Origin of the sequence: Bartonella massiliensis (genome assembly GCF_902150025.1) — a bacterium.
GTDB classification, from domain to species: domain Bacteria; phylum Pseudomonadota; class Alphaproteobacteria; order Rhizobiales; family Rhizobiaceae; genus Bartonella; species Bartonella massiliensis.
On sequence record NZ_CABFVS010000020.1, the window covers coordinates 1 to 57,671 of the forward strand.

Sequence of the window (57,671 nt, forward strand, 5' to 3'; positions counted from 1 at the left end):
CCAAGCAAGCCAATTCTTCTAAGCGCTTGTATGATCTCTCTAAAAGAGCAACCAGCATAACAAATGAGCAAGAGACGCCCATCAAGTCCATTGGTAATGGATAAACTAGGCAGCCTATCATCATGAGCTGGACAACGGGCAAGTCCATAACGCCCATACCAAACCCCATGCAAGGCACGTGTAATGCCCCAAGCATTCGTAAAAGAAAACATATTTTTTGATCCTATAATGATTGCATCATAGGACGGACTCTGCTATCGATAATCATCGTGTGAAAATGAAAAGCCTTGTCCATCCTTATGTGACAAGTTTTTTTTTATGCCGCATCACTTTGACGTTGCTGTTTTGCTTGTTCGATAACATTCAAAAGATCCGATTGTAACCAACGGGATAAAAAACCAAATTTTAAAGGTTTTGGTAAAGAGCCATTGGTCACATGACGGTGGAAAGTTGAGACACTCATATGAAGCAATTTTGCACTTTCACGGTCTGTTAAAAGAACATCATTTTCTATCATACTAAACTCCTTTCAAATATTAAAAAAATGAGAACAAATCATAAGCATTTATTAACCATATTTTTGCATCATATGAAAGGTATTTAGTTTATAGAAAACAGTATTTTATCATATATTTTCTAATGCGATAATTTATGAATCTTATTGAGAAAGAATGAGAGAAGAGAGAGCTAAAGTTATCCACAGATAATGGGGTATTACACCCCATATCTTAAGATTGACCTGTGACATAAGCCGCCCATTTATCCATATAAACACGACGCTGTTCTAAATAATCAGTACGACGATAGGCACGCTCTACTTTGCCACCTACTGTATGAGCTAAAATAGTTTCAGCGACTTCATAGGGGGCATCGGTTGTTTCAGCAAGCCAATCGCGTAAACTAGAACGAAAACCATGGGGACGTGCTTCAAGTCCAATCTGTTGCATATATTGTGACATGCAATTTTCACCAAGGGGACCGCGACCGGTTGCAGAAAAAAAGAAGTCATTACGAGAAAGCAATCGTGCTTGTTTTAAGATTTCTAATGCCTCTGATGATAAAGGAACACGAAATTCTGTTGTAGCATCCCGCCTTCCTTTCATATTTTCAGCAGGGATAATCCATATATCGTCTTCAATTTGATCTTCACGAATATGACGCAAGGAATTAGTACGAACGCCTGTCAAAATAAGCAAACGTAAAGCCAGTCGTGTTAGGGTTGATGCTTCGCAAAGTGTTTTATAAAAAGCCGGCACATCTCTCCAATCCATTGCTGGTAAATTTTGCGTTTTATGACGTTGTTTACCTAAGAGCGCGCGTGCTTTTTCTGTTGCTTGTAAATCAACATCCAATCCTAATGCAGCCGCATGTTTGAGACAAAGATTAAGACGTATCAATGCTGTTCGAGCAGTTCCAGCTTTTGAATGCCAAATAGGAGCAAGGACATTGCGTATCTCTGTTTGTGTAATCTCAGAAACGGGCAGACAGCCTAATTTGGGCAGAATATGAAGGCGTAATGGTAAAAACCAACTTCCATCTCTTCCATCCCCTTTTAATTCAGCTTTACGACTTTCAAAAGCATCTACAGCAATATCTTTTAAATAATGGAGATTGCTTATTGCCTCACGCTTTTGTTTATTGCGCTCTTTAATGGGGTCACGCCCATCACGAAGAACAGAACGCCAACCCGTTGCCAACTCACGCGCTTGTTTTAAAGAGACATCTCTCAAGGCACCCAAGCCCATTTCACGGCGCCGACCGTGAATGGTATAACGATAAATCCATTGAGCACCACCATCTTTACGCTTATGGAGTAACAAGCCGGCACCATCGTTATATTTGCCAGCCCCCAATGTTGCGACAGATCTTGCATTAAGACGGTTCATAAGGACCATTTTTACTCCTTTCTTATACAAATTTTACCCACACACCAGCTCCGCTTGTGACGTGCAAATGAGTGATTTTGATTGATACAACATAAACAGATTTGAAATGAGAGAATCTTACGTTATTCGGTGTTCTAATTCAATATAAATAACGCTAGATTATCATTATAAATCAATATGTTGTCGTGAATTGGCAACATACCTATCTTCTATTCGGGGTATTCTGTTTTATGTAAGGGTCGTGACCCCATTAAAGACCATGTGAAAAACAAAAGCGTTAAGCAATAAGCAATCTCCATTATTTAAAAGATATCGCTTTAGATGCTTGTGAAAGTCATGAGGCTGAATTAAAAGGTAATGGTAAGAATGGGAACTGGTTTATACCCTTAAAACTTCATATTCTCCCCAAATTAGGCTGTCTGTCTGTTTCAAAGATTATTCAAATTAAAATACGCAATACGCTTTTTCCCATTTGGCATACAAAAGCTGGAGCTGCTCGGACAGCATTGATGCATCTTTATCTTTGTCTCAAACATGCGACTGCCTTGAGATTGGATGTTGACTTACAAGCAACAACAAAAGCACGAGCTTTCTTAGGCAAACAACGCCATAACACACAAAATATACCAGCTCATGGATTGGAGAGATGTCCCTACCTTTTATCAGGCACGCAGTAAAACGATAATAATAACACAAATAGCTTTGCATTTGCTTCTTCTGACAAGAGTTCGTAGCACTCCCTTGCCTCATATTCGTGAAAATCAAATTGATGAGGATATCTGGAAAATTCTTGGCGCGAAAATATAAAAGGAAAGCGTGACCTCTACAACAGAGTTTTGCGTCCCATTATCATCTAAACCAAACTTAATAAAAAGAGTCGCCCCCCTCCTCTCATATAAAAAACATAATATCTCTTAATCTACCTCTTTATTTCTGCTTGAGCCTTATTATTATTATTCCTAAATACTCAAACTCAACTTATGAATAGACTTAATGCACGAATAAATTTCCCTATTGACTTTTTCGCCGCTCTCAAAGGACGAAGATTATTAACCAAATCTAGCCTGTTAACAGTTTGGATCTTGTTGAGCGTGCTTCTCTTATTTTTCAATTCATGGGATTTGCTTAAACTAAAGGCTCTAACAAACAAGTCCTGCCTAAAAATATTTACGAGATATTCTAGCATTTAATATATTAAGAAAACTTACATGCCTTATCTCACGACACCTCATATGGTATTGTTTTACAGCATAGCAAAATAAACGCATGTAAGAGCATAATGATTGAATGATATACGACAGTAAGAAAAGACACTTACTTCATTGTCATTGCTTTCTCTTTAAAAAGAAATTTCGCTTAGAAACGATTTCTCAAAATTGCGTGACATAACCTTTTTATCAGCCCTTTAAGATACAAATTATATTGCACTTACATTCTATACGTGTATCCTTTGCAATCTGCACACTAACAGTTTCTTTTAAGCTGCGTTTGACTCTGAAGTTTGAATCAATAAAGTATAAAGTGCATTGGCATTTTGTGTATTACGCAATTTTTGCACAACATCAGCGTGACGCAAAACACGTGCAATCTGTGACAAAGCTTTTAAGTGATCTGCACCAGCACTTTCAGGCGCCAAAAGAAGAAAAACGAGATCTATAGGTTCGTCATCGAGAGCTTCAAAATCAACAGGACTTTCAAGACGTGCAAATATACCAATAATCCGATTAATATCAGGTAACTTTCCATGAGGAATCGCAATACCACCACCCAGCCCTGTTGAACCAAGCTTCTCACGTTGTAAAACAATATCAAAAATTACATGCTCACTAAGACCTGTCAGCTGAGACGCTTTTTCGGCTAAAATTTGCAGAACTTGTTTTTTCGAATTAGCCTTAAGAGCCGGAATAATTGCTTCCGGTGCTATTAACTCACTCAAATTCATCCTTTAATTTTCCTTTTACACACTCAAACGCTTACCCATAAATCGGTATAGATATTTAACGTTCTTTCACTTTCGTGCATCATTGTATGTGTTTTACTTTTCAAGTTATCATGAGTGATGGCTCAATACATCTCATATTACTTTTAACGCAATCATAGATAGTATTTAGCTTCTCATTAACAGCATGAGAAAACAAAGAAATGAAGTTGTTCATAAAATTAATTTCCTTACGATACTAGAAAAGGTCATTATTCATAAATTTATTAAACTTATCATAAAAGTTAATTGATATTTTCCATCAAGATTTTTTTCATTTAAAAATGACTTCTTAATAAAACGAGAAGCATACAGGGAAAAGTAGACCTTTACTTTGATAATTATTGTATAGCTCGAACACAACCTTATAACAAAAATCTAAAGGCTTTTAGATGTTTAATGATTATTTTAAAAGATTTATAGATTTAGCCTGATATCTAGAACCGCGCTCCTATTTAAAAATATGCCATACAAACCAACAAAATACAACAATCGTTATTGAATAACTGCAATATATAACTAGTGCTTTTCTCAAAATACTCAAAACAGCATTATTGATATGTTATTTGATTCGATAGAAAAAAATATGATGAATATCTCTTACCTTTCAATAATACACGCAATTTATTTACAGCCTCGTTTATCACTCATTATCCGGTTAATCTAGTAATATCTTTTCTATAATACAATCATGAAGTCAGCTAAACTAATAAAACAAAAAACTCATTTTATAGTGACGAAGCATTTTTTACCACTCAATAAAAATATTTTAAAATTATAGTCATCAAAGAAGTTTTGGCCTAAATAAGGAGATTATTTGGTAATAATGTAACAAATAGAATCACTAGAGAAAATTTTATTGAGCGACCGAATTAAACATATTTATCCTAAACAATTATATTCTTTGAGTGATTTACAGCTTTTAGCAGCGTCATTCTTGTTTCTACAAGAAAGGAACTGTTATTTTTATTTCTATAATAAAAATATATATCGATAATGTGCTTTATTAACAATTAAAATGAAATCACATCCATTCTTATAGAATATAGTGATTACCTAAACATGTGAGAATAGCGTTCATGACAGCCATGCTGTCTCAGTTAAATTTAAATGAAAACTCTTGAAAGCTGTAAAATCAAAGAGAAAACTGATTTCCTAAATAAATTCTGCGGACATCAACGTTGTTGATAATATCATTAGGAGAACCGTGAACTAACACTTTCCCTGTGTGGATAATATAAGCGCGGTCGACAAGCCCTAATGTCTCACGCACATTATGATCCGTTATTAAAACACCAATACCACGCTTGGTTAAATGACGAATAAGTTGTTGAATGTCAAAAACAGCAATAGGATCAATTCCTGCAAATGGTTCATCAAGTAACATAAAACTGGGACGAGAAGCTAAAGCGCGTGCAATTTCAAGTCGTCGACGTTCACCTCCCGATAACGAAAGTGCAGGCATTTTACGCAAATGATCAATTTTAAACTCATGTAAAAGGCTATCTAACTCTTCACGTTGTTTAAGGCGATCTTTTTCAACGATTTCTAAGACAGCTTTAATGTTATTTTCTACTGAAAGACCACGAAAAATCGAAGCTTCTTGCGGAAGATACCCAATACCTAAACGCGCACGTCGATACATCGGAAGACGCGTAATATCAAATCCATCAATTTTAATGGATCCTCCATCAGATTTTATGAGACCCGTAACCATATAAAAGCACGTTGTTTTACCTGCCCCATTGGGTCCTAAAATACCAACCGCTTCTCCTGTACGAATGCCAAAAGAAACACCATTAACTGTCAGCCTTCCGCGATAAACTTTAATCAAATGACTAGCAATTAAAGTCCCTTTTAAACGCTTTTTTGAAGCTTCACTTATAAGATCATGCTGATCAGTTTGTTTTTTTTTGATTCCAAACATGAAACCTTAATGGCCATTCTTTTGATTCTGTTTTAAAATAATAGAAACACGCCCCTTTTTCTTAGGTGTTTCACAACCTTCTAAAAAAGCCTTTCCACTTTCCATATTTGCTGTTAGTTTACATCCTGTTGCAACATTATCACCATCCGTTAATATAACGTGATTTCCTGTCAAACTCATCATTTTTGATTTTCCATCAAAAACACCTTTATCTCCCGTGGCAGTTTGCGTCGCAATTTTTATATAAACTTTTCCTAAAGCTTCCATTTTCTGTACGCCCGACGAACCAAACAAAGCAACAGATGATGCCTTCGTATCTTCCTTGTTCCTATCCGTTCCTTTGTGGGTTTTATCATAATAGACAACTAATTTTGCCGTCCGTAAAAGACGTTCACCTTGCACCACTGACACATCCCCCTTAAAAAGCGCTATCCCTTCTTTATCACGTATTTCTAAAGAATCTGCATGAAGTTCTACCGGTTCCTTGTCACTTGATAGACTTATTCCAAAATGGGTCCCTTCAGCATATCCTAAAAAGCTTCCTCCTCCTAACATTCCTATGCTAAAAGCTAACGTTATACCTATCCATCTTTTGTGTGGTTTCATTATTTCAATTCTTCTGTCTATGTATACCCATGAATTCTCTTTTATTTAAATATCCCTTAGAGATTCGGTATTAATATTGTGTCATTGCTTTTGGAGGACTAAATGCACACCACCATGGAAATACATGTTTTTTCCTTTGTCTCGAATTTGTAAGGCATTGGCGGCAAGATGCAAACCAGTTCGCTGGATATTCACACGTTGATCTGTTTTTAACTGTCCCTCAGATAAATTAATATTAGCCGACATAAATTGTACCATTATCCCATCATTCGTTGTAATGGTGAATGGCTTATCTAACTGTAAAAAACCATTAATGTTATCGTAAACGCCCCCTTGTGCTGCGAGAAAAACTTGTCTTTGGTGACCCATAGATGCTTTCGCTGTAATATTTTTCAACCCAATTGTTCTAGAGTGCATATGATCTTGAAATGCCTTTTCTGCTTTAAGCCAATAAGGTTCATGAGCGCGTGTATACCCTTCTAATTTTGGATTAAGGATTGTCAGGTTCATCTCTCTATCCTCTTCATTATTCAAAGGCATAGGATCAGAAGTATCAGGAACCAAAAAAAACGTAAACCAGCAAAAAACCAACGCTGAAACCAACGCTAAGAGGGGTAAAAAAATTTTTAATAGGCTAATACGACGCGAATGACGGGATGCTTTTTTAAAAACATCTCCAAAAGATGATTGCGTTGAAAAGACTTCAGAATGATTGTGTACGGACATACTCTCCTAATCTCTTAAATATTCCGCATTTTTAAGCTGTATAACCTTTATAAAAATTATTTTCAAATTTTGTTTCTTGCAATTTGTTTTTTCTTGGTTTTATTTTGCTTTTATCCATTTATATAGTGTAATATGTATGAAGTGCACAATGATAAAAAAGTTTTTTGTATGAAAGTGAGGCTATTGTGGTAAAATCAGAGCTTGTGCAAATTATTGCTCGTCATAACCCGCATCTTTTTCAACGGGATGTGGAGAATATTGTAAACGCTATTTTTGAAGAAATTTCAACAGCACTTGCAAATGGTAATCGTGTAGAACTTCGTGGATTTGGAGCTTTTTCCGTAAAAAGCCGCTCTGCCCGTAATGGACGTAATCCACGAACAGGGGAGGCCGTTGCGGTTGAAGAAAAATGGATTCCTTTTTTTAAAACTGGTAAGGATTTACGCGACCGTCTTAATCAGTGAGAAACTTATGATCATTAAACGTATTATTTTAACAAGTATCGGTGTGATTCTCGCAGCATTTTTAATTGTCTTTATCATAGCTAATCGTCAAATGGTTCCGTTAACGCTTGCCCCTTTTCGAGCAAATTCTGGAAATTTTACTTATCATGCCCCCCTCTTTATATGGCTCTTAATTTTCTTTGCTATTGGTATTACATTAGGAAGTTTAATCAATTGGTTGTCCTATCACAAATGCAAAAGAGCTCTCAAAAAAAGCAAAGGCGAGATTGAGAAATTAAAAACGTCTATCGCAAATCTGGTGTAATGGTATTTTTATGAAACCTTTTTCTCTTTAGTATTTTATATCCAATATAGCGTTAAAAGTGCTCTTTTTCTATACGTATTTTAATTGATTTTAGCTCTTTTACACTTTTATGAGACGTTTAAGAGCTTTATAATGTAATTTTTACACCCTCATGTATCGTGATGCAAAACATGCCTGCCCAATACTTTCAATCTTCCCACAAGAATAGATATCCGCAGGAAAAGTTACCCCTTATTTTAGAAACGAGTACGAATGAAAGTTATGCTCTCATTGATTCTGGGGACGGAAAAAAATTAGAGCGTTATGGAGATTATCGAATTATTCGACCAGAAGGTCAAGCATTATGGAAACCCACTTTATCAAAAAAACAATGGGCTGATGTTGATGCTATTTTTACTGGTAAACTTGATGAGGAAGGTGTGGGGCGTTGGTATTTCCCTAAAACGCCACTTGATGAAACATGGCCCCTTTCTTGGAATGGGCTGTCCTTTCTGGGTCGTTTTACTTCCTTTCGCCATGTGGGTTTTTTTCCGGAACAAGATGCCCATTGGCGCTCTATGGAAGAACAAATTCTTAAAGCCGCACGTCCTATCAAATTATTGAATCTTTTTGGCTATACAGGTGTTGCCTCTTTGATTGGAGCACGAGCGGGTGCAAACGTTACCCATGTTGACGCTTCTAAAAAAGCCATTGCGTGGGCAAAAGCTAATCAGAAAAGAGCAGGATTACCAGATCGTTCTATTCGTTGGATTTGCGACGATGCTGTAAAATTTGTCGAGCGTGAACTGCGTCGTAAAAAAAGCTATGATATGATCCTTCTTGATCCTCCTGCTTATGGGCGTGGCCCCCATGGCGAAGTTTGGCAGCTATTTGATCATTTACCAGCCATGATTACAAATTGTCGTAAACTTCTTTCTGATAAACCACTCTCTGTTGTCCTTACAGCTTATTCTATTCGTGCTTCCTTCTTTGCACTTCATGCTTTAATGCGTGATGCATTTGTAAATCTTGGGGGTACGGTCGAATCAGGAGAACTTATTTTGCGAGAAGAAGCTGCAGGGCGTGCCCTTTCTACTTCTCTTTTTAGCCGTTGGATTGCTTAAATATGTATACACCTAAAACTGGTAGAGTGAAAGAAATTACCTCTCTTAGCAACCCCATCATAAAAGACCTTAAAGCACTTAGCCAAAAGAAAAACCGTAATCGCGAAGGTCTTTTCATGGCAGAGGGGTTAAAACTAGTTATTGATGCTCTCAATCTCGGCTGGACAATACAGACGCTTATTTTTTCTAAAAGCGAAATTGGTAATGCTGCTATCGAAAATACTGCTGCACGTGCTGTAGCCAATGGTAGTTTTGTTATCAAAGCCTCACAAAAGGTTATGGAATCACTGACTCGGCGCGATAATCCACAAACAGTTATTGGTATTTTCAAACAAAAATGGCAACCTCTTGAAATGATAAAGGGACAGGATAAAGATGTCTACATCGCGCTTGATCGTGTGCGTGATCCTGGAAATCTTGGAACCATTATTCGCACGGCTGATGCCGTAGGTGCTAAAGGTGTTATTTTAATTGGAGAAACAACAGATCCTTTCTCACCTGAAACGGTTCGTGCAACCATGGGATCAATTTTTTCTATCCCCCTTTATCGTTTTGATGAAAGTGCCTTTTTAAACTGGTCTACTCACTTTAAAGGCATGATCGTTGGCACGCATCTCAAGGGATCTCTGGATTATCGTAAACTTGATTTGAAAAATGGTCCTGTTATCCTTTTAATGGGAAATGAAAAACAGGGGTTATCCGATATTCTTACAAATCGCTGTGATAAACTCGCGCGTATTCCACAAAGTGGACGTGCTGATTCGCTTAATTTAGCAATAGCAACTGCTGTGATGCTTTATGAAATCCGTCGCCCTTATTTAACACTGGAACCATGCGAGGAAAAAATATGATCCGTCAATCACTCTCTTTTCTTCTCTTAGGCCTAGCGATTACAACAGGGCTTGATCAAGCTGTTAAGTACTGGATTATAAACAATATGCCTTTAGGAACAGAAATCCCGCTGATTCCTTTTCTTTCCCTTTATCATGTGCGTAACTCTGGCATTGCATTTTCGTTTTTTTCTTCCTTTTCTCACTGGGGAATCATTGCCATCACGATTATTGTGACTATCTTTCTTTTATGGTTATGGAAAAATACTGAATACAATAAGTCTTTAACGCGCTTTGGTCTTATACTCATTATTGGAGGAGCAATCGGCAATCTTATTGATCGTATTCGCTTTCATCATGTCACCGATTATATACTTTTCCATATTGATGATATTTTTTATTTTGCTATTTTCAATCTTGCAGATAGTTTTATCACTGTTGGTGTTATTGCCATCCTTATTGAAGAATTGCGTACTTGGATGAGAGCAAAACGTCATTCTAACCATACATCTTCCCATTGATGTTATCATCGCCCTTTAAAAAACAGAGATCTTTAACCATCATAAGCTTGATTACAAATTGATTTCTCTTGAATAATTCTTGCGTCTCCTCGTTTTTACATATTTTCTTTATGAGACTTTATATTTTCATCTTTAGTCAAGGCAAAAGAAATAAACTCAGATAGAAATCAATACTTTTTACCCGTATATCTTCTCTCTTATCCTGAGATGAAAGTATTTTTCAGCATTTAAAGTTCTATTTATTTTCTTAGAATAATTGCTTTTCGTATGTTTTTTTAGTTTTTACAGATATCATTTCTTTAAAGCACTTTTCTTTAGCTTCGTTAAAAAACTCTCTTTAATTTTTATATATTGTTTAATAAAGAAAATTTTTTCAACTAGTTTTAAAGGGGTGTTTTAAAATCAAGCTATTGATTATAAATATAATTTACCGTTTTATATGTTGGATCAAAAATCTCGAATATTATAAGATTCTGTCATTTAAATCTGTTCATGTTGAATCCATTAAAACCATGTCTCTTGCACGATACAAGTGGGGTTTGCGTTTAAATAAAAGCTGCAAAATAAAATTATCTCTTATGAAGAGTCTAGAGTCTAAAGTGCCAAAGGTTGTTGCAACATTAAAAGCTGATAATATATAAAGACGATGTTGGCTTGCAGCTTATTCCTTTATAAGCGTAGAGATAGAGATGCTCTGTAGATTTTATATTATTTTATGGAAGCTTTTACGCTATACCATTCACAGACTCTGTCACAAAATGAACTTGGAAAGCATTGTGGATATCTTCTAAAACAAGTCAGTGAATTGAAAATCCAATAACACTCTGCTCTTCATGAAGAATGTAACGAAAAAATAAATAAAAATACCCCTTATGAACGCTCCCACATACCAAGTTTGCCGCAGCATTAGAAACAAAAAAGAGTACGATAGTAGCAGCTTGTACCTTTATTAAGTCAAGATGATACGCGCATAATATGATAAGCTCTTCAGAGAAGATTTTACCTTACACTCTTCATAATCACTGTCGATAAACAAACTTTAGAATATTGAAAGTATTTATTAAATGATTACTGTTGTCTACTAAGATACTTGTTATAAGTTTTTTTTGTGATTTTAATTTCTATTCGTCTTTTCTCAATAAAGTATGAATTTAATCTATTGATTTTAAATCATAACTTTATATTGAATTCAAGCTGCTTTAAATTGCCATTTTTCATTGTTTCAAATTTTTTTATTTTTAAATGAAAAAGTTATTTTCAACAATAAAGTGACAGAGCTATAGGTATATGTTTTGTTGTTTCATAATGTAAAACTTGTGATGCATATAATGCAAAATCTATGATGCATAATCATTTTTATATTTACGAAGAAGAAAATTGGCATCACCATATTATTTTCTAGCTCTCAATGTTTTGCTATAGCTCTTTGCACTTAAGAAAGCTTATGAGAGATATTTTTACTTCTTTTTATCCGCATGCCAATCCTGCTCATGTCGTGCAAGAAAATGATCTTGATTGATTTAATATAAATAGATTTATCATCAAAGAATCTTACAATATTTTTGGGGAAGTATTTGAGAGTAAAAAAACTTATTACCCTTATAAGAACTTAAGAATTAATATATTTTTATATATCAATATGTTATACAAAATACGCAATTCAACTTTAAGTCTTTTAGCTGGATAGAACAGATGCAATCTTGAGGATTGAAAAATAGCGTAATGTCACGTACCATTTTCCTCCTCATCATAAATAGGTATTTTATAGGTGAGAATTAGAGAATTCCTGTGAATAATGAAAAGTTTTAGTCCCGTCTTTTTATCGTGAAAAAATATGGTAAAAAACGTAAATATTTTTCATTAAAATGAACCATTTCCTTACTAATTTGTAAACTTCTTGCTTTGATAAATCTCTTGTAATTTTTTAATAAATCTCCATAATAAAGGGAGATATGCTGGAATTCCGCCAGTGATTCTGAAGGTTTTTTGTATTTGCTAAATAAAGGCTTATATGAGACTTGTCTCTGGAAGGAGAGAGACACTTTAAAAACCAATATCTGACGGGACATATGCTAAAGGATTTTATATTATGGCTAATTTTAAAAATTTACGTTCGGCGCCTGCTTCTCATGCCGATGCATCAATTGATCAGGGATTGCGCAACTATATGTTGGGTGTCTACAATACAATGGCCATTGGTTTGCTTATTACAGCTGCTGCCGCCTATGTAATTGTGTCATTAGCAACGACAACAGATATGAGCCAAGCAGCAGCTCAGATCAATAGCAGTGTTTATTTGACATCATTCGGGGTAACATTTTATACATCGCCATTCGCTTATATTGTTATGTTTGCACCACTGGTTGCTGTTTTATTCCTCAGTTTTAAAATTAATACGCTAAGCACAAATACTGCGCGTAGCCTCTTTTTTGGTTATGCTGCTCTGGTTGGGCTTTCACTTTCTTCAATCGTTTTGCGTTATACAACAGAAAGTGTTGTTCAAACCTTTGTCATTTCCGCTGCAACTTTTGGAGCCCTTTCGCTTTATGGATATACAACAAAGCGTGATCTTACAGCAATTGGTTCATTCCTATTCATCGGATTGATTGGTTTATTGCTTTCTATGATTGTAAACATTTTTCTTGGATCAAGTGCTTTGCAATTTGCTATCTCCGTGATTGGTGTTTTTATCTTTGCTGGTTTAACAGCTTACGATACTCAGAGTATTAAGTTGATGTATTATGAAGGAGATGAAAGCGACACCACAGGACGCAAAGTCATTATGGGTGCATTAAATCTTTATCTTGATTTCATCAATATGTTTGTCTTCTTGCTACAGTTTCTCGGCTCAAACCGTGACTGATTGCAAAAATCATAACTCAATGAGAGAACCTTGTTTCTAAAAGAGACAAGGTTCTTTTGTTTTTAGTGTAAGTTTTTACCCTTCACCTCTTAAGTATTATTTTTTTCGCAAAATGATAAAAATACCTTATAAACAAAAATTCCCTCGGTTTACTGGTTTTGTCCAACAAAAACTCCATAGCTCCTTTTTAAAGGCAATCTATAGCCGTTCTCATCATCAATCAAATATCCTCAACCCAAATCATCATTATGATCTGACCGTTGCTTCCTATAATGTGCATAAATGCGTAGGTGTTGATAAAGTTTTTAATCCTAAACGAATTGTCCGTGTTATTACTGAATTACAAGTTGATATCCTTGCTGTTCAAGAAGCTGATAAACGTTTTGGAGAACGTATTGGTTTGATTAATCTTCCGCTATTAAAAGCTGAAACCGGCTTGATCCCTGTGCCTCTCGATACTATGTCACCCCGTGGTCATGGTTGGCATGGGAATGCTCTTTTTTTGCGAAAGGGATATGTGCGTGATACTTTGCAAGTCACTCTTCCTGGTATTGAACCACGTGGGGCCATCATTGTAGAGTTGGAAATGGCAGCAGGTCCTATTCGTATTATTGCGGCTCATTTTGGCTTATTACGTTATTCTCGTAAACAACAAACAAAAATGCTTCTTGCAATTTTGCAAAAACGCTCCCTTATGCCTACACTCCTCATTGGAGATTTTAATGAATGGCGGATAGGAAAAGGCTCATCTTTAAACCATTTTTCCCCCTATTTTGATAGCACACTTGAAGTTGTACCAAGCTTTCCCTCTCGCTTTCCCTTCTTAGCCCTTGATCGCGTTTTTGCCTTTCCTCACCAATTGGTAACAAATCTTGAAAATCACCATTCACCACTTGCGCGCATTGCCTCAGATCATTTACCGATCAAAGCCTATCTTAATCTTGCTAATGCAATCAACATCCTTAAAAATAAATGAAAAAAGTTAATGTGCCTCATCCCAATTTTGAGCCGTCATGACTTTCACTTCAAGAGGTACAGACAAAGATAAAACCGGCATTGTGGCATTTTCCATGATATTTTTAACAACAGCCATAGTTTTTTCACTCTCTTCTTCTGGTACTTCAAAAATCAGCTCATCATGTACTTGCAGTAACATTTTTGCTGATAGATTTTCTTCTTTTAAAGCATTTTCCATCTGTATCATAGCACGGCGAATAATATCGGCCGCAGAACCTTGAATTGGAGCATTGATCGCCGCTCGCTCATTAAGAGAACGAATTTTTACATTCTTTGCACTTATTTCTGGATAATGGACACGACGTCCAAAAATTGTTTCTACATAACCATTCTCACGCGCAAAACTTTTGATCTTTTCCATATAATCTTTAATTCCTGGAAATCTTTCAAAATAAAGTTGAATATAACGACTTGCTTCTTGGCGTGAAATCCCTAATTGATTGGCTAATCCAAACGCTGAAATACCATAAATAATACCAAAATTAATCGCTTTTGCACGCCGTCGTATATCTGAATGCATTCCCTCTATCGCAACGCCAAACATTTGTGATGCCGTTATAGCGTGAATATCATATCCTTTAGCAAAAGCTTCTTTTAATGCTTTTATATCCGCAACATGTGCAAGAATGCGTAATTCAATCTGACTATAATCAGCAGAAAGCAAAACATGTCCTTTGGGAGCAATAAAAGCTGTTCGAATTTTACGTCCTTCAGCAGTCCGCACTGGAATATTCTGCAAATTTGGCTCTGATGATGATAACCGCCCTGTTGATGTTATTGCCAAAGAATAATTCGTATGAACACGCCCTGTTTTTGGTAAAATATAAGAAGGCAAAGCATCGGCATAGGTAGATTTTAGCTTTGCAAGTTGACGCCACTCAATAATTTTACGCGGTAAAACATGACCTTCAGCTGACAACTCTTCTAAAGTCTGTGCAGAAGTTGACCATTGTCCACCCTTGGTTTTAGCACCTCCAGGCAATCCCATTTTGCCAAAAAGGATATCCCCTAATTGCTTTGGCGAAGCAATATTAAATTTCTCATCAGCTAACTGATAAATTTCTTCTTCTAAAATCAAAGCAGCTTGTGCCAATTCCCCTGAAAGACGCAATAAAATCTGTCGATCAATAAGAATCCCACGTTCTTCCATTCTTGCAAGAACTTCTACAAGGGGACGATCAAGGCGCTCATAAATTCTTGTCATCCCCCGAGAGACAAGTTGTGGTTTCAAAACTTGCCAAAGGCGTAGTGTTATATCGGCATCTTCCGCCGCATAAAGAGTTGCTTGTTTTAAATCTACTTGTGCAAAAGAGGTTATCTTTTTACCGTTATGCGTTAAATCTTTATAGGCAATTGGTTTATGTCCAAGCCAACGTTCAGATAGATCATCCATATTATGGGTTAAAGTTCCTGCATCCAAAGCATAAGACAAAAGCATAGTATCATCAAAAGAACGTATCACAATGTCGTATTGCTTCATCACCAACCAATCATATTTTATGTTCTGACCAATTTTTAACACTGCTGAATCTTCTAATAACGGTTTTAAAAGTGCTAAAGCTTTTGAGGTCTCAATCTGCGAAGCAATACGTCCGCCTCTCAAAAGGTCATCCTCTCCTTCATCAAAATGTTCAAGAGGTATATAGGCTGCTTTTTCTGGTTGTAATGCGAGTGAAAAACCAACAAGCTTTGCTTGCATCGGATCAAGAGAGGTTGTTTCAGTATCAAAAGAGAAAAAACCCTGTTCTTGTGCTTGTGATAACCACTCTTTTAAAACCTCCTCATCAAAAATCGTTGTATAAGTCTCTCTTGTAATTTTTTGGGTTAGTGCTTGATCTTTACGCTTTTGTGCAAAAACTTGTGGAGAATTTTCAGAAAAATTATGATGGAATTTTTGCTCTATGTTCTTGGTATTAGAATCATGCTGGTCATTAGACTTTTCCCATTCAACATCTACATCAAGTGCATCAATAACAGCGGCATCGCACGCCGTCGCCTCTGCCACACGACGCGTTAATGTTGAAAACTCCATCGCTTTCAAAAAGGCAATTAAGCGTGGCCCATCTTGTGTTTCCAAAATAAAATCATCTAAATCATTATCTATAGGAACATCTGTTTTAAGCCTAACAAGTTCACGAGAAATTTTAACCTGTTCACTATAAGCTTGTATGTTTTCACGTCGTTTTGTTTGCTTAATTTCAGTCACGCGTTGTAACAAAAGATCAAGAGAACCAAACTGATTTAACAACTGAGCAGCAGTTTTTGGTCCAATGCCTGGAATACCCGGTACATTATCCGTCGAATCTCCAATTAATGCTTGTAAATCAATCATCTTTTCAGGAGGAACACCCCATTTTTCTATAACTTCTGAGATACCTATATGTTTGTCTTTCATTCCATCATACAAGGATACATGTGTATTGACGAGTTGCATAAGATCCTTATCAGAAGAGATAATGGTTGTCTTTGCACCAACCTTTGTTGCTAATTGTGTATAGGTCGCTATCAAATCATCCGCTTCAAAGCCTTCCTTTTCAATACAAGGCAAATTAAAGGCCTTTGTTGCTTGGCGTATTAACGCAAATTGAGGAATTAAATCTTCGGGAGGTTCAGAACGATTCGCTTTATATTGAGGATAAATTTGTTTTCGAAAAGTATCAGATGAATAATCAAAAATAACAGCAAAATGTGTTGGAACAATACCAGTTGCTGTATTACGAGCATCACAGAGTAATTTCCATAACATATTACAAAAACCAGCTACTGCTCCTATAGGAAGTCCATCCTTTTTACGTTTTAAAGGCGGCAAAGCATAGTAAGCGCGAAAAATATAGCCCGATCCGTCAACCAACAAAAGATGATCTGTTGCTTTCATGACAATTTTATTTCTCCATTTCAATTAAGAAAACACATTACCCTTATATATTTTTTTCACTTTTATTTTAATTTTTTCATTTTGCCTCTAAAAAGCCATTTTTTCTTTCCATAAGACATGAAGTCGTTGCACTTTATATTACGTACCTAGAGCTTTTCTTTGCTGTTACAGGATTAATAGCTTTCATTTTGCTCCTCCTATGATAGCTGAGGTACGATGTAGCGACAGGGTCGTTGTGGTGTTCCCCTCCCCACAACGACCGTTTTTTTTGACATCTATATTTCTCATTTTTAAGCTTAAGTAACTTTTTTAGAGAAAAGGTAAGGGTGTTATTCATAAACTTTGAAGTTATTCCACAAAGCTTTTTCACCCATTTTATTGATAAAATCAGCGTGTAACTTTTTTTCTTGTGCACTCAATCTTGAAGGTAAAATCTGTGGACGCAATTTAACTGTATAAGGAGCATCTTTATCATTTTGGGTATGTTCATCAGTATCCCTTCTGTTATCAAAACCCAATACGCCCTGCTTTCCACCAATCAATTCAATATAAACATCGGCCAAAATCTCTGCATCAAGCAAAGCACCATGAAGAACACGATGGCTGTTATCAATTCCAAAGCGTTTGCATAAAATATCAAGAGAATTAGGACCCATAGGGAATTTACGCCGTGCCATAGCCAATGTATCAAGAATATTATCAACACTGATAAGCGGCTTATTGACGCGTTTTAATTCTGCATTAATAAAACCTATATCAAAACTTGCATTATGCGCGATCATGGTCGCGTCTTTGATAAATTCCAAAAATTCATCAACGATATCACTAAAACTTTTCTCGTTTTTTAGGCGTTCATTGGTTAATCCGTGAATTGCCACAACTTCGTCAGGAATAATAACATCTTCAGGGTTTAAATAAACGTGAAATTGGCGCCCTGTAAGATAACGATCAACCATTTCTACACAACCAATTTCGATTATGCGATCTTTCTCTTTATCTAAACCTGTTGTTTCTGTATCAAAAATAATTTCACGCATGATTTCAATTCTTTAGTATTTTTTTTATCACATCAAAAACCTGTTGACGTGTATTCTCTAAATCTTTCCCTGTATCAATAATAAAATCAGCACGTTCTCGTTTTTCTTCATCCGACATTTGCCTCGCATTGATAAAGGCAAATTTTTTCTCATTCATACCTTGACGAATCATTACACGTTCTTTTTGTATTTCCGGTGGAGCAGAAACAACAATAACGCTATCTACACGACTTTCACCATTTTTTTCAAACAGAAGAGGAATATCAAGAATAACTAATTTTTTCCCCTGTTTGCGTGCTGTATCAATAAATTCTCTTTCCTTTTCTTGTACCAAAGGATGAATTATTTTTTCTAATGTTTGTAATTTTTCCTTACTAGCAATCAAAATTTCAGAAAGTTTCAAACGATTAACCTCACCGTTTTCAATAACACTAGGAAAAATACGCTCTATGCGTGACAAAGTTGGTTCACTTTTATAAAGCTGTTGTACTGCTTCATCAGCACTAAAAACAGAAATACCCGCTTGCTTGAAAAAATCCGCAACCGTCGACTTTCCCATGGCAATCGATCCCGTTAATCCTATGACCTTCATTCTCTTTCTTTACTCATATCCTCTAAAATAGCTGTCCGTAATGCTTTTGTTACCTGTGGTCTTATTCCAAACCATCGTTCAAAACCTATAACAGCCTGATGTAAAAGCATCCCAAATCCATCAACAGTTCTTAGACCACAAGCTTTTGCCTGTTGTAAAAAAGGGGTTATCAATGGTGTATAAACAATATCTGTTACCAATGCCGTTTCTTTTGCTTTATGAAAATCACAAAAAAAAGAAGTACTTTTTTCTTCTGTATTTTTTATGCCTATGGAAGTTGTATTAACAATCAAATCAGCTTGATAAAGAATTTCATGGATTTTATGCCAATCGTAAACTTTAATGGGTTTTCCAAAATGCTGAGCTAAATTATCAGCACGTTGTTTTGTACGGTTAACGAGATAAATCTGTTCAAATCCGCATTTTTTTAAAGCGTATAGGATCGCGCGTGCAGCACCACCTGCCCCAAAGACAAGAGCTGTTTCCCCTCCCCAATCAGATGCAAAATCATCAAGATTAGCGCTAAAACCATAGGCATCACTATTTGTGGCACAAAGTTTATCTCCTTCATACCAAAGTGTATTAACAGCACCAATCATTGTCGCTCTTTCATCTTTATAATCTGCTAAGCGAAAGGCTTCTTGTTTATGTGGCAGAGTAACATTTCCCCCACAAAAGCCCATTTTTTGTAAAGAAGTCATAAAATGATTGAATTCTTCAGAGGTTACTTCCTGTGCAAGATATTCCCCTTGTAAACCATATTGTTTCAGCCAAAAATTATGAATTCTTGGTGATTTTGAATGATGGATAGGAAAACCAACAACAAAAGCGCGGGGATAATTTGTTTGTCTTGTTATTAAATCAGCCATCAATAATCCCCAAATGACGCAATTTTACGAGCAGAGGCAGTAAAGGTAAACCAACAATGGTAAAAAAATCTCCATCAATTTTTTCAAAGAGATGAATCCCTTCCCCTTCAATTTGATAGACTCCTACACTATTCAAGACATCTTTTCCGACACGCACTAAATAACGTTCAATAAATTCTGACGAGAGTAAACGCACAGACATATGTGCGCTAAAAGCCTCACCCCAAATTTTTTGACCATTTTTAAATAAAGCTACCGCACTATGAAGAGAATGTGTTTTTCCTGATAATTCACATAAACGTTTATGTGCTTCCTTAATATTTGTTGCTTTATGAAAAACTTTACCTTCCAAATCAAGCACTTGATCACAACCAATAACGAAAGCATTAGGAAAACGATCTGAAACATTTTTTGCTTTTGCACCTGCGAGAAAACAGCTAAGTTCCTTAGGTGTTTTTCCTTTTGCTTTTTTTTCTATTTCTCTTTCATCAAAAGAAGCTCCTTCGATGAAAAAATTTAAACCTGCTTTCTTCAATAGTTGTGCACGATAAAAACTAAGAGATGCTAATATTAATGTCTCTGTGTTCATGAGAATTTTCTCTTATTTTCCTTCACGAAATCGTGATAAAAGTTCAAATATTGCAGCAGCAGTCTCTTCAATAGAGCGTCTTGTGACATCAATAATAGGCCAACCAAAACGTTCGCAAATGCGTTTTGCATAGATTAATTCTTCAGCTATGTTAATACGATTCGTATAACTCTCAAGAGCAAAACCTTCTCCCAAATCTCTATTTTGGCGAATATGTGAGATTCTTTCAGCTGAAGCAATTAAACCAATAATCAAAGAATTTTTTGCTTCTAAAAGGGATTCTGGCAAATCAATATTAGGAATAAGGGGGACATTAGCCGTTTTGATTCCGCGATTTGCTAAATAGATACTTGTTGGTGTTTTAGAAGTCCTTGAAATTCCTACAAGAACCACATCCGCCTCAGATAAGCTACTGGAAGACTGTCCATCATCATGTTCTATTGTAAAATCTAGCGCTTCAATACGGCGAAAATAATCTGCATTGAGATCGTGCTGTGCACTCGCACGTAAATGGGTTGGCATTCCAAGGTATGACTGAAAAGCATTTAAAACAGGATGCAATATATCAATACAGGGAACTTTTATTTTTTTGCATCTTTTCTGAAGAAGAAGTTTAAATTCTTCATCAATCATTGTGTAAAGAACAATACCTGGCTCTTGTTGTATTTCATCAAGAGCTTTTTGTAACTGTATTTTATTACGAATCATAGGATAGATATGCTCTGTTGCTTCACTCGTTGTATACTGCGATGTTACAGCTCTTCCAACAGAGATTAATGTTTCCCCCGTTGCATCAGAAAGCATGTGTAAATGAAAGGATTTTTTTTCTTTTATCACAAAAATTTTAACTCCTTGTTAAGACATGTGTATATATCCTTATCAATTTTTATAAAACCAAAATTTAGAAAAAACTTTCCATTATTATGCACAAATTAAATGCTTGTGATAATCAAACACCTTTTATAGAAGAAAAGAGGGGATAATGTCTTTAAGACAATGTTATTTTTATTCTTTTCTTCTTCTCTTGTGTGGATAAAATCGAGGATAAGTGAAGGATAAATAATAATCCACACTAAACACAGCTTTAAATAAAAAGAATTTTTCCTTTAAAATATAAATTTATTAATAAATTTTAAAAATATCTTTGAATAATATTTCATAAATGTTACAGTTTTAATCATATTTCTGTTATAATAATTAGAATACTATCTGGATTTTATAATTTTAAAATTTTTCATATAATTTATTAATATTACACGAATAAATTTCATATAAATGACACTTGCGGATTCAAAAAATTGAGTGTAAAATGTTATTTTCTTAGGAATATTTCATTCTATAAAATTTCCATAAATTGTTTAAGGTAATTCTCTCCTTAGTTAAAAGAGCATATTTCATGCAAAAAATGAAACTACAAGAACTTAAAAGCAAAAATCCCGTTGAACTTGTTTCTTTTGCTGAAACGTTAGAAGTCGAAAATGCTTCGCTTATGCGTAAACAAGAATTAATGTTTGCGATTTTGAAAAAACTTGCTCTACAAGATGTCGAAATTATAGGAGAAGGTGTTGTTGAAGTTTTGCAAGACGGGTTTGGATTTTTGCGGTCTGCTGACGCTAACTATCTTCCTGGACCCGACGATATTTATCTTTCACCATCACAAATTCAGTCATTTTCTTTAAAAACAGGTGATACCATTGAAGGCCCTATACGGAGTCCAAAGGAAGGGGAACGTTATTTTGCCCTTCTTAAAATTAATACAATTAATTTTGAAAAAACTGAAAAGATTCGTTATAAAATTCACTTTGATAATCTTACTCCTCTTTACTCAAATGAACGTTTCCAAATGGAAATACAAGATCCTACAGAAAAGGATATGTCATCGCGTGTGATTGATTTAATATCTCCATTGGGAAAAGGACAAAGAGGGTTAATTGTTGCACCACCACGGACTGGAAAAACAGTTCTCCTTCAAAATATTGCTCATTCTATAACCACTAATCATCCTGAATGTTATCTTATTGTTCTTTTGATTGATGAAAGACCAGAAGAAGTTACGGATATGCAGCGTTCAGTGAAGGGAGAAGTGGTTTCTTCTACTTTTGATGAACCAGCAATACGTCACGTACAAGTGGCAGAAATGGTTATTGAAAAAGCCAAACGCCTTGTTGAATCTGGACGTGATGTTGTTATTCTTCTGGATTCTATTACACGTCTTGGGCGTGCATATAATACGGTTGTTCCTTCTTCTGGTAAGGTTTTGACAGGTGGTGTGGATGCAAACGCTTTACAACGTCCAAAACGTTTTTTTGGTGCTGCACGTAATATTGAAGAAGGTGGATCTTTAACTATTATTGCAACGGCTTTGATTGATACAGGAAGCCGTATGGATGAGGTCATTTTTGAAGAATTTAAAGGAACTGGTAACTCGGAAATCGTTCTTGATCGTAAAGTTGCTGATAAGCGTATTTTCCCTGCTATGGATATTTTGAAGTCAGGAACGCGTAAAGAAGAACTTTTGGTTGCACGACAAGATTTGCACAAAATTTTTGTTCTTCGTCGTATTTTAGCACCTATGAATGTAACAGATGCAATTGAATTTTTGATTGATAAGTTAAAGCAAACAAAAAATAATAGTGAATTTTTTGATTCAATGAATACGTAGAATCATTAAAGTTTTTATTAGGATAGAACCTGTGGATACAATCTTTGCTGTTTCGAGTGGATTGTTACCTTCGGGGGTTGCAGTCATCCGTCTTTCTGGCCCTCATGTTGAGCATATAGTTAAAACGCTTTGTGGTTGTTTACCTAAAGCACGCTTTATGCATTATGGAAATATTACTGCTCGTGATGGTAGTTTTTTAGATTCTGCTTTAACTGTTTTTTTTCCTGCACCTCATAGTTTTACGGGGGAAGATTGTGCAGAGTTTCATTTACATGGAGGAAAAGCGGTTGTTAATCGTTTTCTTGATGAATTATCGACATTTTCTGGATGCCGTATTGCAGAGGCCGGTGAATTTTCTCGTCGTGCATTTAGGGAGGGAAAATTAGATCTTGTTCAAGCAGAAGGTCTTGCTGATTTAATAGAAGCAGAAACAGAAAGCCAACGTCGTTTAGCTGTTATGGGGACAAGTGGGCATTTAACAAAACTCTATCGTGATTGGCGCCATAAGCTTATGAAGGCGCGTGCTTTTATTGAAGCAGAACTTGATTTTGTTGATGAAGCAGATATTCCTAACGCGATATCTGATAAAATTTGGAAAGATGTGGAAGATCTTTGTACTTCTCTTCGAGAACATATTGCTAAAGGGGAGCGTGCAGGTATTTTACGTGATGGATTAAAAATTGTTATTGCAGGGGCTCCAAATTCTGGAAAATCAAGCATTATGAATCGTCTTGCAGGAAGATCTGTTGCCATTGTGACAGAAGAAGCAGGAACAACGCGTGATGCTTTAGAAATGAGACTCATTCTTGGTGGTTTACCTGTTTTTTTAACGGATACTGCTGGTTTTAGAAAAACAGAAAATAAAATAGAACAATTAGGGATAGAAGTTGCTAAACAGCATGTTAGAGAAGCTGATTTAGTTATTTTGGTTTATGATATAGGAAATCCTAAGCAAATTGATTTACCAAAAACATCGGCTGAAATATGGCGCGTTGGCAATAAGCTTGATCTTTATGAAAAAAATGATCCGTGTTGGTCTATACAATTTTCTGCATTAACGGGTTTAAATTTTGATTGTTTTATCAGAGAACTTGAATCTTTTTGTGATCATCGTGCTTCTGAAGTTGGAAACCTTGTTCCGGCGCGTAAAAGACAACTTCAACTTTTAAAGGAAGCTGTTGAGGAGATTGAAAATTCTCTCAATTATCATTCTCTTGATCTTAGTTTACGTGCAGAACATCTCCGTCGTGCAAGTGATTTTCTTGGAAGAATTACGGGAGATATTGATGTTGAAGATTTACTTGATATTATTTTTTCAGAGTTTTGTGTTGGTAAATAATGATTCACGTGAAACATTGATTATTTCATAGACATGTTTAAAATATTATGTAATTTATATTCTGTTTCACGTGAAACTTTAGAATTGTTTTCTATGGAATGAATTAAATGCAATCATATGACGTTGTTATTGTTGGTGGTGGTCATGCTGGCTGTGAAGCTGCTTCGGCTTCAGCGCGTGTAGGAGCAAAAACAGCGCTTGTGACACATAAAATATCAGCACTAGGAACAATGTCGTGTAATCCTGCTATTGGGGGTCTTGGAAAAGGGCATTTGGTTCGTGAGATAGATGCCTTAGATGGCCTTATGGGACGTGCAGCAGATGCTGCTGGAATTCAGTTTAGGCTACTTAATCGACGTAAGGGGCCAGCAGTAAGAGGTCCACGAACACAAGCAGATAGACAGCTCTATAAAGAAGCTATTCAAAAACTCTTAAAAGGACAAGAAAATCTTACGCTTATTGAAGATGAAGTCATTGATTTGGTTATTAAAGATCATTGTATATCAGGTGTTGTTTTAAAAAAACAAGGAACATTTTTTTCTGGTGCTGTTGTTTTAACAACAGGAACATTTTTAAATGGTTTTATTCATATTGGTGATAAAACGTGGGCTGCTGGCCGCATGGGAGATCCATCAAGTGTGCAACTTGCTGAACGTTTGAAAAATTATGCTATAAAACTTGGACGATTAAAAACTGGAACTCCTGCTCGTTTGAGTAAAAAAACAATTGATTGGGATCGTCTTTTAAAACAACAAGCCGATGAAAATCCTGTTCCTTTTTCTCTTTTAACAGAGAAAATTGAACAACCACAAATTGAATGTGCTATAACACGTACAAATGCGCAAACACATAAAATTATCCGTGATAATATTCATCGTTCTGCTTTATATTCTGGAAATATTGAAGGTTTAGGACCTCGTTATTGTCCTTCAGTTGAAGATAAAATTATTAAATTTGGGGAACGTGATGGACACCAGATTTTTTTAGAACCAGAAGGGTTAAATGATGATACAGTTTATCCAAATGGTCTTTCTACTTCTCTTCCAGAAGATGTACAAATTTCCCTATTGAAAACCATTGAAGGGTTGGAAAATGCTATAGTTTTGCAACCCGGTTATGCTATTGAGTATGATTTTGTTAATCCGCAACAATTAACAAGAAGTTTAGAATTACGCTCTTTACCAGGATTGTTTTTAGCAGGACAAATTAATGGTACAACAGGATATGAAGAAGCTGCAGCACAGGGACTTTTAGCTGGATTGAATGCTGCCCGTAAAGTGGGTAAATTAGATGAAATACTCATAAGTCGTTCTACTGCTTATATTGGTGTTATGGTTGATGACTTGGTTTCACGTGGTGTTTATGAACCTTATAGAATGTTTACATCACGAGCAGAATTTCGTTTGTCTTTACGATCTGATAATGCTGATACGCGTTTAACACCTTTGGCACAAGAATGGGGTATTGTCAGTAAAATACGTTGGGATTTTTATCAGAAAAAACAACAACAGCTTGATCAAGCACGATCGATATGCCAAAATCTCTTTTTAACACCTAATGAAGCTTCTGCTCACGGATTACATGTTAATCATGATGGAATTCGACGTTCGGCTTATGATTTTCTTTCCTATCCCCATATGACTTTAGAGCGTCTTTCACATTTTTGGCCACAATTACAAACGATTGATTCTAAAACAGTCGAATCTTTAGAAATTGAAGCACAATATGCAGTTTATTTAGATAAACAAGCGCAAGATATTGCTTCTCTTCAAAAAGATGAACGTTTAGAAATTCCTTCATCTCTTGATGTTCAGGCAATTTCAGGTCTTTCAAATGAACTTAAATCAAAAATTCAAGAAGTGTCGCCGCGTTCAATTGCTGATGCACAAAAAATTGATGGTATGACACCCGCCGCGTTATCACTTATTATTACATATATTCAACGTCAACGACGTGAAAAGGCTAAAACAGCTTAATGGATTTTTCTACAGAACAAAAATATCAGCAACTATTAGATATTGTTCCTTCTGTTTCACGTGAAACGATGGAAAATTTAATTCAGTTTGAGTCTTTAATACTTCAGTGGAATGCGCACATTAATTTGATATCTGCTGCAACAATACCGGATCTATGGATACGGCATATCTTAGATTCAGCACAAATTTTTCCTTTATATAGTCATTCCTTAAAGTGGTGTGACCTAGGATCAGGAGGAGGTTTTCCAGCAATAGTAATTGCTATCTTTCTGAAAGAAAAAAAAGCAGGACATATTAATCTTGTTGAAAGTAATGGAAAAAAAGTAGCCTTTTTGAGAACAGTTATTGCTCAACTTAATCTTCCAGCAACAGTTTATCACGCTAGAATTGAAGATGTATATCAAAAAATCCCTATATCTGATATCATAACGGCACGGGGATTAGCGCCACTTAATGTTTTATTACAGCTTATTTTTCCTTTATTAACAGAAAAAACAATCGCTCTTTTGCAAAAAGGTCGGGATTACGCTACAGAAATAAAAAGTGCCTCTGCCAATTGGCACTTTGATCTGTTAAAACATAAAAGTAAAGTTGATGAAAATTCTGTTATTTTAGAAATTTCTCATATTCGATCATATTAGAGGGTAAAGCAAAATGAGCGAAACACGAATTATCGCTATTGCAAACCAAAAAGGTGGAGTCGGAAAAACAACCACAGCAATTAATCTTGCAACAGCTTTAGCCGCCATTGGTGAAAATGTTCTTATTATGGATGTTGATCCACAAGGTAATGCAAGTACAGGCTTAGGAATTGATCGTAACAGCCGTCCTTTATCGTCTTATGATGTTCTGGTTTCAGGAGTTTCAATTACACAAGCAGCTTTAAAAACAGCTGTACCTAATCTTCATATCGTTCCTTCTACACTTGATCTTTTAGGTGTAGAAATGGAAATTTCTTCATCACAAGATCGTATAAGACGCTTACGTAAAGCTCTTTATGATGATCCGGAAATGGAAAAAAAATTCAGTTATATTTTAATTGATTGTCCACCATCACTTAATCTTCTGACATTGAATGCTATGGGGGCTGCAGATTCTATTTTGGTACCTATGCAATGTGAATTTTTAGCGCTTGAAGGTTTAAGTCAATTGCTTGAAACAGTAAAACAAGTGCGATCTGTTCTTAATCCATCTTTAGAAATCCAAGGTATTGTTCTAACAATGTATGATGGTCGTAATAATCTTTCAAATCAAGTTGTTGAAGATGTACGCTCTTTTATGGGAGATAAAGTTTATCGTACTATTATTCCACGAAATGTAAGGGTATCAGAAGCGCCTTCTTTTGGTAAACCTGTATTGCTTTATGATCTTAAATGTGCTGGGAGCCAAGCTTATTTGCGTCTAGCATCAGAAATGATTCAGCGTGAAAAAAAAGCATGCGCTGCTGCTTAGAAATATAAAAAATATCTAAAAATTCAAAGAGAAAAATTATGAATGATGATCTTTCAAAAAAAGACTAGGACGTGGATTAGCAGCATTGATTGGAGATATGAATTTAAACAACAATTTTGCACGTTCATCAAATTTTGATAAATTAACTGAAACTGATAGTATTTCTGAAAGATTTGTTCCTCTTGATTCTATTTCATGTAATCCTCATAATCCACGGCGTCATTTTACTGAAACAGAACTTGATAATTTGGCACAATCAATTCGTCAACATGGTGTGGTTCAACCTGTTATTGTAAGACCTTTAAGAGACCATTCTCATCGGTTTGAATTGATAGCAGGTGAAAGGCGTTGGCGTGCAGCACAACGTGCAAATTTAACTCAATTACCCGTTATTGTTCGTGATGTGGATGATAAAACCGCTTTGGAATTGGCTATCATTGAAAATGTTCAGCGAGCTGATCTCAATCCTATTGAAGAAGCAAAGGGATATGAGATGCTCTTAAATGAACATGATTATACACAAGTAGATTTAGCGCAGGTTATCGGAAAAAGTCGTAGTCATGTTGCTAATACGCTTCGTTTGTTAAAGCTTCCAGAAAAAGTACAACAATTCTTAACGGATGGACAACTTTCTGCGGGACATGCACGGTGTCTTATAACCGTGGATAATCCACAAGAGTTAGCTGAAAAAATTATCCGTGAAGGGCTTTCTGTACGCCAAACGGAAATACTTGCCTATGAGCAAGCTAATCCTAAGACTAAAAAACGTACTACTACGGAAAAAGATGCAGAAACAAAATCTTTAGAAAAATTACTTGCAGATGTAATCGGAATGAAAGTTGTGATTCGACATGGTAAAAAAGGTGGTGATTTAAAAATACATTATTCTTCATTAGAACAATTAGATGATATTTGTCGTCGTTTACAAAATTAATTAATTCGTTTAAAAAGAGTTTTCTAACAATCGCTTCTTAAAATTTTAATTATTCTATACATATGTTCTTTAGCAAATTCAATATTGCTTAAAGGTACAATGTTTTGTTCATGAAGAGAGATTTCTTCATTTGTAAGCACATTTAATGTTGTTTTAAGTGCTAAGTGACTAATAACAAAGTCTTTGGGTGTGAGATTATTTTTTATTAAAATATTTACAAGTCCAGGTTTACTAGAAATGTAAGCTATATATCCTTCAACATGATCATTATTAGTGGTAGGGTTCCTTTTTGTGTTTGCTTTTTTTAGCTCTGAGGGTAATTTTTCACATTCTTTTTCAATTTTTTCCAGCTTTAAAAGAAGATCTTCTGTTAAGGGATAATTAGCAACAAGAGATGATATAAGAGAAGGATTATCCATTTCCTGCTTTTTTTCTTGAGCATGTGATGCAAAAGAGAAAAGAAAAAGAAAGCACAATACAAATTTAAACATAATCGAATATCCTTTCTTGTGCGAATTTCAATAAAGACTTTTTCATTTATTGCTCTTTATTTTTAGAAAAATCATTTATAAATGTAACCGGAAATAAGGTAATTATTTGGAATGGTAAAAATATGATGATTTTTTAATGAACCATTCTTTAATAGGGGCACGATTCCTTATGAAAAATAAAATGCTACTGGTTGTCAATTCACACGCTTATTTAAAAAAAAATATTTTTCAGGCTTTTTCAAGCCCATTTCATAATGGTTCCTGTGATAAGATACCATGAATAATAGAAAATTATAGGATTCCAATCTTTATATTTCTGAAGAAGTAAGCCATATCATTACATTCTTTGACAGTCCACACGATGTGCTGCGATAAACTCTTGGCATTTAAGACTTTTCATAAAAGATATTTTTATTGTAGAGTTTCATTTCACATGGACTATTCTGCTGATAACATGCAAGCGGATGGTTTTGATTGTTTTAAAATAAGAGAGATTTGGAATGAGAAAATCTTATGGTATTTAAAATTCTAATATAATATAAATTAAATAAAAATCATCATTATAAATCAATATATTGATTTATGTAAAACAATGGAATGATATTTTCCGACAGTTTATAATTGATTAGTTTCTAAACATGAATTCTTCACAGTTTCCTAAAATAGTCGTTATTTTGTAAAAATGTTTTTTAACAAATTCAAGATTATTTAGAAATATAATATTTTTCTCATATGAATATTCCTTTTCAGGTACAAATGTAAGAAGCATTGATATTTCTATAAGTGCTAAGTTGCCAGTAGCGAAATCTCTAGGTTTAAGATTATTTTTTTCTAAAATATCCATGAGTTTTGGTTTATTAAAAATATGGGCTGTGTAGTTTTCAATACTAGAGTGAGTACTAGAGTCATAATTGATAGGATTATTCTTTATTTCTGGAAGTAGAATTTTACATTCTTTTTCGACTTTTTCCAGCTTTAAAAGAAAATCTTCTGTTAAGGGATAATTGGCAATGAGAGGTAATGTAAGGGAAGGATTATCCGTTTCTTGCTTTATTTCTTGAGCATATGATAAAAAAGGAAAGAGGAGAAGAGAGCACAATACAAGTCTAAACATGGTCAAAAAATATCCTTTCTTTTTCGAATTTCAGCAAAAACTTCTTCATCTGTAGCATTATTCATTAAAAGATTTTTTCTAATTTCTTGATCATCCCACCGAAGAAAAGGGTTTGTTGCTTTTTCTTGTCCTAAAGTAATTGGTAAAGTCATGCAATTTTGTGAGCGTAATGAAAAAACTTCTTCTGCTCTTTGGTGGAGTTTTTTATTATTTGGATCAAGTGTCAATGCGAAAAGAGCATTATTTTTTGTGTATTCATGTCCACAATAAAGAAGTGTTTCGTTGGGAAGTTGACGAAGCTTTTTTAAAGAGTTCAGCATTTGTGCGGCTGTTCCTTCAAATAGACGTCCACAACCAAGTGAAAAAAGCGTATCTCCAGCAAAGAGTAATTTTTTTTCAGGAAAATAATAGGATAATGCGCCAAAGGTATGGCCAGGGGTTGAGAGAGCTAGAAGCGTATGAGAGCCAAAAAGAAGTTTTTCATCAGGTTGAAGTGTTCGATCAAGATAATGAATCTTTTCTTTTTCTGCTTCTGGTCCAATAACGATAGTGTTGTAGACTTTTTTTAATTCTTCTAAGCCTTCTACATGATCGTGATGATGATGAGTTACAAAAATAGTGCTAAGTGTCCAGTTACGGCATTTTAAAGCATTACGAATAGCTTTACTTTCAGGTGCATCTATTGCGGCTGTCATACCACTTTTTTCATCATGGATGAGCACACCAAAATTATCTTCTCGACAGATAAACTGTTCAATCAACATGTTCTTTTCTCCTGAACAGTGTATCTGTCAATCAATCTATAAAGTAATCTGTAGTGGTGAATTTGTTTAAGAATTAGATTTGTCCTTTTCTGTAAAAAGTCCTTTTGAATGTTTTAGTATAATAGGCATTTGGGTAAGCATGAAGAGAATTGTTATAGGCATCACACCAAAGACTTTGAAACTCGTCCAAAAATTATCGCTAAAATTGCGCCAAATGATTTCATTTAAAAGAGCAAGAAAAACGAAAAAAAATGCCCAACGGTAGGTGAGTTTTTGCCAGCCTAAATCATCAAGTTTTAAGGTAGAGTCAAGGGCATAACGTAAAAGTGGTTTTTTAAAAAACATTCCGCCAAAAAGTATAAAAGCAAATAAACTGTTAATGATTGTTGGTTTCATCTTTATGAAAGTGTCATTATGAAGCCAAAGTGTTAGAAAGCCAAAAACGAGAACAAATATCCCAGAAATAAGAGGCATAATAGGAATTTGTCTTGCAAGGATCCACGATAAGCTTAGAGAAATGATAATAGCTACCATAAAAATAGCTGTTGCAGGGAAAATAGGTTTACTAAAGTTTTGAAAAAATTCAATGTTTTTGATCAACCATTCTCCTTTATAATTGGCAAAAAAGAAGGCGACCAATGGTCCCATTTCCAAGAAGAACTTAAATGTTGGTGAGAGAGGTGTTTTTTTATTGTCGTCCATATTTTTTTCAGAATTATTGTGTGAATTAGGGGTAAATAAAGGCTGTTTCATACATGTTTTCCTACGATAGTTTCGGCAAAGTCAGAAGCAGAAAAGGGTTGAAGGTCTTCAATATTTTCTCCTACACCGATAAAATAAATAGGTAATTTATATCTTTCTGCGATAGCGACAAGAATTCCTCCTCGGGCAGTTCCATCCAGTTTTGTCATGACTAAACCATTAACACCTGCAATATCACGGAAAATCTCCACTTGGCTGAGTGCATTTTGTCCGGTTGTTGCATCAAGTGTTTGAAGGATTGTATGGGGTGCTTGGGGGGAATGTTTTTTTAAAACACGAATAATTTTTGCTAACTCATTCATCAATTCAGATTTATTTTGTAAACGTCCAGCTGTATCAATAATTAACACGTCACTATTTTCTTTTTTTGCTTTTTCAAAAGCATCAAACGCTAAACCAGCAGCATCTGCACCCAATTTAGTTGAAATAACAGGAGAATTGGTACGTTTACCCCAAATATGCAATTGTTCAATCGCTGCGGCTCGGAAAGTGTCACCGGCAGCAAGCATAACTTTTAGTCCTCCTTCAGTTAATTTTGCTGCAAGTTTTCCAATTGTTGTCGTTTTTCCAGTACCGTTTACACCGACCAACAAAATAACATGAGGCTTATGACTGAGATCAAGTTCTAATGGCATTGCTACAGGTTCCAGAACTTTTTTGATTTCATCAGCGACAATTGTATGAATGTCATCTGGGGAGAGATCCTTTTCATAACGATTGGAAGCTAAAGTATTCGTGATGCGTGTTGCCGTTTTTACACCGAGGTCAGCTTGAATAAGGATATCTTCAAGTTCTTGCAATGTATCTTCATCAAGTTTTCTCTTAACAAAAAGGTCTCCAATTGATCCACTTAGACGTTGTGAAGAAAGAGATAGACCTTTTTTAAGGCGTCCAAACCACGCTGTCTTTTTTTGTTCCACTGAGGGCTCCGGTAAAGTTTCTTCACTCTTTTTTTCACGGATGGTGTTTGTGACAATAACTTTACCAGAAAGGGGGACTTTATCAGAATGGGCCTCTAAAGACGGGGATTTTTCATCACATCTTGTAAGCGTTGTTTTTTGATTTGTTGATCTTTCATTTTTGTCCTTATTTTCTTCTATTATATCGCTTGTCTCAGGAATAGAAGCTTGTTCTATTTCCTGCTCTTTAGATTTATTAAAAGAAAAAATTTTTTTAATAAAAGATTTTGTCATAAGGGTTTTCCTGCTTAAGCAGCGTTTAATTTTGGAGGGATAGCAATTAATTTATCGCCATCATGGTCAACGATAAGTGCTTGAACAATTGTTCCCGCTTTTGCACCTTTAATGTGTACAAGAGTATAATCTTCTGTTCGTCCAATTTCATCTTTTTCAACGAGAATTGTTTGTTGACTGTTTTGTAAATGAACAAGATGCTTCTGATAAGCTTCATCACCTGCTTTACGCAATTTTGCAGCACGCATTTTAACTACTTTACGGTCGACTTGTGGCATTCGTGCGGCAGGTGTTCCTTCTCTTGGACTAAAGGGAAAAACATGGAGGTGGGTTAAATTACACTCTTTGATTAAAGCAAGACTGTTTTGAAACATCTCTTCTGTTTCTGTAGGAAAACCAGCAATCAAGTCGGCACCATAAACCATTGTAGGACGTTTGGCACGCAATTCTTGGCAAAATTGAATAGCATGTTCACGTAGATGACGCCGTTTCATCCGTTTTAAAATCATATTATCACCGGCTTGCAACGATAAATGTAAATGAGGCATGATTCTTTTTTCATAGGCTAAAAGATTTATCAGTTCTTCATCTGTTTCAATAGAGTCAATAGATGAAAGACGTAATCGCGCTAAGTCAGGAACATGATGCAAAATGGCTGAAGTTAATTTTCCTAGATTAGCTTTTCCAGGTAAATCGTGACCATAACTTGTAAGGTCAACACCTGTCAGAACTACTTCTTGAATCCCCTCACCCATCAGTTTTTTTATTTGTTCAATAACAGCTCCCATGGGAACTGAACGTGATGGTCCTCGTCCATAGGGAATAATGCAAAATGTACAGCGATGATCACACCCGTTTTGTACCTGTACAAAGGCACGCGTGCGTTCTTGCATGGCACTGACCATATGGGGAGCAATTTTTTGTACTTCCATGATATCATTGATACGCACCTTTTCGGAATGGTTAATACCAAAATCAGGAAGTTGACGATAAGAATGGGCGTGAAGTTTATCTTCGTTTCCTAAAACAAGATCAACTTCTGTCATTGAGGCAAAGTTTTGAGCTTCTGTTTGGGCTGCACATCCTGTTACAATAATGCGCGCATGAGGATTTTCACGTCGCGCTTTGCGGATCGCTTGTTTTGCTTGTCGTACGGCTTCGGCGGTGACAGCACAGGTATTAAAGATAATAGCACCATCCTTGAGTTGGTCTAGTCCTGAAGAAGTACTTTCTTTGCGAATGATTTCCGATTCATAGCTATTGAGTCGACAACCAAAAGTTACAATTTCTATTGCCATCAAGAGTGATCCTTTTTGTAACACCCTGTTAGAGGATTTAAAAAACCACTAAATTGATATTCTATTGGTCCTGTCATGATAATGTGATTGTCTTCCCGATAAAAAATATTAAGCATTCCCCCTGGTAAGTTTACATCGATATGGCGCTGAGTTAAACCACGTCGATAAGCAGCTACTGCACTGGCACAAGCAGCACTCCCACATGCTTGTGTTAATCCTACACCTCGTTCCCATGTACGTAAATTTAGACTTTTATTTGACGTTATGCAAGCAATGGAAATATTGCACCGTTCTGGAAAAAGGGGGTCATGTTCAAGTTTTGGTCCGTATTTTTCTAATGGAATATGTTGAATATCATTTTCAACAAAAAAGATAGCATGAAGATTGCCAATAGATATAAGACAAGCATCTTTTAGGGGACCAGCCGTAATTTCTACGTGATTAGTATCAACTATTTCACGTGAAACAGGCATATCTTTTGCATTAAAATTTGGGCATCCCATATCAACAGAGATGAGATTGTCGGTTTGACGTTTTCCTTCAATAATTCCAGCGGGGGTTTCTAAACGAAAATTTTCACCAAAATTGTGGTCTGTGAGCCATGCAATGACACAGCGGGTACCATTGCCACAAGCTTTAGCTTTTGAACCATCAGCATTCCATATTTCGATGCGGAAGTCGGCTTCTTTCTCAGTTGGTGTATGGATAGCCATGATCTGATCAAAATGCATTTCAGGATCTGCTGATAAAGCTAGGATTGCTTGTGGTGTAAGAGCTTGTGCACTTTCACGCAGATCAACAACAACAATTTGATTTCCAAGACCGTCCATTTTGCTAAATGGCGCTTTCATAAAATTTCTCTGTTTCTAATGATTACTTATCAAGAGATATATGACTGAAAATCTTATAAATTTCTAGTGTTTAATCATTATAAAACTGAGTACATAAATTATTTCATTTAAAATAAGTAATTTTTATTCTGTTTTTTTTAATTTGTTAATTTATCTTTGTCATTATAACAAATATTCACTTAATTTTTTTGTGAGCTTATTTATTGTCGTGGGAGAGAGGACAGATTATGTCATTTTCAAAAATTTCGTTTTTCTTTGCAATATCAACTGTAATACTTTTAGGCGGATGTTCAACAACGCGGTTTGACAATAATGATAATAGCAATGCATTAGAAGTTTTTTATCCATCTCAACAAATGACAACATTGGAAGTGTCTGACCCCTCGTCTGCTTCTTCATCTATGTCTGAAGCTGCTTCAATGTATGAAAAAGGGGATTCTCAGAGTGACGGACGAATGGCTAGTCTTGAATTGCCAAGTAATGCTACTGATTTATTTCCTGCAAGTATTGCTGGGGTGTGGAATCTTTCTATAGGGGGCAAGGTTTGCCGAATTGCAACACCACAAACGAAATTTGGACAGGGATATCGTGCTGGTCCTTTACACTGCCCAGGAATTGCTTCGCAAGTGAGATCGTGGGCTGTTAAAGGAAAAAGATTATATTTTTATAATAATTCTGGACGTGTTATCATTGCCCTTTATTCTTCAAACGTTGATCGTTTTGAGGGACGTACACTTGATGATTATTCTGTTGTTTTAAGCCGTTAGATTGCCTTTGACCGTTTATGAAAAAATAAGCTATATGGGCAGGTTCGTGAAAAGAATTTGTATTTTTCATTGAAAACGGTTTGAAAAAGGTTGTTTGAATGGTTCTCATTTCAACGCGCTATAAAGAGCTGGTCTCTAAAGGGGAGGTTCGTTTTGATCCAGCTCAATTGGCTGTAACAGAGCATTTTGATCATTTATTAAAAAAAATTGCGGAACAAAATGTTTCTCATCCTTGGTCTTGGATATTTGAGTCTTTTTTTAAAAGAATATTTAAAAAAAAGGGACAAAATTTTGCTCGTGTTGCAAAACATGGGGATAAAAATGGTTCGTTTCAGGGATTATATATTTATGGTGAAGTAGGACGGGGCAAAACCATGCTGATGGATTTGTTCTTTTCTTGTTTGCCGAAGGGACACAAAAAGCGTGCTCATTTTAATGACTTTATGGCGGATGTGCATGAGCGTATTAATTTTTATCGTCAAGCATCTGGGTATGCAAAATCTAAACAAAATAATCCTATTTTAGCTGTTGCTGAAGATCTTGCACGAGAAGCAAAGGTGCTTTGTTTTGATGAATTTAGTGTTACAGATATTGCTGATGCTATGGTTTTGGGGCGGCTTATTTCTGCTTTGTTTGATAAAGGAATTTTCTTTATTGCGACTTCAAATGTGGCGCCGGATAACCTTTATTATAATGGTTTAAATCGTGAACTCTTTTTGCCTTTTATTCAAGTTTTGAAAGCATATGTTCGTGTTATTAATCTTGATGCAAAAACAGATTATCGTCTTGAAAAATCAAATCTACAGCCCGTGTATGTAACACCATTAGGGAAAAAAGCCGATGAATGCATGGATCAAGCATGGGCATTTGTGTTGCAAGGACATAAGGAAATATCTGATGAGCTTTCTATAAAAGGGCGTCTTATTCTTATTCCGCGTTTTGCTGCGGGTTGTGCACGCTTTGATTATCAAGACTTATGTGCAAAGCCTTTGGCCGCAGCCGAATATTTGTTATTAGGAGAGCGTTATCATACAATTTTTATCGATAATGTGCCGATCATGGATGATACATGTCGTAATGAAACAAAACGGTTTATTTTGCTTATTGATATTCTTTATGAGCGCCATATTCGGTTATTTATGTCGGCAGAAGCAGGGGTGGAGGATTTGTATAAAGGATATGCTCAGACTGCGGAAACATTTGAATTTCAAAGAACACAGTCACGTCTTTTTGAAATGCAAAGCCACGATTATTTGAAATTTTGGGAAGAACATTTTCTGTTGAAGAAGAAGCATTGATTATACTTTTACCTTTATGTAAACTGTAAAAACAAGAGCTCTTTGAAATTAAAGAAATGTAATAATTCTGTTGTATTTTTTTTAAATTCACTTTATCGATACATCATGATAATTTTCTAAGTGTTGTTTCTGCGGAAGGCTGTTGTTTCTGTAAGGAGAGAAATTTGTAAATTTCATTTCTTTACTCCTTTTTATGATACTGTTTGAATATGGTTACAGTAAAAAATATTCAGTATACGGACGCTGATGAGTATGCACTGAATTTCTAAAAGTTAGGAAAAAATAAAATGGCACGAAAAAAAATAGCTCTCATTGGTTCAGGTATGATTGGTGGTACTTTAGCACATATTATTGGGCTTAAAGAACTTGGAGATGTGGTTTTATTCGATATTGCAGAAGGTATGCCACAGGGCAAAGCTCTTGATATTGCTGCATCTTCTCCCGTTGATGGTTTTGATGTCACTTTAAAAGGTGCAAACGCTTATGAAGCAATTGAAGGATCTGATGTTGTTATTGTGACAGCAGGGGTTGCACGAAAACCTGGTATGAGCCGTGATGATCTTTTGGGTATTAATTTAAAAGTTATGGAACAGGTTGGTGCTGGGATTAAAAAATATGCACCTTCGGCTTTTGTTATTTGTATTACAAATCCTCTTGATGCAATGGTATGGGCATTGCAGAAATTTTCAGGTCTTCCTGTCCATAAAGTGGTTGGTATGGCTGGTATTCTGGATTCAGCGCGTTTTCGTTATTTTTTATCTGAAGAATTTAAAGTTTCTGTTAAAGATGTTACAGCGTTTGTTTTGGGTGGGCATGGTGATTCAATGGTGCCTTTGGTGCGTTATTCAACAGTTGGTGGTATCTCTTTGCCTGATCTTGTTAAAATGGGTTGGACAACACAGGAGAGAATCGATCAAATTATCCAACGTACTCGTGATGGTGGTGCAGAAGTTATTGGTTTGTTAAAAACAGGTTCTGCTTATTATGCACCAGCAGCTTCCGCTGTTTCTATGGCTGAAGCCTACTTAAAGGACACTAAGCGTGTTGTGCCTGTTGCGGCCTATCTTTCTGGAGAATATGGGGTTAATGATACCTATGTTGGTGTTCCTGTTGTACTTGGTGCAGGTGGTGTTGAAAAGGTCATTGAAATTTATCTTGATAAAGAGGAAAGAGATGCTTTTGAGCATTCAGTGAATGCGGTTAAGAAGCTTTGTGATGATTGTATTGCTCTTGTGCCTAATCTTAAATAAATTAAGACAGATTTTGTTCATTAAAATAGAGTATTAAAGTAATAGAGTTTCAAGATTAATAAAATAATCCATAAAAGAAAAGGACAAATGCATGAATATCCATGAGTATCAGGCCAAAAGGCTGCTTCATGAATATGGAGCCCCCATTGCAAATGGTGTTGCTGTTTATTCTGTGGAGCAAGCTGAAAAATGGGCACAAAAATTGCCTGGACCTCTCTATGTGGTTAAAAGTCAGATACACGCAGGTGGTCGTGGTAAGGGGAAGTTTAAAGAACTTGGTTCTGATGCAAAGGGTGGTGTTCGACTTGCACAATCTGTTGAAGAAGTTGTTGCAAATGTTCAAGAAATGCTTGGGAAAACTTTGGTAACCAAACAAACTGGTCCAGAGGGTAAACAAGTCAATCGTCTTTATATTGAAGATGGTGCCGATATTGAGCGCGAACTTTATCTTTCACTTTTAGTTGATCGTAGCGTGGGACGGATTGCTTTTGTTGTTTCAACAGAAGGTGGAATGGATATTGAAACGGTTGCTGAAGAAACACCAGAAAAAATCTTCACGTTGCCTATTGATGGCGTAGAGGGTGTTACTTCTGCTGATTGTGCAAGACTTTGTGATGCGTTGGAATTGCGCGATAGTGCACGGGAAGATGGTGAAAAGCTTTTTCCAATTCTCTATAAGGCATTTTGTGAAAAAGATATGAGCCTTTTAGAAATCAATCCGCTTATTGTGATGAAAGATGGTCACTTGCGCGTCCTTGATGCAAAAGTTTCTTTTGATAATAATGCCTTGTTTCGTCATCCAGATATTTTAGAATTGCGCGATCTTTCAGAAGAAGATCCAAAAGAAATTGAAGCCTCAAAGCATGATCTTGCTTATGTTGCTCTTGAGGGTACAATTGGTTGTATGGTCAATGGTGCGGGTCTTGCTATGGCAACTATGGATATCATTAAACTTTATGGAGCTGAGCCAGCAAACTTTTTGGATGTTGGTGGTGGAGCATCAAAAGAAAAGGTGACAGCTGCTTTTAAAATTATTACGGCTGATCCAAATGTTAAGGGCATTTTGGTTAACATTTTTGGTGGTATTATGCGTTGTGATGTCATTGCTGAAGGTGTTGTTGCTGCTGTGCGTGAGGTTGGTTTAAAGGTTCCCTTGGTTGTTCGTCTTGAAGGTACGAATGTTGAGCAAGGTAAAGCAATTATCAATGACAGTGGTTTGAATGTTATTCCCGCTGATGATTTAGATGATGCTGCTCAAAAAATTGTTGCAGCCGTGAAGGGAGCTTAAGCGATGTCGATTCTTGTGAATAAAGAGACAAAAGTTCTGGTTCAAGGACTTACAGGAAAAACAGGAACATTTCATACAGAACAAGCGCTTGCTTATCATGGTACGCAAATGGTTGGTGGTGTTAATCCTAAAAAGGGTGGTGAGACATGGAAGGGATCACAAGGTGAAACTCTTCCTATCTTTGCGAGTGTTGCAGAAGCAAAAGAAAAAACAGGTGCGGATGCTTCTGTTATTTATGTTCCTCCTGCAGGGGCTGCGGCAGCTATTATAGAAGCTATTGAAGCTGAAGTTCGTTTAATTATCTGTATTACGGAAGGTCTTCCCGTTATGGATATGGTTAAAGTAAAAGCGCGATTAGAAAACTCGAAATCTCGTCTTATTGGTCCTAATTGTCCTGGTATTCTCACACCAAATGAATGTAAAATTGGTATTATGCCTGGTTCTATTTTTAGAAAAGGTTCTGTTGGGGTTGTCTCACGGTCGGGAACTTTAACATATGAAGCCGTTTTTCAAACGAGTCAGGAAGGCTTGGGACAAACAACCGCTATAGGGATTGGTGGTGATCCTGTTAAGGGAACTGAATTTATTGATGTGTTGGAAATGTTTTTAGCGGATGATGAAACTCAGTCTATTGTTATGATTGGTGAAATTGGTGGTTCTGCTGAAGAAGAAGCAGCACAGTTTTTGCAAGATGAAGCAAGAAAAGGTCGTAAAAAGCCGGTTGTTGGCTTTATTGCTGGTCGGACGGCCCCTCCAGGACGTACAATGGGACATGCTGGTGCTGTTATTTCTGGTGGTAAAGGTGGAGCGGAAGATAAAATTGCAGCAATGGAATCTGCAGGGATTCGGGTGTCTCCTTCACCATCGCAGATCGGTAAGACTTTGATGTCAGTTTTGAAAGGCTAAAAGAAAATTTCACCTGAATTAAGAAAATGTTCTTAATTCAGGTGAGAAGACTTGAATATAAAAAGGTTAAACTTTTTTGAATGTTCGACCTCTCATCTGCTTTGTAAGTATTTAAAGGTCGAAAAGAGATATAAGGAGACGGAATAGATGTTCCGGAGAGGTATATGGCAAGGCAGGACGAGATAAATAGTCTTTTTGCACAGACGTCATTTCTTTATGGTGGGAATGCGGATTATATAGATCAGCTTTATGCTCAGTATGAAAAAGATCCTATCAGTGTTGATTCGCAGTGGCGTGCTTTTTTTGAGGGTCTTCATGATAATAAAGAAGATGTTTTCAAAAATGCTGAAGGAGCAACATGGCAACGTGATCATTGGCCATTAAAGGCGGATGGTGAGTTGGTTTCTGCTCTTGATGGTGATTGGTCTTCTCTTGAAAAATATTTTGGTGATAAATTAAAGGAAAAAGCAGAAACAGGGGCGGCACAAAAGGGAAAGGCTTCTAGTGAACAAGATATTATTCGCGCAACGCGTGATTCTGTTCATGCCATTATGATGATTCGGGCGTTTCGAGAACGGGGGCATCTTCGTGCAAAGCTTGATCCTCTTCAGTTGGCTGAAAAACTGGAAGATTATAAGGAACTTTCTCCAGAAGCTTATGGTTTTACTCCTGCCGATTATGAGCGCCCTATCTTTATCGATAATGTTTTAGGGTTAGAATATGCAACTATTCCGCAAATGCTTGAGATTCTCAATCGTACCTATTGTTCAACAATTGGTGTGGAATATATGCATGTTTCTGATCCTGCCCAGAAAGCATGGCTTCAAGAGCGCATTGAAGGCCGAGATAAAGAGAGTGATTTTTCGCAACAAGACAAGAAAGCTATCCTAAATAAGCTTATTGAAGCAGAAGGATTTGAACAGTTTTTAGACACTAAATATAAAGGTACAAAGCGTTTTGGACTTGATGGTGGTGAAGCGCTGATTCCTGCTCTTGAACAGATTATTAAATGTGGTAGTGCTTTAGGGGTGCAGGAAGTTATTTTAGGAATGGCCCATCGTGGCCGTTTAAATGTTCTGTCACAAGTTTTAGCTAAGCCGCATAGAGCTATCTTTCATGAGTTCAAAGGGGGATCTTATAAGCCAGATGATGTAGAGGGATCGGGTGATGTTAAGTATCATTTAGGAACGACTGCGGATCTGGATTTTGGTGGAAATAAAGTTCATTTATCACTTTTGGCTAATCCCTCTCATCTTGAGATTGTTGATCCGGTTGTTATGGGAAAAGCACGTGCTAAACAAGATCAACTTGTGGGACCTACGCATACTGATTCACTTCCATTAAGTGAGCGTTCAAAGGTGTTGCCATTGCTTATTCATGGTGATGCTGCTTTTTCAGGACAGGGCGTTATCCAGGAGACTTTTGGTCTTTCAGGTCTTAAGGGTTATCGTGTTGCAGGCTCACTTCATGTTATTATCAATAATCAGATTGGTTTTACAACAGCGCCACGTTTTTCACGTTCTTCACCTTATCCTTCTGATGTTGCAAAAATGATTGATGCCCCCATTTTCCATGTGAATGGTGATGATCCTGAGGCTGTTGTTTTTGTTGCTAAAATAGCAATGGAGTTTCGTCAAATTTTCCATAAACCGGTGGTTATTGATATGTTTTGTTATCGCCGTTATGGGCATAATGAAGGTGATGAGCCTTCCTTTACCCAGCCGCTTATGTATAAGGCAATTCGTAATCATAAAACAACTCTTCAACTTTATGGTGACCAATTGATGGCGGAAGGGGTGGTTACTTCAGAGGAGATTGAACAACAGAAAAAGCTCTGGCGTGATAAGCTTGAGGCTGAACTTGAAGCAAGTTCTTCTTATAAGCCTAATAAGGCTGATTGGCTTGATGGAAGCTGGACGGGACTCAAAGCTTTTAGTAATACTGATGAGCAAAATTCTAAAACAACGGGTGTTGAATTAAAAACTTTAAAAGAAATTGGTCAGAAACTTGTTGAGGTTCCAGAAAATTTTCATGTTCATAAAACTATCCAACGTTTTTTAAACAATCGTGCTAAAATTTTTGAAACCGGTGAGGGGGTTGACTGGGCAACCGCAGAAGCTTTAGCTTTTGGTTCACTTTGTTTGGAGGGGGCTCCGGTTCGTCTTTCCGGTGAGGATGTTGAACGGGGAACTTTTTCGCAACGTCATTCAGTTCTTTATGATCAAGAAAATGAAGCACGTTATATTCCTTTGAATCATTTGCAAAAGGGCCAAGCGCTTTATGAAGTTGTTAATTCTATGCTTTCTGAAGAAGCTGTTCTTGGTTTTGAATATGGATATTCTCTTGCTGAACCACGAAGCTTAACACTTTGGGAAGCACAATTTGGTGACTTTTCTAATGGCGCACAGGTTATTTTTGATCAATTTATTTCATCGGCAGAATGTAAGTGGCTTCGTATGTCTGGTCTTGTCTGTTTATTGCCTCATGGTTTTGAAGGGCAAGGACCGGAGCATTCTTCTGCACGTTTAGAACGGTTTCTTCAACTTTGTGCGGAAGATAATATGCAGGTTGCTAATTGTACAACCCCTGCAAATTATTTTCATATTTTGCGTCGACAAATTAAGCGTGATTTCCGTAAACCATTGATTTTGATGACACCGAAATCACTTTTGCGTCATAAGAGAGCTGTTTCTCTTCTCAGTGAGATGGGACCAGAAACAAATTTCTGTCGTGTGTTGCTTGATGATGCAGAATATCTTAAAGATTCTGCTATTAAATTGCAGAAAGATAATAAAATTCGTCGTGTCGTCCTTTGTACGGGCAAGGTTTATTATGACCTTTATGAAGAACGTGAAAAAAAGGGTATTGATGACGTTTATCTTCTTCGTGTTGAGCAACTTTATCCTTTTCCTGCAAAAGTTTTGGTAAATGTGTTGTCGCGCTTTTTGCAGGCAGAAATTTTTTGGTGCCAAGAGGAACCAAAAAATATGGGGGCTTGGTCATTTATTGAGCCTTATTTGGAATGGGTTTTGACGCATATTAATGCGCAATATTCACGTGTTCGTTATGCAGGACGTCTTGCAAGTGCTGCACCGGCCTCTGGGTTAATGGTGAAACACCTTGAACAACTGGCTGCGTTTCTTAAAGACGCGTTAGGTTCTTAATTTATTACTACTCTGATGTATGGAAAAATATTATGACTACTGAAATCCGTGTTCCTACTTTGGGCGAATCAGTTACTGAAGCAACGGTTGGTAAATGGTTTAAAAAACTTGGTGAAGCTGTCGCTATGGATGAGCCTTTGGTTGAATTAGAAACTGATAAGGTAACTGTTGAAGTTCCTTCTCCTGTTGCGGGAAAATTATCTGAAATTGTTGCAAAAGAAGGCGATACGGTCGAAGTGAACGCTCTTTTAGGAGCGGTGGAAGCTGGCCAAGCCGGTGTTTCCCAATCATTTTCACCTTCCGCGACACCAGTTCCAACAGCTTCATCTGAATCGGAAAAGCCTACTTCAAGCAGTACTATGCCCCCTTCACCTTCAGCAGCAAAATTGATGGCTGAAAATAATTTTGACAAAAGCGATATTTCAGGTTCTGGAAAACGTGGACAAATCCTTAAAGAAGATGTTCTTGGGGGATTAGAAAAAAGGACAAATGCCCCGACACCTTCTGCTTCAGCTTCTACTTCTGCGACAAGTTCTTCGGCAACTCCTGTTCCAGAAACACGTGAAGAGCGGGTTCGCATGACGAAATTGCGTCAAACAATTGCTCGTCGTCTTAAAGATGCGCAAAATGTAGCGGCAATGTTAACCACATTTAATGAGGTTGATATGTCAGCAGTGATGGATTTGCGCAAGCGTTATAAGGATATTTTTGAAAAGAAACACGGTGTTAAACTTGGTTTTATGGGATTTTTTACCAAGGCTGTTTGTCATGCATTAAAAGAACTTCCTGCTGTTAATGCCGAAATTGATGGAACGGATATTGTTTATAAAAATTATGTCAATGTTGGGATCGCTGTTGGAACGGATAAGGGGCTTGTTGTTCCAGTGGTGCGTGATGCAGATCAAATGTCTTTGGCAGAAATTGAAAAAGAGATTGGCCGTTTGGGACGTCTTGCACGTGATGGAAAGTTAGCTGTTTCTGATATGCAAGGTGGAACTTTTACCATTACTAATGGTGGTGTGTATGGATCGTTGATGTCAACACCGATTTTGAATGCACCACAATCTGGTATTTTGGGAATGCATGCGATTAAAGAGCGAGCAATGGTTGTTGAGGGCCAAGTTGTGATCCGACCTATGATGTATTTAGCACTTTCTTATGATCACCGTATTGTGGATGGGCAAGAAGCTGTGACTTTCCTTGTGCGTGTTAAGGAAAGCCTAGAAGATCCGGAACGCCTTGTTCTTGATTTGTAAAATACAGTTTTCAGGATGAAAGGAGAAATGGATGTCTTATGATGTGGCTGTGATCGGAGCGGGTCCAGGTGGTTATGTAGCAGCAATAAAGGCGGCACAACTAGGACTTAAAGTAGCGATTATTGAAAAGCGTACAACATTAGGAGGAACATGCCTTAATGTTGGTTGTATACCGTCTAAAGCGTTGTTGCATGCTTCAGAAGTGTTTGCTGAAACTCAGCATGGTTTTGAAACGCTGGGGATTTCTATTGGCAAATCTAAGCTTAATCTTGAACAAATGATGGTTCATAAAAAAGCTGTGGTGACAGCCAATACAAGTGGTGTTTCTTTTTTGATGAAAAAAAATAAAGTTGATACTTTTTTTGGAACAGCCAAAATTTTAAGCGCGGGGCATGTGGAAGTTGTTGCTAGAGATGGTAACAAGCAAACAATTGAAACAAAAAATATTATTATTGCTACGGGGTCAGAGAGTTCAGGCATTCCAGGAGTGGATGTTAAAATTGATGAAAAGACGATTGTTTCTTCGACGGGAGCCCTTGCACTTGAAAAAGTACCAGCACGTATGATTGTGGTTGGTGCTGGTGTTATTGGTTCAGAACTTGGATCGGTCTGGAGTCGTTTAGGGGCTAAAGTTATCATTATTGAATATCTTAATAAAGTTTTGGGCGCAATGGATGTCGAGATTTCACGGCAATTTCAAAAGTTAATGGAAAAACAGGGGATTGAATATAAAACGGGTGCAAAGGTAACAGCTATTACGCAGTCTGGCTCAACGGCTCAGGTAAGCTTTGAAACGGTTAAAGGTGGTGAATCTGAAACTTTAGAGGCTGATGTTGTGCTTATTGCGACTGGACGCTCTCCGTATACGGAGGGACTTGGCTTGAGAGAAGCTGGTGTTCAGTTGGATGAACGTGGGTTTATCGCAATTGATGCGCATTGGCAGACAAATGTTCCAGGAATTTATGCGATTGGTGATGTCGTAAAAGGGCCAATGTTAGCGCATAAAGCAGAAGAAGAAGGCGTTGCTGTGGCAGAAATTTTGGCAGGTCAAAGGGGACATGTTAATTTTGATGTTATTCCTAGTGTTGTTTATACACAGCCAGAAATTGCGAGTGTAGGAAAGACAGAAGAAGAACTAAAAACTGCTGGTATTGAATATAATGTTGGCAAATTTCCTTTTATGGCCAATGGTCGTGCGCGCGCGATGCAAAAGAGTGATGGATTTGTTAAAATTCTTGCTGATAAAAAAACAGATCGGGTTTTAGGGGGGCATATTCTTGGATTTGGTGCCGGTGAAATGATCCATGAAATTGCCGTTTTAATGGAATTTGGTGGTTCATCAGAGGATCTAGGCCGTTGTTGTCATGCGCATCCTACCTTATCAGAAGCAGTCCGTGAAGCAGCGTTAGCAACATTTGCTAAACCGCTCCATATTTAAAAAGCTTTTAAAAAGTATATTTTACTTTTAAAAAGTATATTTTAAAAGACATAGAGGAGCAGTAAATATTTGTGAAGTATGCAGCATATTTTAGCAGGAATACAATCAATCGTATGAGGTTTTTACTTAATTTGTTGTGTGCTTATTCAATAATGGATTGTTTTTAGATTTCAGTTGTGCCGTTTTGTTGATTATCTTGTTTTGCACACTCGTTTAGAGCAGTGATATTTCGTCTATGTAAATTTTTACATATGAGAGGTATCTCTTATAGTGTGTTAAAATATTCAGGATAGGTTTTTCAGCTTATTTGCGTGCTTTGTTTTTGCAAAATAATCTCTCAAAAAAACAAGTCTATTTCGTGATAGCGTTTGTAAACGGTATAACTGTAAAGTTCTTCGTGAAGTATATAAAAACCATTATACAGAATCATCTTTATGCTTAATGAAAGGTATAAGTTGACATCATAAGGGGTATATTTACGAGCTTTCAATGTTATTAGAATTTTCAGCTATTTGAGAGCGTTTATAAGAGGTATTTTTTCTTGTTGTTCCTTTTATTTATACGGAATCCTTCTACTCGCGACAAAGAAATGCTTTTGATTAATATCAATCTAAGCGGATTTGAAATAAGCGAATCCTAAAGTATGAGGGACTCTCATTCAATGTGCAAAACAATAAATTATATTTACAATTTCTTGTATATTCAGAGCAAAGTTTGCTTATAGAATTTGCTGAAGCGGAAAGTCTAAGCAAAAATATTTGGTCAAAAGTTGGATTATTTACAGACTGTTTTTGTAAAAATGATATTTTATTGATTTTAAATCAATAGGTTATATGTGACGTGAGATACATGGAGTGTGAAGGAAAGAGGTATTTTTTCAAAGAAACCGGGTTGTTTAATGATTAGCGTTGGTTAAAGATTTTTGTTTTTGAAGATCAAGAGGGTGTCAGATATTTTATATTTTAGAAAATACCGCTCTTTTTTAAAAAGCGGTATTTATATCTTTTATTTATGACACTCTTTTGTATGACAATGATAGATCATACAACGATTAGATCACTTCTTTTAACTCTTTTGTTCTTTTTGATCATTGCTTACTCTGTCTTAAAGAAGATCTGAATCTTCTTTAAGGGGGTTAAGAAATCTCAATGTTGCCAAAATATAACGAATAGCTAAAATTTTTGAAAAAACATAATTCTATTTTATAAGAATATTCAGTTTTTTTCATTTGGCAGTTTTGTGATAACTTAGAAAGTCAAGCTTATGCTCCTTATAGGGATCAATTTAGAACTGTAATTTTATATCTTCTTGTTGTTCTCTTATATAGGTGGAAAGTCCCATATGATCGAGATATTTGAGGAAAGGCTGGGGAGGGAGTTCTTCTACATTGACCATTGTCTTAACATCCCATTGGTCTGTGGCAATAAGAAGGGCTGCTGCTGCTGCTGGTACACCAGCTGTATAAGAAATGCCTTGTGCTCCAGTTTCATGAAAAGCTTGTTTGTGATCGGCTATGTTATAGATAAAAATCTCTTTTGGTTTTCCATCTTTTTCACCTTTAATAAGATCTCCAATACAGGTTTTTCCTGTGTATTCTGGAGCGAGAGAGGAAGGATCAGGTAAGACAGCTTTGACAACTTTTAAAGGGACGACTTCTTGTTCTTCTGCTGTTTTAATGGGCTGTTCGGATAAGAGACCAAGATTTTTCAAAACGGTAAAAACAGTAATATAACGTTCACTAAATCCCATCCAGAAGCGAACATTTTGAACATCAAGATTTTTGGAGAGTGAATGAATTTCATCATGTCCTGTCATGTAAGCTTTTTGTTTTCCAACAACAGGAAGATCCCATTCGTGGCTTACTTCAAACATTTTATTGGAAGTCCATTTTTTATTTTGCCATGACCATACCTGCCCTGTAAATTCACGGAAATTAATTTCTGGATCAAAATTCGTGGCAAACCAACGCCCATGACTTCCGGCATTAATATCAATAATATCAATATCGGTAATTTTATCAAAATGACATTTATGGGCGAGTGCTGCATAGGCATTCACTACACCTGGATCAAAACCAGCACCCAGAATAGCCGTGATACCAGCTTTTTCACATTCTTGACGCCGAGGCCATTCATAATTGCCATACCAAGGTGGTGTTTCACAAATTTTAAGAGGGTCTTCGTGAATAGCCGTATCGATATAAGCGCATTTGGTTTCGATACAAGCTGAAAGAACAGACATATTAAGAAAGGCAGAACCAACATTAATGACAATTTCGCATTTGGTCTTTTGGATGAGCTTTACAGTTTCTTCTACATTCATGGCGTTGAGCGAATGGCTTTTGAGAACACCTTGTTCTTTCATAGAATTTTTTTCTTTAATAGAAGCAATAATGGCTTCACATTTTTTAAGTGTTCGTGAAGCAATATGAATTTCACCAAGAATATCGTTGTTTTGAGCACATTTGTGTGCAACAACTTGTGCAACACCTCCAGCACCAATAATGAGAACGTTTTTTTTCATTGTAGGTTCATCTCCTTTTTAATACTGTTATACGACGTTTTTTAAAGGTTATCTTTATGAAAGACTTGTCCGATAATCACTGTAACTGAATTGGCGTTGCAGCGTTAATGTACCATCGCATTCTTTGAGAACAATAGCAGGCATTGTTACGCCGTTAAACCAGTTTTTCTTGACCATTGTATAACCTGCTGCATCTTGAAAAGACAGTCTATCTCCTATTTCAAGAGGTTTTTGAAACCGAAACGTTCCAAAAATATCGCCAGCAAGGCAGGATTTTCCGCAGATCATAATTTCGTGTTCTCCTTGATTGGGTTCTAATTTTGCATTTTCACGATAAATAAGAAGATCAAGCATGTGTGCTTCAATTGAACTATCAACGATGGCAAGATTCTTTTCATTATACAATGTGTCAAGAACGCTGACTTCCAAGGTGGTGCTTTTGGTGATAGCGGCTTCTCCTGGTTCTAGAAAAAGAGCGACACCATGGGTTTTGGAAAAATGCTTTAAGCGTTCTGCAAAAGCTTCTAGAGGATAATTTTCAGCTGTAAAATGAATGCCACCGCCAAGGCTTATCCAGTCTACAGCAGAAAAAAGCTCTGAAAACTTTTCTTCCATATTCCCAAGCATTTGGTTAAAAAGATTAAAATCAGCGTTTTCACAATTGTTATGGATCATCAAGCCGTTGATGAGAGGTAGAATTTCTTTAATCGCACTTTGGTTTGTTTCTCCTAAGCGACTAAAAGGGCGGGAGGGATTGGCAAGATCAAAATTTGATGCACTTATTCCTGGATTTAATCTTAGACCTCGTTGAATGGTTTTTGTTTTATCAGCAAAACGTTGAAGTTGTTGGATTGAGTTGAAGATAATTTTATCGGCATAGCCACAGGCTTCATCAATTTCATGATCAGCCCAAGCAACTGAATAAGCATGGGTTTCTTTACCAAATTTTTCTCTTCCCAAACGCAGTTCATAAAGGGACGATGAAGTGGTTCCATCCATGAATTCAGACATTAAATCAAAAACACTCCATGTGGCAAAACATTTCAAAGCAAGCAAAATTTTTGCGCCTGACATTTCTCGTAAACGATAAATTGTTTGCATATTTTTGATGAGTTTTGATTTGTCGATAAGATAATAGGGGGTTTGTATCATCATTTATTCATTCTTTTTTGAAGGATCTTATTCTTGAGATCAGCGTTTAGTACAAGGAGTAACAGAATGTCTAAAAATCTTAAGAAAAGAATCTGTTTCTGTCTAGCAATAGAAAAGCTTTCTGTAACGGCTGTTGTTTATTATTTTGAGTGTTGCGTATGAAAAAAAAATTATATTATGCTTTAGCTTTTGTATTTGTAAGCAGTCTTTTCATGATAACAACCACTTTTGTTTATTTGGAGCAAAATAGGGGTGATGCTAAAGCCACATTGGCCTCTCAAAGCTCTGTTCAAGAGCATTCGGTGCCTTTGGTTTTTACGGGGCGTAGAGAACTGAATGGTTTTAAGGGTTATCATCATTATCGGCGTGGTTATGTTAAGTATAAAGATAACTGGTGGTATCCTGAAGCGGCTTTTGTTACAGAACTGCATTTAAGCACAAAAGATGCATCATTAAAAGTTGTATCAGATGCCAAAAGAGTCTTTTTAACGTCTTCTTCAGAAAAAAAAGAGCCATGGATGTTGAAAGAGCATATTGAATCTTGCCGTGCTCGTTATCGCTCTTATCATAAAAATGATAATAGCTTTCAGCCTTTTCATGGGCCTCGTAAACAGTGTTTATCGCGCTTTTTTAAAGGATAGAAATTTACATAAAATTTTAATTGCTTCTTGTCGTGAGCGTTATTGCTCTTACAATAAAAAGAAAACTTGAGTGCTGTTCTTTCTATGTAAGCATTGTTTTTTAAAAAATTTAAATACTTTTAAGTTTTATTAAATCTTATTATCATTAAGTGTGCAATGGGGGGGGTGAAAATATAATTTTTTGTTTTGTCAATGACAAAATATTAAGGGCAGGATGGAGCTGAAAGAATGACAACACGGGAGGCAATGTTGATATTGCTCATTTTGCTTCCCTTTTGTGGAAGTGCTGTTATTGGCTTTTTTCGTTCGACAGCAAAAAATAATGAAGCGTGGTTTGCAGGGGGCGTTGCTCTCTTTAGTCTTCTTTTTACAATCATGCTTTATCCGGCAATTCGAGGCAACCACATTGTCCGTTTAAATATTTCTTGGCTTCCAGAATGGGGGGGTGATTTGATCCTCCGGATGGATGGTCTGTCGTGGCTTTTTTGCTTGCTTATTACAGGAATTGGGCTGCTTGTTGTTGTTTATGCCCGTTATTATATGGACCCAGCAGATTCTGTACCACGATTTTTTTCTTTTTTTCTAGCTTTTATGGGCTCAATGACAGGGATTGTTTTATCAGGTAATCTCGTCTTTTTGGTTGTTTTCTGGGAACTCACCAGTATTTTTTCTTTTTTGTTGATTGGTTATTGGTATCATAATGCGAGTGCGCGTGAAGGAGCGCGCATGGCTTTAACGATTACAGGTTTTGGTGGTTTTACCCTTTTTATTGGGGTTTTATTGATTGGGTATATCGTTGGTAGTTTTGATCTGGATAAAATTTTACAGTCTGGAGATGTAATCCGATCAAGCTCTTTTTATATCCCTGCCCTTATTTGTATTTTATTAGGCGGATTAACAAAAAGTGCACAGTTTCCTTTTCATTTTTGGTTGCCTAATGCGATGGCTGCCCCAACGCCTGTATCGGCTTATTTACATTCGGCAACGATGGTAAAAGCTGGGTTATTTTTGCTGGTCCGTTTATGGCCTGTGCTCTCTGGGACAGAGTCTTGGTTTTGGTTGGTTGGCTTTTCAGGACTCTCAACACTTCTTCTTGGTGCTTATTTTTCTATGTTTCAGCAAGATTTAAAGGGATTACTGGCTTACTCAACAATTAGTCATCTTGGATTGATTACCACGCTTTTGAGTCTTGGGAGTCCCCTTGCATGTGTTGCAGCAATTTTTCATATGGCCAATCATGCTACTTTTAAAGCATCTTTATTTATGGCTGCTGGCATTATTGATCACGAAACGGGAACGCGTGATATGCGTAAGCTAACAGGTCTTTATCGCTCTATGCCGATTACAGCGACTCTTGCTTTAGTTGCAAGTGCGGCGATGGCTGGTGTTCCTTTGCTCAATGGTTTTTTATCAAAAGAAATGTTTTTTGCTGAGGCTGTTGAAACGCATATGGAATCATGGCTCGATTGGATTTCTCCTTATGTCGCAACGCTTGCAAGCTTGTTTAGTGTAACTTATTCTATACGTTTTATTCATGGTGTCTTTTGGGGACCAAAACCGCATACATTACCTAGGACTCCCCATGAACCACCGCATTTTATGCGTTTGCCCATGGAGTTTTTGGTGTTTATTTGTTTGGCTGTTGGTATTTTTCCTAATTTAACAATCGGACCTATTCTAGATAATGCTGTTGTGTCTGTTTTAGGACCGATGACGATCTCTTACAGCTTGGCTGTTTGGCATGGGATTAATACACCATTAATAATGAGTTTGGTGGCTTTAGTAGGGGGCGGCCTCCTCTATGTTGTTGGGCGGCGTTATTTTTTATCTTGTGATGATGGAGCGCCCTTTTTTCGTCATTTGAAAGGACCGCGTATTTTTGAACGCATTCTTGTGATTATTTCTTGGAAATGGGCACGTGCGGTGGAGGCTGTTTTGTCAACACGCCATTTGCAAATCCAGTTGCACTGGATTTTTGCTGTGTGTTTTATTTTTGTTGGTCTTTTGCTTTGGTTTGATGGTTTTATTGCAGCAGGAGGATTACCACTTTTTCCACTTGATATTCCTTTTCTCGCGCTTTGGCTGGTTGGTGGATTGTGCGCGCTTTTAGTTGCTTGGCAAGCAAAATTTCACCGTCTTGCATCTCTCATGTTATTGAGTGGAGCAGGATTGATGACGTGCGCAACCTTTTTATGGCTTTCTGCACCCGATTTGGCCATAACGCAATTGGTTGTTGAAGTGGTGACTGCTGTCTTATTATTGCTTGGTTTGCGTTGGTTGCCTAAGCGTGTTTATCATCCTGCTCCAGCGTCTATTCATTTTGGAGTGCGTTTACGTCGTACCCGTGATTTCACCATAGCAATTATGGGAGGTGCGGGTGTTGCATGGCTCTCTTTTGCGATGATGACACGTCCTCAAGGGACAACGGTTTCTAATTTTTTTCTGAAAAATGCTTATTCTGGTGCTGGGGGTCGCAATGTTGTGAATGTGTTGTTGGTTGATTTCCGTGGTTTTGATACGATGGGAGAAGTTGTGGTTTTGGGGGCTGTTTCTTTGACTGTCTTTGCTCTTTTACGTCGATTTCGTCCTGCTCCTGAAAGTATTGAGCCGCCATTTCAACAACGTGTTCAGGAAGCTTTTGATAAGGCACAACCAGATCGGAATGTGGGGGATACCATATTGAATTATCTCGCTATTCCTTCTGTTATTATGGGGTGGCTCTTTTCGGTTATTATTGCTTTTTCTTTTTATTTATTTGTGCGAGGACATGATCTTCCAGGCGGTGGATTTGTTGGTGGTGTGACTCTAGCAATAGGCTTTATTTTGCAGTATCTTGCACGGGATATTCGTTGGGTGGAAAACCATTTGAGAGTTTTGCCTTTGCGCTGGATGGGCTTTGGCTTATTGCTATCGCTGGTAACAGGAATAGGGGCTTTGTTTGTTGGGTATCCTTTTTTAACATCATTTTTCCAATATATTCATGTGCCGTTGATTGGAAAGATTCCTATAGCATCTGCTTTTTTATTTGATTTTGGTGTGTTTTCTCTTGTGTTGGGAGCAACGATTCTTATTTTAATTGCACTGGCACACCAATCCATTCGTAGTTACCGAATCGGTAAAAAACCTGTTGTAAAAGAGAAGGAAAATTAATGGAAATTATTCTTTCTTTGGCTATTGGTGTGCTTGTCGGGTCTGGAATTTGGCTTATTTTGCGCCCACGAACTTTTCAAGTCATTCTTGGTTTGTCCTTGATATCCTATGGTGTCAATCTTTTCATATTAGCAATGAGTAGACCACGCAGTAATGCAGCGCCAATCGTTGATCCTACGATGGCAATTAATCCGGCAAATTATGTTGATCCTCTTCCACAGGCTTTGGTTTTAACTTCGATTGTGATCGGTTTTGCAACGACAGCTTTATTTTTGGTTATCTTGTTGGTTTCACGCGGTTTAACAGGTTCAGATCACGTTGATGGACGTGAGGTGCAATGATGGAAGCTTGGGTGCATCATCTTCTTATTTTGCCTATTCTTTTGCCGTTAAGTACTGGAGCGCTTCTTCTTTTCTATGATGAGCGCCGTTCAAAACTGAAATCACTCATAAGTATTTTTTCTGCTGCATTGCTCGTTGTTATTGCTATTTTATTGGTGAAGCGTGCTCTTGAAGTTGCTCCCGCTGTGGATGTGTACCGGCTTGGTAATTGGCCTTCTCCTTTTGGTATTGTTTTGGTGCTTGATCGCTTAAGTGCTATGATGCTTTTGCTTTCTAGCCTATTGATCTGCGCGGTGTTGGTTTTTGCACGGGCACATTGGTATAAAGCGGGTCCACATTTTCAGTCATTGATGCAATTTTTTATGGTTGGAATAAACGGCGCTTTTTTAACCGGTGATTTATTTAATTTATTTGTATTTTTTGAAGTGATGTTAACAGCTTCTTATGGTCTTGCGTTGCATGGTTCTGGTCCGTTACGTGTGCGTGCTGGGTTGCATTACGTCGTGATTAATCTGGTTGCTTCATCGTTTTTTCTCGTTGGTGCAGCGCTCATTTATGGAATCGTGGGCACACTCAATATGGCTGATTTAGCTGTAAAAATACAATATATAGCCTCTAGCGATACGACTTTATTTGAAATAGGGGTTGCGCTTTTGGGAATTGCTTTCTTAATTAAAGCGGGGATGTGGCCATTGAATTTTTGGTTGATGCCAACTTATAGTGTAACAGTAGCGCCTGTTGGAGCTTCTTTTGCACTTTTAAGCAAAGTCGGTATTTATATTATTTTACGTTTAACATTGTTATGGTTTGGACCAGAAAGTGGGTATTTTAGCCATTTTGGTCACATGGTTTTATTTTACGGTGGGCTTGCCACTATGGCTTTTGGTTTTATTGGGGTGTTGGCAAGCCAAGTCTTGGGACGTTTGGCAGCCTATAGTGTTTTGGTTTCTTCTGGGACATTATTGACAGCAATCGGGATCGGCAATACAGCACTCATTGCAGGTGCACTCTTTTATATTGTTTCCTCAACTTTCGCATTGGGGGCTTTTTTTCTTTTGGTGGAGTTGGTTGAACGCTGTCAAGATGTAGCCGCCAATGTTTTGACGGTGACAATGGAAGTCTATGGGGACGATGAAGAGGAGGAAGAAGATGAAGTAGGGACTTATTTACCAGTAACTTTGGCAATTCTTGGGGCTTGTTTTGGTCTTTGTGCACTTTTGATTATTGGTCTTCCTCCTTTTTCTGGTTTTGTTGCTAAATTTATGATGTTTGTGGCAATCTTAAACCATAGTGAAGGAAATATTTCTCTACCCGTTTATCACGATTGGCTTTTTATGATTTTTGTTATGCTATCTGGTTTTGCTGCTTTGATTGCGATGACACGAACGGGTATTCGAACTTTTTGGGTTTCTCTTGAAGGGAGGATTCCACGGGTGCAGGTGATTGAATTTGCTCCCATTGCTGTTTTGCTTGCGTTGTGTTTTCTTATTACAATTGTCGCTGGTCCTGTTAGTGGTTATATGCTTGAAACAGCCAAAACTTTGTATGAGCCTCAAAATTATATTGGCAGCGTTTTAGATGATTTTTCTCTTGAAAATAGGGGGATTCATTAGTGAAACATTATTATTTTTTCCCTTTTTCTAGCGTTGCAATTATTTTTATGTGGCTGATTTTAAATGGCTTTAGTTTCGGTCAATTGCTTTTAGGCGTTATCATTGCTTTGTTTGGGGGCTGGATGATGCGGCTTCTTGAGCCGGAAAAGATAACCATTAAAAGCTGGCGTGCCGTTTTTCAGCTGTCTTTTCGTGTGTTTATTGATTCTATCGTTTCAAATATTGCTGTGGCTTGCTTTGTTTTAACCAAAAGATCTAGAAAACAGCAGTCTGGTTTTATTGTGGTGCCTATTTCACTTGAAAGTCGCACGGCTTTAGCTGTTTTAGCATGTATTCTTTCTGCAACTCCAGGGACTGTTTGGATTGCCTATAATAGAAGGAATAGTGAACTTTTGCTTCATGTCTTAAATTTTAAAAATGGATATGATTATCAAAAATTGATCAAACAACGCTATGAGCAATTACTTTTGGAGATTTTCTCATGAGTATGGTGATCCTTTATTGGGGGCTTTATCTCTCGCAGTTTTTTTTAAGTTTAGCAATGATTTTCGCACTGTTTCGGCTCGTTCGTGGTCCACGGGCACAGGATAGAATTTTGGGGTTGGATGCTCTTTATATCATCACTATTCTTTTGTTTCTGACCTTTGATATTCGTTCAGGAACAACCATTTATTTTGTGGCAGCTCTCATTGTTGGTTTATTGGGTCCTGTATCAAGTATTGCGTTGGCAAAATTTCTCATGCGGGGGGAGATTATTGAATGAAGGATGATGTATCGCTTGTTGTTGCTATTGCTGTTACGGTTTTTTTGATTTTAGGATCTTGCCTCACACTGATTGGAACCATAGGACTGGTGCGCCTTTCGAGTTTTTATAAGCGTTTACATATGCTTTCACTCAGTACAAGTTGGGGCGCTGGCAGTATTCTTATTGCGTCGTTTCTTTATTCAACTTTTGTAGATCATCATTTCGTTTTTCATGAATTTTTGTTAATGATTTTTTTACTTGTAACAATCCCCGTCGCTTCAATGCTTGTATCACAAGCAGCGGCTTATCGACATTATTCAGAAAATAAATCAGAAAAACCGTTGGCTCTTTTATCACGTCAGATGGAAAAACAAACATCTATTTCAGAAGAAATATCGTGTGATAAGAGCCAAAGCGATTTTTAAGGGACTATAAGCTTTTTTATTCTGTTTTTTGTTCTTCTACACATTGAATAAGATTTTTTTCTTCTGGATCATTAATGAGATCAGAAAGTATGGCTTCGTTTCCTTTTGTCCACCATATATAGGGACCTCCCATATATTTTGTTCCAGAAGCACTTATGCTACGGGAAGCGATGATCCGCTTTCCTTTCCACTTGAAATCAACAAGTGCAATACTATCCGCATTGAGATAGGTTACTTCAACACGCTCTTTACTTGTACCTGTTTCGCATTGATAGGTAGTAACTTCTGTTGTTGGTTCTGGATCATCTGGTACTTCGATGATTAAAGAGTTTGCAGAGGCATTGAGTGAACCGAATAGCGGTAGGCTTAAAGCAGTTAAAAATCCTACAATAAAAGAAATTTTTTTCATGATATTTCCTCAGTTATTTAAAATAATAACAATGATTCATCCTTACAGAGGATGGGGTTTTTTTCTTCTGGGTCTTGAATAAGATCATAAAGTGTTACTTCTTTATTTTTCTCCCACCAAATATACTGCTCTCCTACATATTTTACTCCAGAAGCAGCAATGACATTCGCAGCGATAATACGATCGCCTTTCCACTTGAAATCAATCAATGAAATATTACCAGCGTTGTGATAGGTTGCTTCAACGCGTTCTTTAGTTTCTCCGACATTACATTGGTAGGCT

The 57,671-nt window shown here is 36.7% G+C and carries 51 protein-coding genes and 2 pseudogenes (1 of these 53 running past the window's edge); 29 read left to right on the plus strand and 24 right to left on the minus strand.

Features of this window, described 5'->3' with window-relative positions; translation table 11 throughout:
- The 3 genes from FNZ60_RS05035 to FNZ60_RS05050 form a co-directional block, all read right to left on the minus strand.
- Positions 1-212, minus strand: a 212-nt coding sequence (locus FNZ60_RS05035; RefSeq protein ID WP_142416581.1) for a virulence-associated protein E, incomplete at its 3' end; no start/stop codon positions are given.
- A 104-nt stretch (positions 213-316) separates the two neighbouring features.
- The gene (locus tag FNZ60_RS05045) at positions 317-517 is read right to left on the minus strand and encodes a helix-turn-helix transcriptional regulator (protein WP_142416582.1); all 201 of its coding nucleotides are present in this window, start codon (positions 515-517) and stop codon (positions 317-319) included.
- Between the two features lie 211 nt (positions 518-728).
- A complete protein-coding gene (locus FNZ60_RS05050) occupies positions 729-1,895 on the minus strand; it encodes a tyrosine-type recombinase/integrase (protein ID WP_142416583.1) in 1,167 nt (388 codons plus the stop codon).
- 213 nt (positions 1,896-2,108) lie between these two features.
- Here FNZ60_RS05050 and FNZ60_RS10120 point away from each other — a divergent pair.
- Positions 2,109-2,780, plus strand: a pseudogene (locus FNZ60_RS10120) (integrase); the annotation flags it as partial.
- Between the two features lie 583 nt (positions 2,781-3,363).
- Here the strand turns inward: FNZ60_RS10120 and ptsN are convergent.
- The 4 genes from ptsN to lptC form a co-directional block, all read right to left on the minus strand.
- On the minus strand, positions 3,364-3,828 hold the full coding sequence (gene ptsN, locus FNZ60_RS05055; protein ID WP_142416584.1) for a PTS IIA-like nitrogen regulatory protein PtsN: 465 nt from the start codon (positions 3,826-3,828) through the stop codon (positions 3,364-3,366).
- 1,171 nt (positions 3,829-4,999) lie between these two features.
- Entirely contained in the window at positions 5,000-5,791 is a 792-nt protein-coding gene (gene lptB, locus FNZ60_RS05060) for an LPS export ABC transporter ATP-binding protein (protein WP_142416585.1), read from the minus strand.
- 6 nt (positions 5,792-5,797) lie between these two features.
- Positions 5,798-6,397, minus strand: coding sequence for an LptA/OstA family protein (locus FNZ60_RS05065; RefSeq protein ID WP_142416586.1), 600 nt, complete (start codon positions 6,395-6,397; stop codon positions 5,798-5,800).
- An 81-nt stretch (positions 6,398-6,478) separates the two neighbouring features.
- Complete coding sequence (gene lptC, locus FNZ60_RS05070; RefSeq protein WP_142416587.1) at positions 6,479-7,123, minus strand: LPS export ABC transporter periplasmic protein LptC; 645 nt, start codon at positions 7,121-7,123, stop codon at positions 6,479-6,481.
- Positions 7,124-7,308: 185 nt separating this feature from the next.
- Between lptC and ihfB the strand changes: the two genes are divergently transcribed.
- The 7 genes from ihfB (at position 7,309) to FNZ60_RS05105 (ending at position 14,184) form a co-directional block, all read left to right on the plus strand.
- On the plus strand, positions 7,309-7,587 hold the full coding sequence (gene ihfB / locus FNZ60_RS05075) for an integration host factor subunit beta (RefSeq protein ID WP_142416588.1): 279 nt from the start codon (positions 7,309-7,311) through the stop codon (positions 7,585-7,587).
- Between the two features lie 7 nt (positions 7,588-7,594).
- A complete protein-coding gene (locus tag FNZ60_RS05080) occupies positions 7,595-7,891 on the plus strand; it encodes a LapA family protein (protein ID WP_142416589.1) in 297 nt (98 codons plus the stop codon).
- 170 nt (positions 7,892-8,061) lie between these two features.
- A complete protein-coding gene (locus FNZ60_RS05085) occupies positions 8,062-8,994 on the plus strand; it encodes a class I SAM-dependent methyltransferase (protein ID WP_142416590.1) in 933 nt (310 codons plus the stop codon).
- A gap of 2 nt (positions 8,995-8,996) precedes the next feature.
- The gene (locus FNZ60_RS05090; RefSeq protein WP_142416591.1) at positions 8,997-9,845 is read left to right on the plus strand and encodes a TrmH family RNA methyltransferase; all 849 of its coding nucleotides are present in this window, start codon (positions 8,997-8,999) and stop codon (positions 9,843-9,845) included.
- Entirely contained in the window at positions 9,842-10,345 is a 504-nt protein-coding gene (gene lspA / locus FNZ60_RS05095) for a signal peptidase II (RefSeq protein ID WP_142416592.1), read from the plus strand. The genes FNZ60_RS05090 and lspA overlap by 4 nt, the downstream gene beginning before the upstream one ends.
- Before the next feature lie 2,089 nt (positions 10,346-12,434).
- Positions 12,435-13,208 carry a Bax inhibitor-1/YccA family protein gene (locus FNZ60_RS05100; RefSeq protein ID WP_142416593.1) on the plus strand — a complete coding sequence of 258 codons (774 nt, stop codon included), beginning with the start codon at positions 12,435-12,437 and terminating at the stop codon, positions 13,206-13,208.
- A 112-nt stretch (positions 13,209-13,320) separates the two neighbouring features.
- Entirely contained in the window at positions 13,321-14,184 is an 864-nt protein-coding gene (locus FNZ60_RS05105) for an endonuclease/exonuclease/phosphatase family protein (protein WP_142416594.1), read from the plus strand.
- A 6-nt stretch (positions 14,185-14,190) separates the two neighbouring features.
- Here FNZ60_RS05105 and polA read toward each other — a convergent pair whose 3' ends face one another.
- The 6 genes from polA to FNZ60_RS05135 all read right to left on the minus strand — a co-directional run bounded on the left by polA (position 14,191) and on the right by FNZ60_RS05135 (position 21,024).
- Entirely contained in the window at positions 14,191-17,100 is a 2,910-nt protein-coding gene (gene polA, locus FNZ60_RS05110) for a DNA polymerase I (protein ID WP_142416595.1), read from the minus strand.
- 329 nt (positions 17,101-17,429) lie between these two features.
- Positions 17,430-18,137, minus strand: a complete 708-nt coding sequence (gene dnaQ, locus FNZ60_RS05115; protein WP_142416596.1) for a DNA polymerase III subunit epsilon — start codon at positions 18,135-18,137, stop codon at positions 17,430-17,432.
- Between the two features lie 4 nt (positions 18,138-18,141).
- Positions 18,142-18,729 carry a dephospho-CoA kinase gene (gene coaE / locus FNZ60_RS05120; protein ID WP_142416597.1) on the minus strand — a complete coding sequence of 196 codons (588 nt, stop codon included), beginning with the start codon at positions 18,727-18,729 and terminating at the stop codon, positions 18,142-18,144.
- Positions 18,726-19,598, minus strand: coding sequence for a shikimate dehydrogenase (locus FNZ60_RS05125; RefSeq protein WP_142416598.1), 873 nt, complete (start codon positions 19,596-19,598; stop codon positions 18,726-18,728). The genes coaE and FNZ60_RS05125 overlap by 4 nt, the downstream gene beginning before the upstream one ends.
- Positions 19,591-20,187 carry a Maf family nucleotide pyrophosphatase gene (locus FNZ60_RS05130; protein ID WP_142416599.1) on the minus strand — a complete coding sequence of 199 codons (597 nt, stop codon included), beginning with the start codon at positions 20,185-20,187 and terminating at the stop codon, positions 19,591-19,593. The genes FNZ60_RS05125 and FNZ60_RS05130 overlap by 8 nt, the downstream gene beginning before the upstream one ends.
- 12 nt (positions 20,188-20,199) lie before the next feature.
- A complete protein-coding gene (locus FNZ60_RS05135) occupies positions 20,200-21,024 on the minus strand; it encodes a pyruvate, water dikinase regulatory protein (RefSeq protein WP_142416600.1) in 825 nt (274 codons plus the stop codon).
- A 559-nt stretch (positions 21,025-21,583) separates the two neighbouring features.
- On the opposite strand from FNZ60_RS05135, the gene rho reads away from it, so the two are divergent.
- The 6 genes and pseudogenes from rho to FNZ60_RS05165 all read left to right on the plus strand — a co-directional run bounded on the left by rho (position 21,584) and on the right by FNZ60_RS05165 (position 28,550).
- Entirely contained in the window at positions 21,584-22,849 is a 1,266-nt protein-coding gene (gene rho, locus FNZ60_RS05140; RefSeq protein ID WP_142416601.1) for a transcription termination factor Rho, read from the plus strand.
- Between the two features lie 31 nt (positions 22,850-22,880).
- Positions 22,881-24,188: a tRNA uridine-5-carboxymethylaminomethyl(34) synthesis GTPase MnmE gene (gene mnmE / locus FNZ60_RS05145; RefSeq protein WP_142416602.1), complete on the plus strand. Its 1,308-nt coding sequence runs from the start codon at positions 22,881-22,883 to the stop codon at positions 24,186-24,188.
- A gap of 107 nt (positions 24,189-24,295) precedes the next feature.
- Entirely contained in the window at positions 24,296-26,164 is a 1,869-nt protein-coding gene (gene mnmG, locus FNZ60_RS05150; RefSeq protein WP_142416603.1) for a tRNA uridine-5-carboxymethylaminomethyl(34) synthesis enzyme MnmG, read from the plus strand.
- Entirely contained in the window at positions 26,164-26,805 is a 642-nt protein-coding gene (rsmG, locus tag FNZ60_RS05155; RefSeq protein WP_142416604.1) for a 16S rRNA (guanine(527)-N(7))-methyltransferase RsmG, read from the plus strand. Before mnmG ends, rsmG begins: the two co-directional genes overlap by 1 nt.
- 13 nt (positions 26,806-26,818) lie before the next feature.
- The gene (locus FNZ60_RS05160) at positions 26,819-27,616 is read left to right on the plus strand and encodes a ParA family protein (RefSeq protein WP_142416605.1); all 798 of its coding nucleotides are present in this window, start codon (positions 26,819-26,821) and stop codon (positions 27,614-27,616) included.
- A gap of 38 nt (positions 27,617-27,654) precedes the next feature.
- Positions 27,655-28,550, plus strand: a pseudogene (locus tag FNZ60_RS05165) (ParB/RepB/Spo0J family partition protein).
- A gap of 23 nt (positions 28,551-28,573) precedes the next feature.
- On the opposite strand, the gene FNZ60_RS05170 reads toward FNZ60_RS05165, so the two are convergent.
- The 7 genes from FNZ60_RS05170 to dapF form a co-directional block, all read right to left on the minus strand.
- Complete coding sequence (locus FNZ60_RS05170) at positions 28,574-29,041, minus strand: hypothetical protein (RefSeq protein WP_142416607.1); 468 nt, start codon at positions 29,039-29,041, stop codon at positions 28,574-28,576.
- Between the two features lie 625 nt (positions 29,042-29,666).
- On the minus strand, positions 29,667-30,155 hold the full coding sequence (locus FNZ60_RS05175) for a hypothetical protein (RefSeq protein WP_142416608.1): 489 nt from the start codon (positions 30,153-30,155) through the stop codon (positions 29,667-29,669).
- Between the two features lie 2 nt (positions 30,156-30,157).
- Positions 30,158-30,919, minus strand: coding sequence for a hydroxyacylglutathione hydrolase (gene gloB, locus FNZ60_RS05180; RefSeq protein ID WP_142416609.1), 762 nt, complete (start codon positions 30,917-30,919; stop codon positions 30,158-30,160).
- A gap of 66 nt (positions 30,920-30,985) precedes the next feature.
- Entirely contained in the window at positions 30,986-31,672 is a 687-nt protein-coding gene (locus FNZ60_RS05185; protein WP_142416610.1) for a septation protein A, read from the minus strand.
- Entirely contained in the window at positions 31,669-32,874 is a 1,206-nt protein-coding gene (gene ftsY / locus FNZ60_RS05190) for a signal recognition particle-docking protein FtsY (RefSeq protein ID WP_142416611.1), read from the minus strand. Before ftsY ends, FNZ60_RS05185 begins: the two co-directional genes overlap by 4 nt.
- Before the next feature lie 14 nt (positions 32,875-32,888).
- Positions 32,889-34,172: a tRNA (N(6)-L-threonylcarbamoyladenosine(37)-C(2))-methylthiotransferase MtaB gene (gene mtaB / locus FNZ60_RS05195; protein ID WP_142416612.1), complete on the minus strand. Its 1,284-nt coding sequence runs from the start codon at positions 34,170-34,172 to the stop codon at positions 32,889-32,891.
- Positions 34,172-35,023 carry a diaminopimelate epimerase gene (gene dapF, locus FNZ60_RS05200; protein ID WP_142416613.1) on the minus strand — a complete coding sequence of 284 codons (852 nt, stop codon included), beginning with the start codon at positions 35,021-35,023 and terminating at the stop codon, positions 34,172-34,174. Before dapF ends, mtaB begins: the two co-directional genes overlap by 1 nt.
- Positions 35,024-35,250: 227 nt before the next feature.
- Here dapF and FNZ60_RS05205 point away from each other — a divergent pair, with 227 nt between their 5' ends.
- From FNZ60_RS05205 to lpdA, 8 genes are all read left to right on the plus strand, one after another.
- Positions 35,251-35,790 carry an AprI/Inh family metalloprotease inhibitor gene (locus FNZ60_RS05205; protein ID WP_142416614.1) on the plus strand — a complete coding sequence of 180 codons (540 nt, stop codon included), beginning with the start codon at positions 35,251-35,253 and terminating at the stop codon, positions 35,788-35,790.
- Positions 35,791-35,888: 98 nt separating this feature from the next.
- Positions 35,889-37,088 carry a cell division protein ZapE gene (gene zapE / locus FNZ60_RS05210; RefSeq protein ID WP_142416615.1) on the plus strand — a complete coding sequence of 400 codons (1,200 nt, stop codon included), beginning with the start codon at positions 35,889-35,891 and terminating at the stop codon, positions 37,086-37,088.
- A gap of 287 nt (positions 37,089-37,375) precedes the next feature.
- The gene (mdh, locus tag FNZ60_RS05215) at positions 37,376-38,338 is read left to right on the plus strand and encodes a malate dehydrogenase (protein ID WP_142416616.1); all 963 of its coding nucleotides are present in this window, start codon (positions 37,376-37,378) and stop codon (positions 38,336-38,338) included.
- 91 nt (positions 38,339-38,429) lie between these two features.
- A complete protein-coding gene (gene sucC, locus FNZ60_RS05220; RefSeq protein ID WP_142416617.1) occupies positions 38,430-39,626 on the plus strand; it encodes an ADP-forming succinate--CoA ligase subunit beta in 1,197 nt (398 codons plus the stop codon).
- A 3-nt stretch (positions 39,627-39,629) separates the two neighbouring features.
- Entirely contained in the window at positions 39,630-40,532 is a 903-nt protein-coding gene (gene sucD, locus FNZ60_RS05225) for a succinate--CoA ligase subunit alpha (RefSeq protein WP_142416618.1), read from the plus strand.
- A 164-nt stretch (positions 40,533-40,696) separates the two neighbouring features.
- Positions 40,697-43,696: a 2-oxoglutarate dehydrogenase E1 component gene (locus tag FNZ60_RS05230; protein ID WP_142416619.1), complete on the plus strand. Its 3,000-nt coding sequence runs from the start codon at positions 40,697-40,699 to the stop codon at positions 43,694-43,696.
- A gap of 32 nt (positions 43,697-43,728) precedes the next feature.
- Positions 43,729-44,952, plus strand: coding sequence for a 2-oxoglutarate dehydrogenase complex dihydrolipoyllysine-residue succinyltransferase (odhB, locus tag FNZ60_RS05235; protein ID WP_142416620.1), 1,224 nt, complete (start codon positions 43,729-43,731; stop codon positions 44,950-44,952).
- Positions 44,953-44,983: 31 nt separating this feature from the next.
- Positions 44,984-46,390: a dihydrolipoyl dehydrogenase gene (gene lpdA / locus FNZ60_RS05240; protein ID WP_142416621.1), complete on the plus strand. Its 1,407-nt coding sequence runs from the start codon at positions 44,984-44,986 to the stop codon at positions 46,388-46,390.
- Between the two features lie 1,284 nt (positions 46,391-47,674).
- Here lpdA and FNZ60_RS05245 read toward each other — a convergent pair.
- Entirely contained in the window at positions 47,675-48,913 is a 1,239-nt protein-coding gene (locus tag FNZ60_RS05245) for a saccharopine dehydrogenase family protein (protein WP_142416622.1), read from the minus strand.
- Positions 48,914-48,967: 54 nt separating this feature from the next.
- Positions 48,968-50,065 carry a carboxynorspermidine decarboxylase gene (locus FNZ60_RS05250; RefSeq protein WP_142416644.1) on the minus strand — a complete coding sequence of 366 codons (1,098 nt, stop codon included), beginning with the start codon at positions 50,063-50,065 and terminating at the stop codon, positions 48,968-48,970.
- A 152-nt stretch (positions 50,066-50,217) separates the two neighbouring features.
- Here FNZ60_RS05250 and FNZ60_RS05255 point away from each other — a divergent pair, with 152 nt between their 5' ends.
- From FNZ60_RS05255 to mnhG, 7 genes are all read left to right on the plus strand, one after another.
- Positions 50,218-50,706, plus strand: a complete 489-nt coding sequence (locus tag FNZ60_RS05255; RefSeq protein WP_142416623.1) for a BA14K family protein — start codon at positions 50,218-50,220, stop codon at positions 50,704-50,706.
- Between the two features lie 228 nt (positions 50,707-50,934).
- Entirely contained in the window at positions 50,935-53,856 is a 2,922-nt protein-coding gene (locus FNZ60_RS05260; RefSeq protein ID WP_142416624.1) for a monovalent cation/H+ antiporter subunit A, read from the plus strand.
- Entirely contained in the window at positions 53,856-54,197 is a 342-nt protein-coding gene (locus FNZ60_RS05265; RefSeq protein WP_142416625.1) for a Na+/H+ antiporter subunit C, read from the plus strand. The genes FNZ60_RS05260 and FNZ60_RS05265 overlap by 1 nt, the downstream gene beginning before the upstream one ends.
- The gene (locus FNZ60_RS05270; protein WP_142416626.1) at positions 54,197-55,810 is read left to right on the plus strand and encodes a monovalent cation/H+ antiporter subunit D; all 1,614 of its coding nucleotides are present in this window, start codon (positions 54,197-54,199) and stop codon (positions 55,808-55,810) included. Before FNZ60_RS05265 ends, FNZ60_RS05270 begins: the two co-directional genes overlap by 1 nt.
- Complete coding sequence (locus FNZ60_RS05275; protein WP_142416627.1) at positions 55,810-56,295, plus strand: Na+/H+ antiporter subunit E; 486 nt, start codon at positions 55,810-55,812, stop codon at positions 56,293-56,295. Before FNZ60_RS05270 ends, FNZ60_RS05275 begins: the two co-directional genes overlap by 1 nt.
- Positions 56,292-56,573 (plus strand): K+/H+ antiporter subunit F, encoded by a 282-nt coding sequence (locus FNZ60_RS05280; RefSeq protein WP_142416628.1) that lies wholly within the window; start codon positions 56,292-56,294, stop codon positions 56,571-56,573. Before FNZ60_RS05275 ends, FNZ60_RS05280 begins: the two co-directional genes overlap by 4 nt.
- Positions 56,570-56,980, plus strand: a complete 411-nt coding sequence (gene mnhG, locus FNZ60_RS05285) for a monovalent cation/H(+) antiporter subunit G (protein ID WP_142416629.1) — start codon at positions 56,570-56,572, stop codon at positions 56,978-56,980. The genes FNZ60_RS05280 and mnhG overlap by 4 nt, the downstream gene beginning before the upstream one ends.
- 16 nt (positions 56,981-56,996) lie before the next feature.
- Here mnhG and FNZ60_RS05290 read toward each other — a convergent pair whose 3' ends face one another.
- Complete coding sequence (locus FNZ60_RS05290) at positions 56,997-57,389, minus strand: MliC family protein (protein ID WP_142416630.1); 393 nt, start codon at positions 57,387-57,389, stop codon at positions 56,997-56,999.
- 17 nt (positions 57,390-57,406) lie between these two features.
- Positions 57,407-57,671, minus strand: the 3' portion of a protein-coding gene (locus FNZ60_RS05295; protein ID WP_142416631.1) for an MliC family protein. Its footprint extends 119 nt past the window's final position; only the last 265 of its 384 coding nucleotides appear in the window; the start codon falls outside the window, past its right edge; the stop codon is at positions 57,407-57,409.

Excerpts from the sequence above, each read along its gene's own strand:
- rsmG (WP_142416604.1), top strand. The coding sequence starts at position 26,164 with ATGGATTTTTCTACAGAACAAAAATATCAGCAACTATTAGATATTGTT.
- FNZ60_RS05270 (WP_142416626.1), top strand. The coding sequence starts at position 54,197 with ATGGAAGCTTGGGTGCATCATCTTCTTATTTTGCCTATTCTTTTGCCG.
- mnmG (WP_142416603.1), top strand. The coding sequence starts at position 24,296 with ATGCAATCATATGACGTTGTTATTGTTGGTGGTGGTCATGCTGGCTGT.
- FNZ60_RS05250 (WP_142416644.1), bottom strand. The coding sequence starts at position 50,065 with ATGATACAAACCCCCTATTATCTTATCGACAAATCAAAACTCATCAAA.
- FNZ60_RS05230 (WP_142416619.1), top strand. The coding sequence starts at position 40,697 with ATGGCAAGGCAGGACGAGATAAATAGTCTTTTTGCACAGACGTCATTT.
- FNZ60_RS05090 (WP_142416591.1), top strand. The coding sequence starts at position 8,997 with ATGTATACACCTAAAACTGGTAGAGTGAAAGAAATTACCTCTCTTAGC.
- ftsY (WP_142416611.1), bottom strand. The coding sequence starts at position 32,874 with ATGACAAAATCTTTTATTAAAAAAATTTTTTCTTTTAATAAATCTAAA.
- coaE (WP_142416597.1), bottom strand. The coding sequence starts at position 18,729 with ATGAAGGTCATAGGATTAACGGGATCGATTGCCATGGGAAAGTCGACG.
- gloB (WP_142416609.1), bottom strand. The coding sequence starts at position 30,919 with ATGTTGATTGAACAGTTTATCTGTCGAGAAGATAATTTTGGTGTGCTC.
- FNZ60_RS05160 (WP_142416605.1), top strand. The coding sequence starts at position 26,819 with ATGAGCGAAACACGAATTATCGCTATTGCAAACCAAAAAGGTGGAGTC.
- sucC (WP_142416617.1), top strand. The coding sequence starts at position 38,430 with ATGAATATCCATGAGTATCAGGCCAAAAGGCTGCTTCATGAATATGGA.
- FNZ60_RS05100 (WP_142416593.1), top strand. The coding sequence starts at position 12,435 with ATGGCTAATTTTAAAAATTTACGTTCGGCGCCTGCTTCTCATGCCGAT.
- FNZ60_RS05290 (WP_142416630.1), bottom strand. The coding sequence starts at position 57,389 with ATGAAAAAAATTTCTTTTATTGTAGGATTTTTAACTGCTTTAAGCCTA.
- FNZ60_RS05170 (WP_142416607.1), bottom strand. The coding sequence starts at position 29,041 with ATGTTTAAATTTGTATTGTGCTTTCTTTTTCTTTTCTCTTTTGCATCA.
- FNZ60_RS05245 (WP_142416622.1), bottom strand. The coding sequence starts at position 48,913 with ATGAAAAAAAACGTTCTCATTATTGGTGCTGGAGGTGTTGCACAAGTT.
- dnaQ (WP_142416596.1), bottom strand. The coding sequence starts at position 18,137 with ATGCGTGAAATTATTTTTGATACAGAAACAACAGGTTTAGATAAAGAG.
- lspA (WP_142416592.1), top strand. The coding sequence starts at position 9,842 with ATGATCCGTCAATCACTCTCTTTTCTTCTCTTAGGCCTAGCGATTACA.
- odhB (WP_142416620.1), top strand. The coding sequence starts at position 43,729 with ATGACTACTGAAATCCGTGTTCCTACTTTGGGCGAATCAGTTACTGAA.
- FNZ60_RS05050 (WP_142416583.1), bottom strand. The coding sequence starts at position 1,895 with ATGGTCCTTATGAACCGTCTTAATGCAAGATCTGTCGCAACATTGGGG.
- FNZ60_RS05205 (WP_142416614.1), top strand. The coding sequence starts at position 35,251 with ATGTCATTTTCAAAAATTTCGTTTTTCTTTGCAATATCAACTGTAATA.
- dapF (WP_142416613.1), bottom strand. The coding sequence starts at position 35,023 with ATGAAAGCGCCATTTAGCAAAATGGACGGTCTTGGAAATCAAATTGTT.
- FNZ60_RS05265 (WP_142416625.1), top strand. The coding sequence starts at position 53,856 with ATGGAAATTATTCTTTCTTTGGCTATTGGTGTGCTTGTCGGGTCTGGA.
- FNZ60_RS05105 (WP_142416594.1), top strand. The coding sequence starts at position 13,321 with ATGATAAAAATACCTTATAAACAAAAATTCCCTCGGTTTACTGGTTTT.
- polA (WP_142416595.1), bottom strand. The coding sequence starts at position 17,100 with ATGAAAGCAACAGATCATCTTTTGTTGGTTGACGGATCGGGCTATATT.
- FNZ60_RS05175 (WP_142416608.1), bottom strand. The coding sequence starts at position 30,155 with ATGTTTAGACTTGTATTGTGCTCTCTTCTCCTCTTTCCTTTTTTATCA.
- zapE (WP_142416615.1), top strand. The coding sequence starts at position 35,889 with ATGGTTCTCATTTCAACGCGCTATAAAGAGCTGGTCTCTAAAGGGGAG.
- lptB (WP_142416585.1), bottom strand. The coding sequence starts at position 5,791 with ATGTTTGGAATCAAAAAAAAACAAACTGATCAGCATGATCTTATAAGT.
- FNZ60_RS05130 (WP_142416599.1), bottom strand. The coding sequence starts at position 20,187 with ATGAACACAGAGACATTAATATTAGCATCTCTTAGTTTTTATCGTGCA.
- lptC (WP_142416587.1), bottom strand. The coding sequence starts at position 7,123 with ATGTCCGTACACAATCATTCTGAAGTCTTTTCAACGCAATCATCTTTT.
- sucD (WP_142416618.1), top strand. The coding sequence starts at position 39,630 with ATGTCGATTCTTGTGAATAAAGAGACAAAAGTTCTGGTTCAAGGACTT.
- rho (WP_142416601.1), top strand. The coding sequence starts at position 21,584 with ATGCAAAAAATGAAACTACAAGAACTTAAAAGCAAAAATCCCGTTGAA.
- mtaB (WP_142416612.1), bottom strand. The coding sequence starts at position 34,172 with ATGGCAATAGAAATTGTAACTTTTGGTTGTCGACTCAATAGCTATGAA.
- FNZ60_RS05045 (WP_142416582.1), bottom strand. The coding sequence starts at position 517 with ATGATAGAAAATGATGTTCTTTTAACAGACCGTGAAAGTGCAAAATTG.
- FNZ60_RS05080 (WP_142416589.1), top strand. The coding sequence starts at position 7,595 with ATGATCATTAAACGTATTATTTTAACAAGTATCGGTGTGATTCTCGCA.
- mdh (WP_142416616.1), top strand. The coding sequence starts at position 37,376 with ATGGCACGAAAAAAAATAGCTCTCATTGGTTCAGGTATGATTGGTGGT.
- ptsN (WP_142416584.1), bottom strand. The coding sequence starts at position 3,828 with ATGAATTTGAGTGAGTTAATAGCACCGGAAGCAATTATTCCGGCTCTT.
- FNZ60_RS05065 (WP_142416586.1), bottom strand. The coding sequence starts at position 6,397 with ATGAAACCACACAAAAGATGGATAGGTATAACGTTAGCTTTTAGCATA.
- FNZ60_RS05260 (WP_142416624.1), top strand. The coding sequence starts at position 50,935 with ATGACAACACGGGAGGCAATGTTGATATTGCTCATTTTGCTTCCCTTT.
- FNZ60_RS05280 (WP_142416628.1), top strand. The coding sequence starts at position 56,292 with ATGAGTATGGTGATCCTTTATTGGGGGCTTTATCTCTCGCAGTTTTTT.
- FNZ60_RS05085 (WP_142416590.1), top strand. The coding sequence starts at position 8,062 with ATGCCTGCCCAATACTTTCAATCTTCCCACAAGAATAGATATCCGCAG.
- FNZ60_RS05185 (WP_142416610.1), bottom strand. The coding sequence starts at position 31,672 with ATGAAACAGCCTTTATTTACCCCTAATTCACACAATAATTCTGAAAAA.
- mnhG (WP_142416629.1), top strand. The coding sequence starts at position 56,570 with ATGAAGGATGATGTATCGCTTGTTGTTGCTATTGCTGTTACGGTTTTT.
- lpdA (WP_142416621.1), top strand. The coding sequence starts at position 44,984 with ATGTCTTATGATGTGGCTGTGATCGGAGCGGGTCCAGGTGGTTATGTA.
- FNZ60_RS05125 (WP_142416598.1), bottom strand. The coding sequence starts at position 19,598 with ATGGCTGATTTAATAACAAGACAAACAAATTATCCCCGCGCTTTTGTT.